Below are 57671 nucleotides of genomic sequence, written 5' to 3' on the forward strand. Positions count from 1 at the left end.
CCTGTTCCTCCTTTTTCTTTTTTTTGTCCTGTTTTTCTTGTTTTTCCTGTTTGTCCTGTTTGTCTTGTTTTTCTTGTTTTTCTTGTTTTTCTTGTTTTTCTTGTTTTTCTTGTTTTTCTTGTTTGTCCTGTTTGTCCTGTTTGTCCTGTTTGTCCTGTTTGTCCTGTTTGTCGTGCTTGTCCTGCTTATTTTCTATTTCCTGCTGTTCTAGTTCAAATTTGTCAGATTCTAATTCAGAGCGCTCGTCTTTTTTATAGCTTGTTATTCTATAAATCTTTATTTTGCTTTGTTTTCTATGTTTTGGCATAGGAATCCCCTTTCGAATTGTGTTATTTTATTTTATTCTATGTAATTTAGTAGAGTTTGCTTGGACAATAGATAGAAGAGTGTGTTCAAGAGAGGTTTATTTTTTTACTGGATTTTCAAGCTGAAAAATTTTTTTAGTATTTTTTTATTTTAAATACAACTAGACAACTAAACACTAATCTATTTTCATACAGTTATGTGTTAAAAGTGTGTTGTTTTATAACACACTGTGTGTTTTTTGGGGGGACACACTAATTGAAAGCGTTAACACACAAAGAAAATGCTCGAAAAAGCGCTGATTTTAGTGGTTTTAAAAAGTTGGCACGCTAATTGCATTAATAAATAGCGTAAAGAAAAATAAATAACATAAACTTTTTATACTACACAAGGGGGATTTTCAAATGAATATTTTATTATGTTGCTCAGCAGGGATGTCTACAAGTTTACTAGTTACAAAAATGGAAGCGGCTGCAAAAGCTCGCGGTTTAGAAGGAAAGATTTGGGCTGTATCTGGGGATGCAGTAAAAAACAATATCGATCAAGCAGATGTACTATTATTAGGACCACAAGTTCGTTACATGCTCTCTTCAATGAAAACGCTTGCTGATGAGAAAAACGTTGGAATTGATGTTATTAATCCAATGCACTACGGCATGATGAATGGAGAAGCAGTTTTAGATCACGCACTAACACTTAAAAAATAATTAGGGGGGAAGCGAAATGCAAAAATTTATTGCATTTATGGAGAAATATTTAGTTCCAGTCGCAGGAAGAATCGGATCGCAGCGTCATTTAGTTGCAATCCGTGATGGTTTTATCGCAGTTATGCCTCTTATTTTAGTTGGATCGTTTGCAGTACTTATAAATAATCTACCAGTTGATGCATTCCAAAAACTTATGAAGGGTGCATTTGGGGATGTTTGGAAAGATATCGGCGGTGGTATGTGGACAGGGTCCTTTGCAATATTAGCTCTCATAGCCGCAGTTGGGATAAGTTATAATTTAGCGAAATCTTACGGTGTAGATGCGTTGTCAGCAGCAATTATTACATTCGGTGCATTAATTATTATATCTCCGACAACGCCAAAAGAAGGCGGTATTGATTTAGCTTGGACAGGATCACAAGGTTTATTCGTTTCTATCATTGTAGCTCTTCTTGTAACCGAGGTATTCAGATTCTTTGTTCAAAGGGATATTACAATTAAGATGCCAGATGGTGTTCCACCAGCAGTAATGAAATCATTCGCAGCATTAGTTCCAGCATTCGTTATTTTAATCGCAACAGCAAGTATTCAATTAGCTGTGAAATTAGCGGGAACAAGTATTCATAAAATCGTATTTGAAACAATTCAATTACCATTACAAGGTTTAGCAGGTACGTTACCAAGTGCAATTATTATCGCATTACTTATTCACGTATTATGGTTCTTCGGATTACATGGTCCTAATATTATCGGTGGTATTATCGACCCAATCTATTTACCAGCACTAGAAAAGAACATTAAATTATTTAACGATGGTATGTCTGCATATGATGTACCGCACATTTTCACAAAGCCATTCTTTGATGTATACGTATACATCGGTGGATCAGGTGCAACATTAGCATTCTTAGTAGCGGTAATGCTTGTTGCAAAAAGTGCGCAACTTCGTGGTGTAGGCCGTGTATCTATCGGTCCTGGTTTCTTCAATATTAACGAACCAGTTATTTTCGGTACACCAATTGTATTAAACCCAGCGTTAATCATTCCATTCGTACTTACACCAGTTGTATTAGTAATTACTTCTTATACAGCAATTTCTTTAGGATGGGTACCAAAAACAGTTGCTTTAGTTCCATGGACAATGCCACCAATCTTTAGTGGTTATCTTGTAGCGGGCGGAAGTATTGCTGGTGCTGTACTACAGCTTGTAAACTTTGCAATCGCGGTAGTTATTTACTATCCATTCGTATTAATGTGTGACCGTACGTATGTACAAGCTGCGAAAGCTGAAACAAAAGGAAACGACAATTCAGTATCACTTTAAAAAGTGTTGTTCTGACGAGTTTGTATAGCTCGTCAGAACAATTACCTTTATATCATGTTCAAAAAGATGAAAAACATCTATAAGAACACCAAACTATCATTCATAAAATAATAATTTAATAGACATGTTCAAACTGAAGGGGTATTTAAATCGGTTGAACCATAATAGAGAGGGCGGTAATTATGATGACTACAGCAGAACAAATTCCATTCCAATTGATTTTAAATAGTGGTAATGCACGAAGCTTTGCAATGGAGGCACTTCAATTTGCCAAACAGGGGAAAATGGCAGAAGCAGATGAAGCGATGGTAAAGGCGAAAGAAGCGATTAATGAAGCGCATCATTTCCAAACAGAGCTCATACAATCAGAAGCAAGAGGAGAAAAAACAGAGATTAGTGTTCTTTTAATCCATGCACAAGATCATTTAATGAATTCTATTACAGTAAAAGAATTAGCAGCAGAGTTTATCGATCTTTATAAAAAGCTTGAAGCGAAAGGGGAATAAAGCATGACTGGAATTAAAATTGCTACAATCGGCGGTGGATCTAGTTATACACCAGAGTTAATTGAAGGATTTATTAAACGTTATGATGAGCTTCCTGTTCGTGAAATTTGGTTAGTAGATATTGAGGCAGGAAAAGAAAAGTTAGAAATCGTTGGTAACTTAGCGAAACGTATGGTGAAAAAATCAGGTTTACCAATCGAAGTGCATTTAACACTTGATCGCCGTGAGGCATTAAAAGATGCTGACTTCGTAACAACACAGCTTCGCGTTGGTTTATTAGAAGCACGTGCAAAAGATGAAGCAATTCCGTTAAAATATGATGTAATCGGTCAGGAAACGAATGGTCCTGGTGGTTTATTTAAAGCGCTGAGAACGATTCCTGTTATTTTAGATATTTGTAAAGATATGGAGGAACTTTGTCCAAATGCATGGTTAATTAACTTTGCTAACCCAGCTGGTATGGTAACAGAAGCTGTCCTTCGCTATACAAATATTCAAAGAGTAGTTGGTCTATGTAACGTTCCAATCGGAATTCGCATGGGTCTTGCGAGATTACTTGAAGTAGATGCAAGTCGTGTACATGTTGATTTCGCAGGTTTAAACCATATGGTATACGGATTAGACGTATATTTAGATGGCGTAAGTGTAATGGATCGAGTGTTAGAGCTTGTAACAGATCCAGAAAAGCAAATTACGATGGAAAATATCTCTGCTCTTAATTGGGAGCCAGACTTTATTCGCGGTCTTCGCGCAATTCCATGTCCATATCATCGTTATTACTACAAAACACGTGAAATGTTAGAAGAAGAGAAAGAGGCTTCTGTTGAAAAAGGTACACGTGCAGAAGTAGTAAAACAATTAGAAAATGATTTATTTGAGTTATATAAAGACCCGAACTTAGATATTAAACCACCACAATTAGAAAAACGTGGCGGAGCTTATTATAGTGATGCAGCATGTAGCTTAATTACGTCTATTTACAATAATAAAGGTGATATCCAGCCTGTTAATACACGAAACAACGGAACAATTGCAAGCTTACCACATGATTCAGCTGTTGAAGTGAACTGTATTATTACGAAAGAAGGCCCAAAACCAATTGCAGTTGGAGATCTTCCAGTACCAGTTCGCGGTTTAGTACAGCAAATTAAATCATTTGAGCGCACAACAATTGAAGCTGCTGTTACAGGGGATTATCATAAGGCGCTGCTTGCTATGACAATTAATCCACTTGTACCGTCAGATAAAGTTGCAAAACAAATTTTAGATGAAATGTTGGAAGCACATAAAGAATATCTTCCACAGTTCTTTAAAAAGGTAGAGAAGTAAAAAGCGGCGCTATTTAGCCCGCTTTTTTTATTCTAATAGGAGGTATTATGATGATTAAGTTGATTGTAAATGCAGATGATTTCGGTCTTACAGAAGGTACAAATTACGGTATTATTGATGGACATATAAATGGACTTGTAAACTCAACGACAATGATGATGAATATGCCAGGAACAGAGCATGCCGTACGCTTAGCGAAAGATTATAAAACGTTAGGAGTAGGTGTGCATCTCGTATTAACGGCAGGAGAACCACTTTTAAAGGATGTACCATCCCTTGTAGGGAAAGATGGGGCGTTCCATAAACAACGTGTTGTAAGGGAAGGGAATATAAATCCTGAAGAAGTTGAGAGAGAATGGACTGCTCAAATTGAGAAATTTTTATCTTACGGATTAACACCAACTCATTTAGATAGTCATCATCATGTGCATGGATTAAAGGTTTTACACGATGTTCTTGAGATGTTAGCAAGTAAATATAACGTTCCGATTCGTCGTTGTGAGGAAGATAGAGCAGTGCGCCCATTTTCTGATGTGTTTTATAGCGATTTTTACGCGGATGGTGTGACGGAAGATTACTTTTCCAAGTTAAAAGGAAGAGTGAAGGATGAACAAACGATAGAAATTATGGTACATCCAGCGTATATTGATCCAGAGCTTGTGAAACGTTCTTCTTACGTAATGGATCGTGTGAAAGAATTGCGTATTTTAACGGAGAGTGAGTTACCTGAAGGAATAGAGCTTGTGAAGTTTTAATAGGAAAACGACGGCTAAGTGGCCGTCGTTTTTTATATTTATAAAATAGATATAACATATCCACCAAAAGCCCCGAGTATAACGATAATCCAAGGCGGTGTTTTCCAAAAAGTTAGTAAGCCAAAAAGAAGAGACGCAAAGACAAAATCTGAAGCATTCATAATTGTACTCGTCCAAATTGGATCGTAAAAAGCGGCAATTAAAATACCGACAACTGCGGCGTTAACACCGAGTAATGCGCCTTGTATAGCGGGTACCTTTCTTACACTGTCCCAAAATGGTAAAACACCAATAACGAGCAAAAAGGCAGGAAGGAAGATAGCGATTGTTGCGATTACTGCTCCAGTGGTTCCGTTTAGCACTGCCCCTATATAAGAAGCAAATGTAAAGAGAGGCCCTGGCACCGCTTGTGTTAATCCGTATCCAGCTAAAAATTGTTCTTTTGTCATCAGCCCGTTCTGTACAAACTCACTTTCAAGAAGAGGGAGTACGACGTGCCCTCCGCCAAATACGAGAGAACCAGAACGGTAAAAGCTATCAAATAATGCGATATGAGAAGAGAGCGGTCGCAGTATTGGTAGCAATAGTAATAGTCCGAAAAATAAAATGAGACAAGAACTAGCCATCGTTTTTGAAATAGAAATTTGTATTTTATAGACTTGGGCGTTTTGAGGAGTTTTATATAAAAGCCAGCCGATCAGCCCTGAAAGTAAAATGAGAATGATTTGTGTCCAGCTACTTGGCCATAACAAGGCAATCGCGGCAGTTACAATGGCGATTGTTGCACGGTTTCGGTCCGGAGTTAGCTTTTGAGCCATTCCCCATATTGCATGAGCGACAATTGCGACTGCTACAAGTTTGAGTCCATGAATCCATCCTGTACTTCCAATTTCGAATTGATTAAGGAATGAAGCAAAAAAGACTAAAACGAGAACAGAGGGGAGGGTGAAACCAATCCAAGAGATAATTGCTCCTAATAGCCCGCCCCTTAATAATCCAACGCCCATACCGACTTGACTACTAGCGGGACCAGGAAGGAATTGACACAGTGCTACTAAGTCTCCGTAACTTTTTTCATCCATCCATTTTCTTTTTTGCACGTATTCATGATGAAAATAACCAAGATGAGCGACAGGACCGCCGAATGAAGTAAGTCCTAATTTAAATGAGACGAGAAAAATCTCGACTAATAATCGAAAAGAGTAGTTGTTATTTTTCAAAGTAACCTCCTAGAAAGTTTTTTCTATGTGCATTATACAAGAGGTGGTAAAGCAAAAGAAATGATTCTTATGTAAAGATTTTGTGAATCTTTTCTTCGTAATTAAAAGTTGAAAAAGTCATAAATGATTATGTGTAAACCATAAAGTAGTAAAAGAAGTGCTGGGAAATTGATATAAGGAGAATGCCCTATGACAACACACTTTTTTGCTAGGTTAACAGGGAAGAGGGAATTGCCTCCTGTAAATACAGAAGCTTTTGGGGTAGCAGAGTTTATTTTTAGTGATGATTTAACGAAGTTGCATTACAGGGTAATATTAAAAAATATAGAAAAGGTCACATCGTGTCAAATTCATTTAGGGAAGTCCAGTCAAATTGGTCCCGTTGTTTTCTATTTATACGGTCCGCTAGAGCAAGGGATTAGTTTGAATGAGGGAAGCATTACTGGTGCCGTAAATGTGGAGGAATTCGAAGGGCCTTTACAAGGAAAATCCCTTGTTCATTTTCTCCAAGAAATTATTCAAGCTAATGTATATGTAAATGTTCATACGAAATCACATAAAAAAGGAGAAATAAGAGGGCGGATTAGAAAGGTAAAGAAGTAAATGAAAAGGCTGCTCCAAAAAATTGGAACAGCCTTTTCGAATTAGATAGGATGATGTGTATTGACGATACATTCATATATTTTGAAAATCGTCGATATAAATTTATCCTGCATTAACTGCCCGTAAAAGCATTCACTTTATTCGAAGGAGTTTCGCTAAAGGTTACTTGTTTAACTTTTAACAGGCTGATTTTTAATAAAGAAGTCCATGATATAAAATACTTCATCATCTGGTATTTGTATTTCAAATGTATTTTCAATTGGTTGTAATGCTTTTTTCACTTTCATATACATCCAGTACTCATCTTGTCTTCTTTTTTCTTTATCAGGATGAGGAAGAAGTTTTTCTCCTTTTTGAAGACGATCAACCATACAGCTCATATGCAAAATAACACCCATTAAGCTATCAGGAGTTAGCTGCAAGGAAATTAATTCTTGAATTGTATTTAGTGCGTAACGAATTGTTTTAATTAGTAATGCCCCGTCGTTACGCTGCATTTGTTGTTCAAGAATATCGGCCATTTTCGCATATGTTTCTTCATACGTAATTAATTCTTGAATTGGCTGAATCGCTGTGTAGTTCACAATATCTTGGAAATGATATGTTAAACAAGGGACTTGCACATCGAAATTTGTGACGATACAAATGATATTACGCTCTTTTTTTATGTTCTCAATCATTTTCGTTAAATCTTTTTCATGGACGATACTAATTGGGATAATTTCAATTAAGTCTTTATCAAATCTTAAATAGTTCTCTAACATTTTTTGAATAGCTAAGGCACTTCCTTCGCCAGTTAAACAAGCTGTTAAAATAACAGACTTCATTGGTGATAGTGGCTTTTTCTTTTCTTCTTGTACGTTTAAATAGAACGGCGTTAAGTTCTTTACTGTTTCATATAGTGCATCTAATGAATAGCCGAGCTGAGCTTTTCGAGCTGCTTCTAGTGCGTGTGGAGTACTTGTCATGGAAAGGACACGTACAGGAATTTTGAATTCAGTTTCTAATATATCACCGATATAAGCAAGAGACCCCATATCAACAAGTAAGAGAAGCCCGTTTACATTCTGAAGTGTTTTCATATACACTTTAACCCGCTCTAAAAAATCTTTCGGTGATTCATGTAGTGGCATATCAATACCGGTCACTTCATCAATACCGAGGAGTTCATTTGCAACGTTTGCCATTTCTGTTGCGATGCCATTACCGTGCGCTAATATTAATACTTTTACTTCTGTTTGGGAAGCAGGAATTGGATCAACAACGAAGAACATTGTTAAGAAGCCAGCTTCATCCATGGGCATTGTTATTTGTAATTCTTCTTCCAGTAGTTGAATGCATTGCATAGCTACGGAAAAAGCTTCTTTATATTTCGTACGAATTTGATTCAATTGTGGGTGATGAATTTGCTTCCCGCTTTGTAAACGTTGTAGAGTTGTCTGTACATGTAAACTTAATGCGAGAAAGACTTTTTCATCAAACGTCTTAGATAAATGTTTTTCAGCGAGCTCCGCAATTTTTTCACATACGGAAACGATGTTACGATCAACAATTTTAAAAACATTTTCATGACTTGTCTTTTTGGACATTTGGTTAAAATATTGTACGAAAAAGCTTTGAATATCATTTTCTATTAGTAATTCTAATTCTTCCTCTTCAATACCGCGTGCTTGAAGTTCTTCATATTTATAATCAATATAGTCGTAAATAGAAGACCGTTTTTCATCTTCTGCTTTATGTTTACTCCAACCTTCATCTCCCGTAAATACAAATGTTTCATTTGGTATTTGGTAAAGGTGACGGCTCTTTCTTTCAATAAATAGCCCTTCTTTCATATACCAAGGTAAATCTGTACTTGAAACATAGACAGAATCACGTTTCTTTGTTACAAAATCAGAATAAGCTTTCGCACAGGCGATTTGTACATCTGTTTTTAATTGACCGATGTTATTGGGACAATTGTAAAAGACGAAAGCACGCATTGCGTTCGGGCTAACATGAATTTCTTTCCTTAGCCGAATTGCTTCATTTGTGAAAAATAGTTGTAGTAAAGCAAAGCGTTCTTTATGTGTACGCTCACGAAGTGGTGGAAGCGTGACAGTCATCGGTATACGTCTTGTAAATGTTTTTAATAAAAATGAATTTGGTTCTTCTGTTGTTGCAGTAATGATTAATACTTGTGCTTTACGCTCGTTTTCTGTTTCTCCTAGGCGGCGATATACTCCGCGGTCAATAAAAGTGAAGAGCATTTCCTGTCCTTCTGGAGGAAGGCGGTGTACTTCATCTAAGAAAAGAATTCCTTCATGTGCTTTTTCAATTAACCCTTTTTGATCATTCGCACCTGTGTAAGCTCCTTTTTTGATCCCAAATAACTGTCCAAGTAGTAGCTGTGGATTGTTTGCATAATCAGCACAGTTAAAGACGATAAATGGTGCCTTTTTTGGAAGCTGTTCAACTTCAATTGCATATTCGTGCATTAAAGAAGCAAACATAGATTTTCCGACTCCTGTTTCTCCTAGCAGTAAAGTATGCATACCGTTTGGAGGATAGAGAATAGAAGCTTTCGCCTTTTCAATTGCGATTTTAAGGCTCGTATTTTCAATTGCAAATGTATCTAGTGAAGTCGCGTCTTTTGAATGCGTTTCCAACGAAGTGTTCGTTTCTATATAAAAACGAACAGGGCGCGTATTTGTTTTTAATAAACGTTTATCTTTTACAAGTTTGTTTAAGTCGCTACTTACATTGGCACGATCTAGTTGCAACAGGGTAGCGAGTTCTAATGCGGTTATACCTTCTGTGTAATTTCCTTCTTGTATTGCGTTAAAAATGAGATCTATTCGTTTCATTTCTATTCACCTCGAAACTTCATCACTATTTAAAATTTTACACAAAAATGAGAAGGGTGGGAAGAGAAAAATAAAACAGCTTTAGCATATAGGCACTAAAGCTGTTACAATCTTGTGTCTTTCCAAAAATTAACTTCGAGATGGGAAGAGGGATTATAAGGAAGAAGTTTGTATCCTTGTGACTGTAAATAATCGATTACTTTTGGCAGTATTTGTACAGTGACACTTGAATCGTGCATTAAAATAACTTCGACTTGTTCATCACTTTGATTACGTACTCTTTCTAGTATGGCAGAAGGATTGTCATAGCTTTTCCAATCATATGTATCAATTGTCCAATCCCACATTTTATATCGAGCTGATACAAGAGCATCACGATAATTCTTTTTTAAGTAAGGCATGCTACCGTATGGAACGCGGACGAGGTGTGTATTTAGTTTTGTAACTTGCTGGACAATGTTTTGAGTTTGTTCCATTTCTGTAATTAAAGTGGAAGGATCGCCAGTATAAAGGCGTTTTACATCGTGTGACATACTATGAAGTCCAATATAATGTCCGTCTTTAATTAATCGCTGCATCGTCTTTTGGTAATGCGGTACTTTTCCACCAATAACAAAGAAGGTTGCTTTTCCATTTTTTTCTTTTAAAATGTTTAAAATTTGCATCGTATATTTGTTTGGTCCATCATCAAATGTTAAGTACGCAATCTTTTGTGTAGGAGAGGTCGTTTCAGCATTTGGATGATGTTCAGCAGGAATAATTGTAGTTGCTTCAGGATTAGATGACGTGTATATAGTAATTGTGAAAAATAAAATGATACATTGAAATACTCGCTTGATCATAACATTCACCCTCAGTTTGACAATCAAGATGTAAAAAATAAAATTTGATACTGTTTTTATTATGTATATCTTTCTCCAATAAAGGGACTCTCAAACAATCTATATTTTGGAAATGTCAAATAAGGAGTAAAAAAATAAAAAATAGCATCCTCTTCAAAGAAAGAGGATGCTATTTGAATATTTCATAATTGTAAAGGCTATACTACAATTAGTCTTCGCGTTTTTTCATTTTTTTATAGAAGGAAATAATTGGTTTGTAACGTTCGTGTACAAGGCCGATTATTTCAGCAATGATTTCTGTGAAGAAGATTAAAATGAAAAGAAGAATAATGGATAACCATAATGTTGCACTAGTGAAAATAATGGCATTTACACTAAAGAAGATACCGAATGCGTATATAATTAGTACCGTTTTACGATGAGAGAATCCCATTGCAAGCAAACGGTGATGTAAATGCGATTTATCTGGCGCTGAAATAGGTTTTTTATTTACGATACGGCGGATAATTGCGAATGCCGTATCAAATACAGGTACACCTAAAATGATAACTGGAACGATGAAGCTGAATAACGTTACACTTTTGTATAATCCAAGTAACGATATGACAGAAATACAGTATCCTAAAAATAGTGCTCCTGTATCTCCCATGAAAATTTTTGCTGGATGGAAGTTATAGAATAAAAATCCAAGTGTACTTGCAAGTGCAATTAGTGCTAGAGGTAAAATGATAGCTGTTCCAGTACCCCATGGACTAGTGAAGGCCATATATGCCAGTGTTGCAAGTACGATAGATGAAATTCCAGCGGACAATCCATCTAATCCGTCAATTAAGTTGATTGCATTTGTAATACCTACAATCCAAAACACTGTAATTGGATAAGCAAGCCATCCAAGTTCAGTATCCCCGAGGATTGGAATATATAATACTTGCACTAATAATCCACTTTTTACAATCATAGCTGCAACTAATAGTTGTCCACCGAATTTTACCTTCGCAGATAGTTCGTACATATCATCTAAAATCCCGATGATTACAATGATAATCGCACCTAATGTTATCGATAACATTCTTTGTTCATATAACCCGCCAACAACAAATCCTACAGCTACACCGATAAATATTGCTAATCCGCCAAGACGAGGCATAATCTTTTGGTGTACTTTACGCGCATTTGGCTTATCTGTTGCTCCTATTTTAAAAGCTAATTTAATAACTAAAGGAGTAACGACGAGTACAGTGATGAAAGATGCCAAAATGGCATAAATCACTTGTGAGTCCATTAATACCCCACCTTTTTATAGTCTAACATAATTTTTTAGTTTATTTATCTGAAAATTATGATGTTTATTTGCAGGCTCATAACATATGGTATCACAAAAAGATTAGAATTCAATCTTTTTTTCTTTTTGTAGTAAGTGGAAGTGAATAGAAGATATGACAATTGTATATAGAATGTTAGCTCATTTAAGAAGGTTGCGTTTGTTGGTATTTATAATAGACCATTTTCGCGCCTCTCCTATAGTGAGTATTTTTATTTCAGTATTATAAGTGTTACACGTAGAAATGAGTAAGTCTCGTGTTAAAATATGGTAATTTGTATTCTCTTATGTAATTTTACAAAAACTTAAAAAAGTATGGAAAAGGTAATTCATATAATAGAGAAGTAAAATGTTTTCTCATTTTTAATATGAGAGGAGGAAGCACAGGGGAATTCTATGTATTCGTATATTTTCTATTGTATATTCCTGTGCGAAGGGGAAATGAAAATTACGATAATTGGTACTGGATATGTTGGATTAATTACAGGAGTAGGTTTGGCAAAACTGGGACATTCGGTCACATGTTTTGATATAGATTATGAAAAAATTGAACGGATAAAACAAGGGGATTTACCTATTTATGAATGTGGCTTACATGAATTAATACATGATGCGTATAAGTGTGCAAAGTTAACTTTTACAACAAGTAAATTAAAAGCTTTTAAAAATGCTGAATTTATATTTATTGCGGTTGGAACACCATCATTAGCAAATGGGAGAGCTGATTTAACGTATATTAAGCGTGCGTGTGAGGATATTGGGACGTACGTGAATAACGATATTATTGTTGTTACGAAAAGTACAGTTCCTGTAGGTACAAATGAAGCGATGCAGGGATGGATTGAGGCGAAGTTACAAGGGAGGCACAAATTACATGTCGTATCGAATCCAGAGTTTTTACGAGAAGGTTCCGGTATTTATGATTTCTTCCATGGTGATCGTATTGTAATTGGAGCGGATGATGAGAAAGTTGCACGGAAAGTAGAGGATTTGTACAGTGCATTATGCTTGCAAACGTATATTACAGATATTAAGAGTGCAGAGATGATTAAATACGCGTCTAATGCATTCTTGGCTACAAAAATTAGCTTTATTAATGAAATTTCAAATATATGTGAGAAGGTAGGAGCAAATGTATTAGATGTAGCAAAAGGAATGGGGATGGATAATAGAATTGGTACCCATTTTTTACAGGCGGGCATTGGATATGGGGGATCGTGTTTTCCGAAAGATACGAAAGCACTTGTACAAATGGCAGGAAATGTTTCTCATGATTTTCGTTTATTAAAAGCGGTCATTGAAGTGAATAATAAGCAGCAGTTGTTATTAGTTGAAAAAGCGAAAAAAGTAATAAATATGAATAAGAAACGGGTTGCAGTTCTTGGAGCAGCATTTAAACCGAATACAGATGATATTAGAGAAGCACCATCTCTTATTATCATACAAGAATTGATTAATATAGGTGCGGATGTAGTTGTATACGATCCGAAAGCAATTCAGCATGTACAACAAACATTTGGAAAGACGATACAATATGCTGAATGTATAGATGAATCGATTAGAGGCGCGAGTGCAGTTTTTATCGTAACGGAATGGGAATCTATTCGAACATATCCATTAGAAAAGTATGTACAACTTATGGGGGAGGCTATTCTATTTGATGGGAGAAATTGTTATACTAATGAGGATGCTAGAAAGCAAGGGATAGATTACTACTCAGTGGGACGAAAGAATGTTTGTAATAATCATGTTGCTACTATTCGATAAAAAGAGCAAGTTCCTTGTTTATTCTTATACGTCATAATAGAAACTGTAACTAGTGAGAGAAAAGAGGCAATAAAATGACTGAACGTTTAAAAGTAATGACAATTTTCGGGACACGTCCAGAAGCAATTAAAATGGCACCTCTTGTATTAGAGTTGCAAAAGCATCCAGAAAAAATCGAATCAATTGTGACTGTAACAGCACAACATCGTCAAATGTTAGATCAAGTATTAAGCATCTTTGGAATTACGCCAGATTTCGATTTGAATATTATGAAAGATCGTCAAACTTTAATTGATATTACAACGCGCGGTTTAGAAGGTTTAGACAAAGTAATGAAAGAAGCAAAGCCTGATATCGTCCTTGTACATGGTGATACAACAACAACATTTATTGCTAGCTTAGCTGCTTTTTATAATCAAATTCCAGTAGGTCATGTTGAAGCTGGACTTCGTACATGGGATAAGTATTCTCCATATCCAGAAGAGATGAATCGTCAATTAACAGGTGTAATGGCAGACCTTCATTTCTCACCGACAGCGAAATCAGCAACGAACTTACAGAGAGAAAATAAAGATGAGTCACGCATTTTCATAACAGGAAATACAGCGATTGACGCACTGAAAACGACTGTAAAAGAAACATACAGTCATCCGGTACTAGAGAAACTTGGAAATGATCGCCTTGTACTGATGACAGCGCATCGCCGTGAAAACTTAGGTGAACCAATGCGTAATATGTTCCGTGCAATTAAGCGCCTTGTTGATAAACATGAAGATGTGCAAGTCGTGTACCCTGTTCACATGAACCCTGTTGTTCGTGAAACAGCAAATGATATTTTAGGAGAACATAGCCGTATTCATTTAATTGAGCCGCTAGATGTAATTGATTTCCATAATGTTGCAGCTCGTTCATACTTAATGTTAACTGATTCTGGCGGTGTTCAAGAAGAAGCACCATCACTTGGCGTGCCAGTTCTTGTTCTACGTGATACAACAGAGCGCCCAGAAGGTATTGAAGCAGGTACGTTAAAATTAGCAGGAACAGATGAAGAGACAATCTTTAATCTTGCTGATGAGTTACTATCTGATAAAGAAGCTCATGATAAGATGGCGCAAGCATCTAACCCTTACGGTGATGGTCGTGCATCAGAGCGTATTGTTGAATCAATTTTACAACACTTTAATAAGTAAATAAAAAAGAGCCAAATCTTATAAGATTTGGCTCTTTTTGTTATTCCTGATTTCTCATAATCCACTCTGCATGAGCATTTGTGGAAGGGGGCGGCTCAGTTGGTGTTTTGTTCGGGTTTGTTTCTTTCTCTGCTTTTTCGTTAGAGTTAGAATTTGAGTCAGGATTTGATGAATCGGTTTTTGTATTTGGATTTGTTGGAGTTTTTGCTTTTTCCCCTAGTTCTTTTTCTATTTCATTACGTACCGTCTCTACACCGATTGGATCCGGAAGGAAGTAATAAATACCGCCTATTTTTTTGTCTTCTCCTTCAAGTTTTAACGTTTGTATTGTAGAAGGATCAAAACCAGAAAGTTTATTGTAAAGAGCAAGTCCGTCTGAAATAGGAATGTCGGTTTTTATATATTTTCCAACGACAGTCGTTAAATCTTTAATTTTAAATACAGTAGAGGCAGAATTCAGTTTTTGAGCAACAGCGGCTAGCAATTGTCTTTGTCTAGCGGCTCGGCCATAATCGCCGTTTGGATCCTGCTTTCGCATACGGACGTAAGCGAGTGCCTCTTCACCATTTAAGTTTTGTTGCCCTTGCTTAAATTGGATTTTTTTGTAGTAATCCACGTCAGAGCGCTCCCAAAAATCGAAAGGGACATCAACGGTAACACCGCCAACAGCATCAACGATACCTTTAAAGCCTTGGAAATCAATTTTAATATAATGGTCTACAGGAACTTTTAGAAAACCTTCGACAGTTTTGATTGCCATTTGTTCTCCACCATAAGCATGCGCAGCGTTAACCTTATCTTCTTTGTCCTTTCCAACAATTGGAACGCGGCTATCCCGAGGAATACTCATAAGTGAAATCCTTTGAGTTTTCGGATTGACTGTCGCAAACATTAATGAGTCTGTACGCCCATTTTGACCATCTGTTGCATAATCTTCTATACCCATAATGAGGATTGTAAAAGGTTGCTTTGTAATTTCTACATCTTTAGTTCTTAAATCCGATTTTTCACGACTAAATCCACTATACATCCCCATAAGAGAAGTGTAGGAATTTAATATATAGACTCCTACACTGCCAAATAAAAATGCGAAAATAAAGAAGTAGAAAAGTTTTCTTCTTCGCTTCTTTTTTATTCTGCGATTTTGGAGATGATGATAACGTTCTTCCATATATAATCTCCTTAGTTCATTGTAGAGAAGTTCTTCACTACATTAATCTTTAAAGGTGATAATTTCATTATTCTTAGATAAGATCTTGCTCTAAGTACAACATATCTCCTTCTGTAATTGTACATTTCCCATTTGTTAATTCAATCATCCAATCTGTGAATGCTTGTTTTCCATCTTCTTCTACAAACGTATCGAATGTGACATTTTCTAAATAATGTATATCTTTAATGACATATTTTGAATTGCGTAATTCATTTTCTAGCTTGCCAAGTAAAGTGTAATCAATCTCGGTTTGTATAACCCGCACTAGTTTTCGTTCGACAATGCCGACGTGATTAATACCTTCGCTTGTACATTTTCCGTATGCGCGAATTAATCCACCTGCACCGAGTTTAATGCCACCAAAATAGCGTGTAACGACAACAACAGTATCTTTTAAACCGCGTTTTTTTAATACCTCTAACATAGGTACACCAGCTGTGCCGCTCGGTTCACCGTCATCGTTCGCTTTTTGAATTTGATCTTGTTCGCCAATTAAATACGCTGAACAGTTATGTGTTGCATTCCAATGCTGTTTTTTTATTTTTTGTATAAACGCTTGCGCTTCTTCTTCAGTTGTAGCTCTATTTACATAACAAATAAATCTTGATTTTTGAATGACAATTTCGTGTTCGCCATAGTCTTTTATTGTTAAATATTGTAATAACAATGATATACGCCCCTATCTGTCAAAATGACTAGTACTTTACATTTTAAAAGCGGGCGTTTTTATATTCAAACATTTTTTATAAATAAGCTGAAATTTTTGATGAGTATTTTATCTTTTTGTTGTAATTTGTCGAGATGCTGAGTATAATTCTCAACCGGTATTTTTATGTATGGATGCACCTTTTTTAGTTTTCGTGTAAAATTAGGGGATAAAAATTTTTTATAAGGCAGGTACGAGAATGAAAACAGCTATTGTTACTGATAGTACAGCATATATACCGAAGCATATTCGTGACGAACTAAATATATATATGATTCCATTAAACGTTGTGTTTGGAACAGAATCTTATCAAGAAGAAGCTGAAATTTCAGTAGATGATTTTTATGTAAAAGTACGTGAGCAGGAAGAACTTCCGAAAACTTCGCAGCCAGCGATTGGAAAGTTTTTAGAGTTATACGAAGAATTATCTAAAGAATATGATGCAGTTATTAGTATTCATCTTTCAAGTGGCATTAGTGGTACATACCAAACAGCAACGACAGCTGGACAGATGGTAGAGGGTATTGAAGTATATACGTATGACTCTGAAATTAGTTGTGAAGTACAAGGATTTTATGTACGTGAAGGCGCGAAATTAGCAAGTGAAGGAAAAACACCAGAAGAAATTATCGCTCGTTTTGATGAAATGAAGCAAACGATGGACGCATATTTTGTAGTGGATGATTTACATCATTTACAACGTGGTGGAAGATTAAATAGTGCGCAAGCTTTCATCGGTAGCTTGCTACAAGTGAAGCCAGTTTTATATTTTAGAGAGAAAGTCATTATTCCATTTGAAAAGATTCGTACACGTAAAAAAGCGCTAAAACGTATCGTTGAAATTTTTGATGAACAAGCAAGTAAAGGTGTACCTATGGAAGCAGTTATCATTCATGCGCAACGTGAAGAGGAAGCGAATGAATGGAAGCAAGAATTAGAAGCAAAATATCCTCATGTCGCAATTCGCACGGGTTATTTTGGTGCTGTAATTGGTACGCATTTAGGTGAAGGTGCACTTGGTCTTGGATGGTATACGAAGTAATAAGATAGAAAAGGCTCTCTTTTTGAAGAGGGTTTTTTTACGGAAATGTTACGTATAGTTGACAAGTTAATATTTGGAAATGATAAAATGTACGTAAAATAAAATATGAGGAAAGTTTTATAACTTACTTTTTACAAGAAACTATATTATAATAGAAGAGAGGTGAAACATATGGAGCATAATTCTTGTTTATGTCCAAAGTTTGAGTCAGCTTTTACTTTGCTTAGTAAAAAATGGACTGGCTTAATCATTAAATCTTTGCTAGAAGAGCCGAAACGTTTTAGAGAAATCGCAGATATTATACCGAATATGAGCGATCGTATGTTGTCAGAGCGTTTAAAGGAATTGGAAAGCGAAGGCATTGTAGTTCGTAATGTTTATCCAGAAGTACCAGTTCGAATCGAGTATGGCTTAACTGATAAAGGAAAAGCGTTAGAAAGTGTTATGGATGAAGTCCAAAATTGGGCTGAGAAATGGATGAAATAGCGTTTCAATTTCATTTATATTTGTATTCGTATATTTAATAAAACGTAAGGGGCACCTTGCGTTTTTTCTTTGTTTATAACAATGAGGAAAAATTAAAAAATTCTACACATACATACAAAAATATACGTATTTTGCGCTAGATGCACATATAATATTACATTTGTTTTACAAAAGCGTAACATTGGTAAAAAAAAACCCGAATTATGGTATAAATTTTATAGGTTATATACGGAAAAAAAGAAAAAGAAAGCGGTGTAAAAGATAAAATGAAAAAGCTAAAAATGGCGTCTTGCGCATTAGTTGCAGGGTTAATGTTTTCAGGATTAACACCAAATGCATTTGCAGAAGATAATATTTCTGACGTGAAATCACAAATTAATACACAAAATGACACTTTACATAAACAACAACAAGAACGTGATGAATTACAAAAACAAATGAACGAATTAAATAAAACAATTCAAGGTTTAGATAAGTCTGTTCAAGAAAATGCTTCAAAGCTTGATGAAACAACGAAAAAAGTTGCTGATACTGAGCAATTAATCGAAAAGAAAAATAAAGACATTGCGGAACTACAAACGAAAATCGCAAAACGTGAAGATTTATTAAGAAAACGTTTAGTTGCGCTTCAAGAACAGCCGAATACGAACGTTGTAACAGAAGTTCTTGTAAACTCTAAAAACGTTGCAGATTTAGTTGATCGTTTAACTTCTGTTTCTAAAATTCTTGAGTCTGATGAAGATATCATGAAAACACAACAAGAAGATCAAGCGAACGTGAAAAAGGATGTTGCAACTGTAAAAGAAAAACAAAAAGAATTAAAAGAAGCACAAGCTCAAATTGAAACTGCTAAGAAAGAACTTGACGCTGAAAAAGCGAAAAAAGAAACAGCAGTAAACGATTTAAGTGGTAAAATGGATACAGTTGTAACTACGATGACAAGTACGGAAAGTCAATTGAAAGAGCTTGAAAAACAAGCATTACAATTACAACGTATGGCTGAAGAAGAAGCACAAGCAAAAGCTGCACAAGAAGCTGCTGCTCAAAAACAAGCAGAACAAGCTACTAAAGAAGTGCAAGCGCCTGCTCAACAAGTTACACCAGCGAACAGCGGTGGACAAGCTCAAAAAGAAGAGCCTAAAAAAGAAGAACCTAAAAACGAGGCACCTAAAAAAGAAGAGAAAAAGCCAGCACCAACACCAGGTCCAGCTCCGGATACTGGCGTAATTGGTAAAGCGAAAGGCTACTTAGGTTTACCATATGTTTGGGGAAGTGCATCTCCATCAAACGGTGGTTTTGACTGTAGTGGATTCATTTCTTACATCTTTGGTGTAGGTCGTCAAGACGTTGCAGGTTACTGGAATTCAGTTTCTAGAATAAGTAGCCCACAACCTGGAGATTTAGTATTCTTCCAAGGTACTTATAAAGCAGGTCCATCTCACATCGGTATTTACGTGGGTAATGGCCAAATGATTCATGCTAGTGATAAAGGAATTGCGTACGGTGATATTAACAGTTCATACAATCAAAAACATTTCTTAGGATACGGTCGATTCTAGGATTTATAAACGAATAAAACACGTGTATAAAGTCGATAGCCTACTATTTTATAAGTAGGTTATCGGCTTTTTTGAGTTTTTACGAGATTATGAGAAGGGTTTATAGTAGTGCTGGAGGTGGTTGCTGATGTTAGCAGGGAAACAGTTACTATTAGAGGAACTCTCTTCAGACTTACGGGATACATTACAAGATTTGAAAAAGAAGAGGAAGGTCGTATGTGTACAAGGTGTAATAAAGAAGGCTTCTAAATATATATGTCAGCGCTGCGGAAATATAGAGCAGCGGCTATTTGCATCATTTTTATGTAAAAGGTGTAGTAAAGTCTGCACATATTGCCGGAAGTGCATAACGATGGGGAGAGTTAGTGAATGTGCTGTACTTGTTCGCGGAATTGCCGAAAAAGAGGGAGAAATGGATGTAAATCCGTTACAGTGGAAAGGAAATTTATCTACTGGCCAGAAGTTGGCTGCGCAAGGTGTTATGGAGGCTGTTAAACAGAAAGAATCGTTTTTTATTTGGGCTGTGTGCGGCGCTGGAAAAACAGAAATGTTGTTTTATGGTATTGCAGAGGCACTTCAAAAAGGAGAAAGAGTTTGTATCGCAACGCCGAGAACGGATGTTGTACTTGAATTAGCACCGAGATTGAAAGAAGTATTTCCGAATATAAATGTAGCTGCTTTATACGGTGGGAGTTTAGATCGGGAAAAAGATGCAGCGTTAGTCGTTGCGACCACCCATCAGCTATTGCGTTATTATAGAGCGTTTCATGTCATGATTGTAGATGAAATAGATGCCTTTCCATACCATGCAGATCAAATGTTGCAGTATGCGGTAAAACAAGCGATGAAAGAGAAGGCGGCATGTATTTATTTAACTGCAACTCCAGATGAAGAGTGGAAGCGTAACCTTAGAAAGGGGAAACAAAAAGGTATCGTTGTTTCTGGACGGTATCACCGTCATCCGTTGCCAGTCCCCAAATTTTGCTGGTGCGGAAACTGGAAGAAAAGCCTCATCAATAAAAGAATTCCTCAAGTTTTACTACAATGGTTAAAAGTATACTTAAATAAAAAGCACCCCATTTTTTTATTTGTTCCCCATGTGCGATATATAGAAAAAATGAGTCGGTTATTGAAGCTGTTAGACGATAGAGTTGCCGGTGTGCATGCAGAAGATCCAATGAGAAAAGAAAAAGTTGCAGCTTTCAGAAAGGGAGAAATTCCTTTATTAGTTACAACGACGATTTTGGAGAGAGGAGTAACGGTGAAAAATTTGCAAGTTGCGGTTTTAGGGACGGAAGAAGAAATATTTTCAGAAAGTGCACTCGTTCAAATTGCAGGCCGGGTAGGTCGTAGTTTTGAAGAGCCGTATGGAGAGGTCATTTATTTTCATTATGGTAAGACAGAGGCGATGGTGCGCGCGAAAAAACACATTCGAAGTATGAACAAAAATGCGAAAGAACAAGGGTTGATCGATTAATGCATTGCTTACTTTGTGATGAGGATATTTCATACGCGATTAGTTGGTACAATTTTTTTGTTAAGGCTCACAAAAAGTATATATGTGATAGATGTGAGCAAAAGATTTCCTATATTATAGGAGAGATTTGTAGAGAGTGCGGACGGTCTTTAGATCCATTGCCAGCTGAATATAAAGAAGGTGACATTTGCAAGGATTGTGTACGATGGATGAATTTGGAGAGTTATCGACCTTTGAAAAATCGTTCATTATACATGTACGATAATGAGATGAAAGGAATACTAGCGCAGTTTAAGTTTCGTAGTGATGCTGAGTTAGTTCGTATTTTTCATCGCCCTTTTCGAAGTTTATTTCAACAGTATTTTGCTAACGTTTCAACCGTTATCGCTGTTCCGCTTAGTAAGGAAAGGGAATATGAACGTGGTTTTAATCAAGCTGAGCTATTAGCAGCTTGTTTGCCTGTTGGTCTTTCTTATCCGTCATTAAGAAGAAGGGAAACAGAAAAACAAAGTAAGAAGACGCGCAAAGAAAGGATGTTGGGAAGCAATCCTTTTTATTTTCAGGGTGAAGAGATGTTTTATGGGCAACATATTTTACTCGTTGATGATGTGTATACGACAGGTATTACAGTTAGACAAATTGGCAGTCTTTTATACGATAGATGGGCAAGTGAAGTTTCTAGTTTGACGCTCTGTAGAAGTTAATCTGTAACTGTCGAAAGAGATAATAAAAAGACGATAAGTCTTCTTTGACTTCGTAAGTTGTCATTCGTTATAGTCAGAATATGGGGCGAATGCCCTGATTTTTAGAGTGAAGGGAATGGAATGAACATGCAAGGAAAAGTGAAATGGTTTAATGCAGAAAAGGGATTTGGGTTTATTGAGCGTGAAGATGGTGAGGATGTGTTTGTTCATTTTTCTGCTATTCAACAAGATGGGTATAAGTCATTAGAAGAAGGGCAACAAGTGGAGTTTGATATTGTAGATGGAGCACGTGGACCACAAGCAGCTAATGTTGTGAAACTGTAGGGATATTGTTTTTGGGAAGAGAAAGCTGCGTTTGTGGCAACGTTATATATAGTAGAACCTCTTGTTTTTCGCAAGAGGTTTTTGTTATGGGGTGAATTGTCAAAAAGTTGTTTCTTTTCTGTAACGAATTGTCCACAGTTATATTCGTTACTCACGATGTTAATAGGATAAAATAAAGGTAGAAACGATGCATCTTTTCATTTCAACAAAAAACGATAAAAAAATCGCAATTCCACTAATTTTTTTAAAAAAGTTAGAAGGAGTTTTTAAGCCGATGTCGAAATTATAGTACATAGGCTTGAAAGGAGGAATTCATCTATGAAATTCAACATTCGTGGTGAAAATATTGAAGTAACTCCAGCATTAAAGGAATATGTAGAGAAAAAACTAAGTAAGTTAGAGCGTTATTTTGATACATTCCCAGAGATTAAAGTTAATTTAAAAGTATACTCTGACAAGCAACGTGTCGAGGTAACAATTCCGTTTACTGATTTATTACTTCGTGCAGAAGAAACTAATAGCGATATGTACGCTGCTATCGATTTAGTAGTTGATAAGATTGAGCGACAAATTCGTAAACATAAAACAAAAGTAAATCGTAAGTTACGTGAGAAAGGTTCTGTGAAAACTAACTTTATCCTTCCAGAAGCAGTAGCTGTTCTGGATGAGGTAGAAGAGGATGAATTAGAACTTGTACGTACAAAACGATTCGATTTAAAACCGATGGACGTTGAAGAAGCGATCTTGCAAATGGATATGCTAGGGCATAATTTCTTCGTCTTCACAAATGCTGATACAAATGAAACTAATGTTGTATATGGCCGTAAAGACGGAAAATATGGTTTAATCGAAACTAAATAATAATTCGAAAGCGCAGCCGAAAGAGGCTGCGCTTTTTTTGCTGAAAATAGATTTTTAAAAAACTTTTCCTAATTTAGAACGAGACATTCGGCCGATTGTTGTCATAGTTATAAGACAAGTGTTACAATTATCATTAGGTATATACATTTTAGTTTTTTTAATTAGGAGAAAAATTGGCATAACATACATTTGATTTTTATAACGACTGATTGTAATAGAAAAAGAAAAAACAATCGGAAGTTTTATTTTAATAAAAAAGAGGAGCGTATTTCCTATGATCGGTATTTTAAAAAAGGTATTTGATGTAAATCAACGCCAAATTAAACGTATGCAGAAGACAGTTGAGCAAATTGATGCATTAGAATCATCTATTAAGCCACTAACAGATGAACAATTAAAAGGAAAGACGCTTGAGTTTAAAGAACGTCTAACAAAAGGTGAGACAGTAGATGATCTACTTCCTGAAGCTTTTGCGGTTGTACGCGAAGCTGCGACTCGTGTTCTTGGAATGCGTCCGTATGGCGTGCAGTTAATGGGTGGTATTGCTTTACATGAAGGGAATATCTCTGAGATGAAAACGGGTGAAGGTAAAACGTTAACATCTACATTACCTGTATATTTAAATGCTTTAACAGGAAAAGGTGTTCACGTTGTTACAGTCAATGAATACTTAGCACAACGTGATGCGAGCGAAATGGGACAACTTCATGAGTTCCTTGGCTTAACAGTAGGAATTAACTTAAATAGTATGTCACGCGAAGAGAAGCAAGAGGCTTATGCTGCTGATATTACGTATAGCACAAATAATGAGCTTGGATTCGATTACTTACGTGACAATATGGTTTTATATAGAGAGCAGTGCGTTCAGCGTCCACTTCATTTTGCTATTATTGATGAAGTCGATTCTATTTTAGTCGATGAAGCACGTACGCCGCTTATTATTTCGGGACAAGCTCAAAAATCAACAGAGCTATACATGTTTGCAAATGCATTCGTTCGTACATTAGAAAATGAAAAAGAATATTCATTTGATGTGAAAACGAAAAATGTAATGTTAACTGAAGATGGTATTACGAAAGCAGAGAAAGCTTTCCATATTGAAAACTTATTTGACTTGAAACATGTTGCACTTCTTCACCATATTAATCAGGCGCTTCGTGCACACGTTGTTATGCACCTTGATACAGATTATGTTGTACAAGAAGGCGAAATCGTAATTGTAGACCAATTCACTGGTCGTCTTATGAAAGGTCGTCGCTATAGCGAAGGTTTGCACCAAGCGATTGAAGCAAAAGAAGGCGTAGAAATTCAAAATGAAAGTATGACACTCGCAACAATTACGTTCCAGAACTATTTCCGTATGTATGAAAAGTTATCTGGTATGACTGGTACAGCGAAAACGGAAGAAGAAGAATTCCGTAGTATTTACAATATGAATGTTATCGTAATTCCAACGAACAAAGATATTATTCGTGATGACCGTGCTGATTTAATCTTCAAATCAATGGAAGGCAAATTCAATGCAGTTGTTGAGGATATTGTAAATCGTCATAAACAAGGGCAACCGATTCTTGTTGGTACAGTTGCAATTGAAACGTCAGAGCTTATTTCAAAAATGTTAACACGTAAAGGTGTACGCCATAACATTTTAAACGCGAAAAACCATGCGCGTGAAGCAGATATCATTGCAGAAGCTGGTATGAAAGGTGCTGTAACGATTGCGACGAATATGGCTGGTCGTGGTACGGATATTAAGCTTGGAGACGATATTAAAAACGTTGGTCTAGCAGTTATCGGTACAGAGCGTCACGAAAGCCGTCGTATTGATAATCAGTTACGTGGTCGTGCTGGTCGTCAAGGGGACCCTGGTGTAACGCAGTTCTACTTGTCTATGGAAGATGAACTAATGCGCCGCTTCGGTTCTGACAATATGAAAGCGATGATGGATCGTCTTGGTATGGATGATTCACAACCGATTGAAAGTAAAATGGTTTCTCGTGCAGTAGAATCTGCGCAAAAACGTGTAGAAGGAAATAACTATGATGCACGTAAGCAGTTATTACAATACGATGATGTGCTTCGTCAGCAACGTGAAGTTATTTACAAACAGCGTCAAGAAGTAATGGATTCTGAGAACTTACGTAGTATTATTGAAGGTATGATGAAATCTACAGTAGAACGTGCTGTTGCGCTTCATACACAAGAGGAAATTGAAGAAGATTGGAACATTAAAGGTCTTGTTGACTACTTAAATACAAACCTTCTGCAAGAAGGCGATATAAAAGAAGAAGAATTACGTCGTCTTGCTCCAGAAGAAATGAGCGAGCCGATTATCGCGAAATTAATAGAGCGTTACAACGACAAAGAAAAGCTTATGCCAGAAGAGCAAATGCGTGAGTTCGAAAAAGTTGTTGTATTCCGTGTAGTAGATACGAAATGGACAGAGCATATTGATGCGATGGACCACCTTCGTGAAGGTATTCATTTACGTGCTTACGGTCAAATCGATCCACTTCGTGAGTATCAAATGGAAGGATTCGCAATGTTCGAGTCAATGATTGCTTCTATTGAAGAGGAAATCTCTCGTTACATTATGAAAGCTGAAATTGAACAAAACTTAGAGCGTCAAGAAGTTGTTCAAGGTGAAGCTGTTCATCCATCTAGCGATGGCGAAGAAGCGAAGAAAAAGCCTGTTGTAAAAGGTGATCAAGTGGGCCGTAACGATTTATGCAAATGTGGTAGTGGCAAGAAATATAAAAACTGCTGTGGCATTGTAAGCTAATAAAAACTGCGGCTGTTGAATTCAGCTTGTTTTGCAAATTGTAATAAAAAGGATTAAACTCTCTCCCTAATAAGTGGAGAGAGTTTCCCTTGTTTTCATACGAAAGTAATAGCAATTACATAGAGGTGAAGGAAATGGAATTAGTAGAAATTAGACAGGAATTAGAGAAAATGGCTAAGAGATTAGCGGCTTTTAGGGGGTCTCTTTGACCTCCCTACTAAGGAGAAACAAATTGCAGAATTAGAAGAAAAAATGATGGGCCCAGGATTTTGGGATGACCAACAAGGCGCTCAAACTGTAATTAACGAAGCAAATGCGTTAAAAGATATGGTTGGAAAGTTCCGTCAGTTAGACGAGACGTTCGAAAACTTAGAAGTAACGCATGAACTCTTAAAAGAAGAATATGATGAAGATTTACATGAGGAATTAGAATCGGAAGTAAAAGGCTTAATTCAAGAAATGAATGAGTATGAGCTTCAATTACTATTAAGTGATCCTTATGATAAAAATAATGCGATTTTAGAATTACACCCAGGTGCAGGTGGAACAGAGTCACAAGACTGGGGTTCTATGTTATTACGTATGTATACACGCTGGGCTGAAAAACGTGGATTTAAAGTAGAAACAGTTGACTACTTACCAGGTGATGAAGCTGGTATTAAGAGTGTTACTTTATTAATTAAAGGTCATAACGCTTACGGTTATTTAAAAGCAGAGAAAGGTGTACATCGTCTTGTACGTATTTCACCGTTCGATTCTTCAGGCCGTCGTCATACATCATTCGTATCTTGTGAAGTGGTACCTGAGTTCAATGATGAAGTTGAAATTGAAGTGCGTACAGAAGACTTAAAAATTGATACGTACCGTGCAAGTGGAGCTGGTGGACAGCACATTAATACGACAGATTCAGCAGTTCGTATTACGCATACACCGACAAATACGGTTGTAACGTGTCAGTCAGAGCGTTCTCAAATTAAAAACCGTGAGCATGCGATGAAAATGTTAAAAGCAAAATTATATCAAAAGAAATTAGAAGAGCAACAAGCACAATTAGATGAAATCCGCGGGGAACAAAAAGAAATTGGATGGGGCAGCCAAATTCGTTCTTACGTATTCCACCCGTATTCTCTTGTAAAAGACCATCGTACAAATACAGAAGTTGGTAACGTACAAGCAGTTATGGATGGAGAAATTGATCCATTTATTGATGCTTACTTACGTTCTCGCATCTAATAACCAGTGGGGGAATCCCCACTGATTATTAGCTTTAACAAATCTGGCTTTTACGGGCAGCCCGACCCTCACCTAACTTCTTTACTTTTGTTGAATTTTGAGGTAGGGGTCTTACTACCCAGTAAATTGTGGGATAAGAGAAAAAGCCAACAAAATTGTTGGCCCATGCTGAGAAAATAGAGGATATACAACGTTTTATTTATATGGATGAAGTACAGGGGAAGAGAAGTTGGAAACGACAACTTCTCTTTTTGATGGGGTTATATGCAGAATACAATGTTGTATATTGTTTTGTAAAAAGTAGAGAATAGTAAAACAGAGCGGCAATAGAGTAAGATTTTATAAAGAACTTTTTTGATTTGCCTTTTAAAAAGATTCTTTATAGAAGTTTTTACGTTGTTCACAGAATTGAAACAAATTATGGAAGCTTTATTTTATCAGGGTTCTCACTGTATTTTTCAAGAATATGAAATATACCTTAGTTTTTCTATATAAAGATAATGCTTATAATAAAAATGAGTGTGTTAGGAATGAAAAGAATATCAACAATGGGGAGCGATAGAATTGAAAAAGAAATTGTTGGCTATTGCACTAGGTACATCAGTCGTTTTTGCTTTAGGAGCATGTGGAAATAAAGAAGAGAGTAAGCCTTCGAAACAATCTGCAAGCACAGATAGCCCAGAGCAAATTTATCAAAAAAGTTGTATAGGCTGCCATGCGAAAGATTTATCAGGAGCAACTGGACCGGATTTACGAAAAGTAGGGCAGAAATATGATGCAGCAGAGATTGAAAAGATTATTGAAAAAGGTCGCGGTTCAATGTCACCGGGAATTATTCAAGGTGAAGATGCGAAAAAAGTAGCTGAGTGGTTAGCTGAACATAAATAAAAAGAGAAAAATGGGCGAGTTGTTTATATAATCTTATCTAAAAATGAATTTGGATAAGAGTTATAACAACTCGTCTCCTTTTTCTGGGATGTAACATAACTGTAACAAAAATGTATCCGAACTGGAAACCGTTTGATGTTACAATGAGGTTTGTAGAATTTTGCTGAAATATATTACATAGAGTAGCAGTGCGAATAAAAAGCATGTAAGTAAGCTGCCTTCAACAAGAATGGTTAAATGAAAATAAAGGATTCCTTTTTATTTTCACATGTACAGAAAAGTATTTCGAAAAAAAATCATTAAGCATTGGGTGATAAATAATGATAAAAATGACGAATGTTTATAAGGAGTACCCGAATGGTATGAAAGCCGTTGCTGGTCTCACAGTTAACATTAAACAAGGTGAATTCGTATACGTAGTTGGACCGAGTGGAGCCGGAAAATCTACATTTATTAAAATGATGTATCGTGAAGAAAAGCCAACTACAGGATCTATTAATGTAAATGGACTTACTATCGAATCATTGGCAGAAAGAGATGTTCCATATTTCCGTCGTCAATTAGGCGTGATTTTCCAAGATTTTAAATTATTACCTAAATTAACGGTATATGAGAATGTTGCGTTTGCTTTAGAAGTAATTGAAGAAGAACCAGATGCGATTCGTGAGCGTGTTACTGAAGTGTTAGGACTAGTAGGTCTAGATGATCGTGCAGACGCACTTCCAAGTGAACTTTCAGGTGGAGAGCAGCAACGTGTGGCTATTGCAAGAGCGATTGTTAATAGACCAAAGGTTGTAATTGCCGATGAGCCAACTGGTAATTTAGATATTGAAACAGCTCTTGATATTATGAAGATCTTTACGCGCATTAATGAGCGTGGTACAACGATTGTTATGGCGACGCATAATGCAGATATCGTAAATACAATCCGTCATCGTGTAATCGCGATTGAAGGCGGAAAAATTGTTCGAGACGAGATTGAGGGAGGATACGGATATGAAGGCTAAAACCCTTAGTCGACATTTGCGAGAAGGTGTAAAAAATCTATCCCGTAACGGATGGATGACATTTGCTTCTGTAAGTGCAGTAACAGTTACATTATTACTTGTAGGTGTCTTTTTAACAGCGATTATGAATATGAACCATTTTGCTACAAAAGTAGAGCAAGATGTAGAAATTCGTGTACACATTGATCCAGCAGCAAAAGAAGCTGATCAAAAGAAATTAGAAGAAGATATGAGTAAGGTCGCGAAAGTAGATTCTATTAAATACTCTTCTAAAGAAGAAGAATTGAAACGTTTAATTAAAAGTTTAGGCGATAGTGGAAAAACGTTCGAGTTATTTGAGCAAGATAACCCACTGAAAAACGTATTTATTGTAAAAGCGAAAGAGCCAACTGATACAGCACAAATTGCGAAAAAGATTGAAAAAATGCAGTTTGTAAGTAACGTTCAATACGGTAAAGGTCAAGTTGAAAAATTATTTGATACTGTAAAAACAGGACGTAATATCGGGATTGCATTAATTGCAGGTCTTTTATTCACAGCGATGTTCTTAATCTCTAATACAATTAAAATTACAATCTATGCTCGTAGTACTGAGATTGAAATTATGAAACTTGTAGGTGCAACAAACTGGTTTATTCGTTGGCCGTTCTTGCTAGAAGGATTATTCCTAGGAGTATTAGGATCAATTATTCCAATTGGTCTAATTCTAGTTACGTATAATTCACTGCAAAGTGTGTTTAATGAAAAACTTGGCGGAACAATTTTCGAGCTTTTACCATACAGCCCATTCGTATTCCAATTAGCTGGTTTATTAGTGTTAATCGGTGCGTTAATCGGTATGTGGGGAAGTGTAATGTCAATTCGTCGCTTCTTAAAAGTATAAAAAGTTGCAAACATAATTCGTACAAGCTTATCATATAGTAGAAATAGGTAAAGGCATCACACGCTGTGTGATGCCTTTTGCTACACCACCTGTGTGTTTTGGAAAGGGGAATTCCGCATTGAAACGTAGAGTTGCAATTATTGGAATGGTTGTTGCATTTTTAATTGGTGCTGGCGGAATGTTTGCAGGAATGTCTGTATTTGGGGTTAACCCAGCAGAAGTAACGCAAACAATTTCGAGTGGGAACGCTAGCACGACGCAAGGGAATTTGGCAAAAATTAATGAGGCATATGGACTAATTGATTCACGTTATGTGGAAGACGTGAAAGATGACAAGTTAGTTGAAGGTGCAATACAAGGCATGTTGTCTACGCTGAAGGACCCTTATTCCACGTATATGGATAAAGAAACAGCCAAACAGTTTAGCGAATCACTTGATCCCGAGTTAGAGGGGATTGGGGCTGAGGTGAACAAAACAGACGGTAAGCTTATTATCGTATCGCCAATTAAAGGTTCACCAGCAGAAAAGATTGGAATTAAGCCGAATGACCAAATTTTATCTGTAGATGGAAACAGTGTAAAAGACTTATCGCGTGAAGAAGCTGTATTAAAAATTCGTGGTAAAAAGGGAACGACTGTCGCGATTGAAATTAAACGTGCAGGAGTAACTGATCCGATTGTATTCAAAATTAAGCGTGAAAAAATCCCAATCTTCACGGTAGTTAGTTCTGTGAAACAAGAGAATGGAAAAGATATCGGTTATATGCAAATTACTTCTTTTGCTGAAAATACAGCGAAAGAATTTAAGGATCAGTTAAAAGAGTTAGAGAAGAAAAACATAAAAGGTTTAGTTATTGACGTTCGTGGTAATCCTGGTGGCTATTTAAATAGTGTAGAAGATATACTAGGAGAAATTATGACGAACAAAAAGCCGATGCTACAAGTAGAGCAGCGAAATGGTGAGAAAAAGCAAATCTCTACAGAGCTGAAAGAGAGGAAGCCATATCCAATTTCAGTATTGATTGATAAAGGAAGTGCTTCTGCTTCGGAAATTTTAGCTGGCGCATTGAAAGAAGGAGAAGGTTACGATTTAATTGGTGAAACAACATTTGGTAAAGGAACTGTTCAGCAAGCCGTTCCGTTTAAAGATGGCAGTAACATTAAATTAACGATGTTCAAATGGTTAACTCCAGATGGAAACTGGATTCATAAAAAGGGAATCAAGCCAACTGTAGAAGTGAAACAACCAGATTACTACCATGCGACGCCAATTCAAATTGAAAAAACACTTTCATACAATTCAAATGATGTGCAAGTGAAGCATGCGCAAGAGATGCTGAAAAGCTTAGGTTATGTACCGGGGCGTGAAGATGGCTACTTTAGTAAAGAGACAGAATCAGCACTGAAAGCATTCCAAAATGCGAATGAGATGGAAGCGACAGGACAGCTGGATAAAAAGACAGCTGAGGCAATTCAAACTAAAATCATTGAAAAAATCCGTTCTGGAGAAAATGATCTACAATTACAGGCAGCATTAAAATTAATAGCGAAATAAGAAGAAATACAGGCATTTTATTGCCTGTATTTTTTTGTGTTAAACAAACGTTTGTCCAGTTATGATAATATAAAAAGAAAGAATGATATAAATGGTGGTGAATGAGTTCGTGGAGGCATGGCTTTTTGAAATAATGCGGGCAGTTGGACGTTTTTTCTTGCACCCTGCTGTCTATGTATTTTTAATAAGTAGTATCTTCGTTGGATATTTACGTATATTACGAGAACGAAAAGATTTTTCTTTTAAAGTTTATGATATTTGGTTTGAATTGCGAACATCTCTATTTGCAGGGCTTGGATATGGATTAATCGTATCTATTATTACGATTGGACTTGGACTTGTTGTTTCCAAGGCGAGCTTATGGGCCATTTTACTTTGGACATTATTATTTGGATTAACTGCTATGTATCGATATTTATCGGCAGCTTATACGTTCAGTATCGCAATTGTATGTGTTTTATTATCTTCTAAGCTGCCAGTTTCCTTCTTACAGCTTGGAGAAGGTGAAGAGGGTACGATTGTATCTCTTGCTATTTTACTAGGCATCATGCTTGTTGTGGAGGGCTTATTGATTTCTAAAAACGCGGTGAGATATTCTACACCGAGGATTAGGAAGGGGAAACGTGGGCTCAAGATTGGTTTACACGAATCGAAGCGTTTATGGATCGTGCCGATTTTTATTCTTGTACCAGGTGATGCGGTAACCCAGTTTATTTCATGGTGGCCTGTCGTTTCAATAGGAACAAATACATATTCTCTATTCCTCGTTCCATTTTTAATTGGATTTATGCGAAAGATTAGAAGTTATGAGCCGACGGAAGCTTTACTCTTTACAGGAAGACGTGTTTATGGATTAGCTGGTCTTGTACTTGTTTTAGGGGTCGCGAGTTATTGGTGGCACGTACTTGCTATTATTGCAATGGGTGTCGCAATGCTTGGACGTTTTACGATTTCGATGCAAGAAAAAATTGTAGATGAGACAAGACCGGCATATTTCGCTGCACGCAATGATGGACTTGTCGTGTTAGATACAATTCCAAATACAATTGGGGCCGAGCTGAATTTACTGCCTGGAGAAATAATTACGAAAGTAAATGGAGTCGTTCCAAGGAGTGCCGAAGAATTTTATGATGCGCTTCAAACGAAAACAACAGGAGCTTTTTGTAAATTAGAAGTGGTAGATACAAATGGTGAGCTTCGTCTTGCTCAAACAGCATTATATGCTGGAGGACATCATGAGTTAGGCGTTGTATTTGTTCAGCAAGAGCACGAGTGGGATTCGGAAGCGATGTAATAAAAATGAGGGTGTTACCACTAGGTGACACCTTTTTTGTTTGATTGGGAGCAGCAGTACATGAAATTTATATCGGCGATTATCAGAATATATCAGCGCAATTGAAAATATATCGGCGATTATTAAAATATATCGACTTTCTGGCAAAAAACGACAACTATCGCAAACCTTATTTGTAGTTTCATAGTCGAATAACTTGAATAATTATTTGATAATGGTTATCATTTAGGGAGTCTTTTAATTTGGAAAAGGGAGGGAATATATGCTACGTAAATTTTTTTCTTACTATAAACCGTATAAAGGTTTATTTATACTCGATTTTTCTTGCGCGGTTATCGCAGGATTACTGGAACTTGGTTTCCCGCTTATCGTAAATCAATTTATTGATAAGTTATTACCAGGACAAAACTGGACGCTTATTTTATGGGCTTGTTTTGGTTTACTTGCAGTTTATATGTTAAATGCAGGTTTACAATATGTTGTTACCTACTGGGGGCATATGCTAGGAGTTAATATTGAAACAGATATGAGGCAGAAATTATTTGATCACATTCAAAAGCTATCATTCAGATTTTTTGATAATAATAAAACAGGTCATCTAATTTCACGTCTTACGAACGATTTAATGGAAATTGGGGAAATTGCTCACCACGGGCCAGAAGATTTATTCATCGCCGTAATGACTTTAGTTGGGGCATTTTCATTTATGATGATGATTAACTGGAAGTTAGCACTTCTAACATTCTTTGTAATTCCATTCCTATTATGGTTGGCGCTTTACTTCAATAAAAAAATGACGGGTACGTTTAGACGTTTATTCTCAGATGTCGCTGATTTTAATGCATGTATCGAAAATAACGTCGGTGGTATTCGCGTTGTACAAGCATTCGGAAATGAAAAGTTTGAGAAAGACCAATTCGCTGTGAACAACGCTCGTTTCCGTACAACGAAATTAATGGCGTATAAAATTATGGCGCTAAACTCATCCATTAGTTATATGCTCATGCGTCTCGTAACGCTCTTCGTATTAATATGTGGCACATGGTTTGTTCTGCAAGGTGAGTTAACGTATGGTGGATTTATCGGATTCGTCTTATTAACGAATATTTTCTTCCGACCAATTGAGAAAATTAATGCAGTTATTGAAAGTTATCCGAAAGGAATCGCAGGTTTTAAAAGGTATGTAGAACTTCTTGAAACAGAGCCTGATATTGTGGACTCTAAAGATGCGATAGAAGTAAAGCATGTACACGGTGATATTCACTATAACAACATTACGTTCGGATATGAAAATAAAGAACCGATTTTAAATGATATTAGCTTGAAAATACACGCAGGTGAAACAGTTGCGTTCGTTGGGCCATCAGGGGCAGGGAAAACAACGTTATGTAGTTTATTACCACGCTTTTATGAGCAGGAATCTGGGTCAATCCAAATTGATGGCATTGATACGAAAGAGATGACTTTATCGTCACTTCGTAAACAAATTGGAATTGTACAGCAAGATGTATTCTTATTCTCAGGAACGATTCGCGAAAATATCGCTTATGGAAATTTACAGGCTTCAGAGGCTGCAATTTGGCAGGCGGTAAAACGTGCCCAGTTGGAGGATTTAATTTACTCGCAACCAGACGGTTTAGATACAGTTATCGGTGAGCGTGGTGTGAAACTTTCAGGGGGACAGAAGCAGCGTCTAGCAATTGCTCGTATGTTCTTGAAAAACCCGCCAATTTTAATATTAGATGAAGCGACTTCTGCATTAGATACAGAGACGGAACTTGCTATTCAAAAATCACTTGCAGAACTAGCTGTCGGTCGTACAACATTAGTTATTGCTCACAGGCTTGCAACTATTAAAAATGCGGATCGTATCGTCGTTGTAAATAAAGATGGTATTGCAGAACAAGGTTCGCATGAGGAATTAATTGAGCGAGGCGGAGGGTATAGCCGATTATACGAAGCGCAGTTTAGTTCGTAAATATAATTTCTGCTGAATTCGTGCACCATAAGTAAGTGGAAATCTTATATGGGAGGCTATAAAGCATGATTGTAACAACAACATCTACAATTCAAGGGAAAGAAATTATTGAGTATATTGATATCGTGAATGGAGAAGCGATTATGGGTGCGAATATTGTTCGTGACCTTTTCGCATCTGTCCGTGACGTTGTCGGCGGCCGTGCAGGAGCTTATGAAAGTAAATTAAAAGAAGCGCGCGACATCGCAATGGAAGAGATGAAAACATTCGCAAGGCAAAAAAATGCGAATGCCATCGTTGGTATCGACGTGGATTACGAAGTAGTTCGCGAAGGAATGCTAATGGTCGCGGTGAGTGGGACTGCTGTCCGTATATAAAGTGAAACTTTAATCAGTGGGGGGCATCCCGGCTAGTTATGAGCCTTCACCAACTGGGCATTTAATGCCCACAAGTAGCAAGATAAAGTGAAAAGCCGTGCTGATGCACGGCTTTTTGTTATTGTGATGTCTAATATTATCTTTATGTCGAAGCCACGATATTTCTTGGGAAATGTGGAAGGCCCCGTCGATATATAGGGAAGACATTAGAGCGCTTCTTTACACCGCTGAATTTGAACTAATAATTTTTCATATTCTTGTTCAAGAAATGTGATGTCATCGTGATGATTGGGTATAGAAATCCGGCTGATGACTTCTGTTAATTTCGTTTGTAATCGCAATAATTCTTGTTCAGTAACGTTTACGGAAGCTTGAGTGGTTCTTTTGATGTATTGCTCGTAATTGCCATAGAATATTCTTGGTTCGCTCTCATCTACTTGTAGAATATGGTCTGCAACAGAACGAATAAAGGCACGGTCATGGCTAATGAAGAGTATAGTGCCAGGATACTCTTGTAACATGTTTTCTAATTCTTCCTGTGTTGTTAAATCTAAATAGTTCGTCGGTTCATCGAGCAGGAGCATATTATAGTTTCCTAAAAATACTTTTGCGAGTGCAACCTTCATTCGTTCACCCCCGCTTAGAACGTGCACAGGTTTATGAACATCTTCGCGGCGGAAAAGGAGCCGGGCAAGTATTGTTCGAACGAACGATACAGTATAGCTCGATTCTTCTAGAACATTTTCTATAATTGTTTTATCTGTGTTTAAAATAGATAGTGTTTGCTCAAAGTATCCGATTTTACAACTCTTCGAAAGCTGGATACCACGCTCGTTTGCGAGAAGCATGTTGAACAAAGTTGTTTTTCCACTTCCATTTGCCCCTAAAATAGCAAGCTTTGCACCGGGGGCAATTGTCCCATTCATATTTTTAAATAGTGTGCGGTCGCCTATTTTCTTTGTTGCTTTATTGAACTGTACTGCCACTTTACTATGAATGGGTGTATGGTATTGCACGTCAAACTGAGCCTGAGAAAGATCTTTTGGCTTTTCTTTCTTTTCTAGTTTTTCGAGACGTGTTTCTAATACTTTGGCTGCTTTGCTGACCTGTTCTTGCCCATGAGCTCCACTTAATTTATAAAGTTTAGATTCAGATGAACTGAACCGAGTTGGGATTTTTGTCATGCTAGAAGCGCGTTGTTTTCTTTGTAAAATGGACTGTTCCAAACGATTTTTTTCTTGTACATATTGCTCGTATTCTGCTTCCTTTTGTATTCTCTCACGTTCTTTTTGCTTTCGATAGTTGGAATAGTTTCCTTTATATTCTTTAATCATCCCGTCTTCAACTTCGATGATTTTTGTACATATTGTATCTAGGAAATCGCGATCATGAGATATTAAGACAAGCGCACCTTTATAAGATGAAAGTGCCTTTTCTAATTGCTCTGTACCGAACATATCTAAGTGGCTTGTTGGTTCATCAGCAAATAGAATGCCTGCCTCTTGTTCAAGGGCATGGGCAATCTTTAGGCGCATTCGTTCGCCGCCGCTCATTGAATTTGCGACGTTTGAAATACTCCATTTTCCTTTTGCAAGAGAAGAAGCGGTTTCCAGTATTGTATCGCTAAGCTGTGGAATGATAGCGATAGAACTATGATGAGTTACTGTCCCTTTGTCAGCTTCTATTTCTTTACTTAATATTTGCAATAACGTAGATTTTCCAGCTCCGTTGACTCCAACGATTCCTATGCGATCGTGTGCGTGAATTTCTAGTGATGGTAACGTAAATATGGTACGGTCACCAAAGCTCTTTTCAATATTACGTGCGAATAAAATAGTCATAAAAAAACCTCCCTAGTTTCACTAGAGAGGATAAACGTCGCCCTTCAATGTAAAAATCGTACATAAATAAACGATTTTTCACATGATCGTCTCGAAAGAAAGTATCGACAAATGGACAGACTAATCCCCTGCTAGTTTTCATCATTTTTGTTCACTATTTGTGATGGATGAAATAAATAAGAGAATTAGAACTTCATTGGTCAAATTACCTTCCTTTCATAATATTATTTTTATTGTATGCGCATACAAACGGGTTTGTCAAACTTATTTCTGTTAGCTATTTTTAAATTTGCTATTATACAGTTGTGCCTTTGTAATTGCTTCAGCATCATTTTTGATTTCATCCAATCCATTCGCATCCCCGATAATATACCCTTCAAATGATGAACCAACAAAATCAAAGATATACTGGAATTGAGCAATAAGTGGCAATGCTTTCCGTTTCGGATTGTCTCCGCCAACGATGACGACGTACATTTTTTTACCTTTCATTTTCTCTTTGAAATGAAGAGAGGTATCACGTAAGCTTTGTGACCAACGATCAACGAAGTTTTTCATATGGCCGCTCATTCCGTACCAGTATAGTGGTGTAGCAAAGATAATCGTGTCGTGCTCTAGCATGCGTTTGGTTAATTGTTCGTAGTCATCATTTACAGGTTGAAATCCTTCAGCATCATGGCGTTGGTCTGTAATAGGATAAATGGTATGGTCACGTAAATAAATTTGTTCTGCTTTCATTCCATCAATCATCATATATGTTAAGGCTTCCGTATTCCCATTTTGTCTTGAACTGCCGTGTATAACAAACATGCAATCATCCCTTTTCTTTTTCTTGTTTTAGGAGTGAAACGTGTTTTTGTAAATTCGTTTGAATGTTGGAAAGTAATGAGATTTGCCTTGTTACTTCATTGAGCTTATCTTCGTAAAGTGCAAGGATACTGCTGCATGGATTTTCGTATAGATGTGGTTCGATTTCGAGGCAGCTCAGCATTCTTGCAGTTTCTTCTAAATTTAAGCCGAGCTGTAAGTACATTTGGATAAGCTCTACTTTTTCAATGGCACTTTTATCGAAATCACGATAGCCGTTTGTGAGGCGATTTGAAGGGAGCAATCCCTTTTCTTCATAATGTCTTAGTGATCTTTCGCTAACGCCAGTTTCTTTTGATAACTCTCCAATTCGCACTGCATTTCACTCCTTTTACATGTATTGTAAACCTTCACACTAATGTGAAGGTCAACTCTGTTTTTTCGCAAAAGAATCTACATGATTTAAAAACACTTGAATGGCTTTAGATGGAATGAAATATTTGCCACGCACGATGGAGAATGGACGAATTAGTTTTTCAGTTGGAACTTCGACGTGGAATAGTTCTTGGGCTAGTAGTTCTTTCCGCACGGTCCAATCAGAAAGTATAGCGATGCCAAGCCCGGCAGCGACGGCTTCCTTTACACTTTGAATGCTACTAAATGTAAAGAATCGTTTCATTTTTAAATGATGTTGATGAATAAAACGATCGCTATAGGCACGTGTCCCAGAGCCACTTTCTCTTAATACCCATACTTGGTCTTGGAGAGTAGCTTCGTTTATATCCTTGATGTGAAGTAATGGGTGATTTGGAGGGACGACGAGCTTCATTTCATCTTGCATAAACGCTTCAACGTCTACGTCAGCATATACGACTTGTCCCTCTACTAAGCCGATATCAATTTGATTAGAGCGAAGGCTTTGCAAAACTTCTTCTGTATTAGAGATAAGGGTATGAACTTCGACGTGCGGATTTTCATTGGCATAGTTAGCGAGTATTTTGGGAAGTAAGTATTCGCCAATTGTAAAACTAGCACCGATGCGAAGTGTTCCTGTTACAACGTTATGTAATTCGTTAATTTCCTGTTTTGCATCATCATAAAGAGAGAGCATTTGCTTTGCATGTATGTATAATATGTTTCCAGCTTCCGTAACTTGTACATGCTTTGGGGAGCGCTGAATGAGTGTAGTTCCAAATTCATTTTCCAGGTTGCGAATGTGCATGCTTACACCGGGTTGTGAAAGGTTTAAAAGTTCTGCTGCACGAGAGAAATGTTTCTGTTCAACGACAGTCACAAAGATTTTCAAAATGTCGACGTTCATTTGTTAGGCCCCTTTATTTTTGTTTTTATTCTATCATAAGTATTTCTGATGATAGAGATTTAATATTGATATTAAACTTATTATAAAAACTCTCTTATAATGTAAGTAGAAAGAACATGCATGTTCCAATACGATTATTGGGGTGGTACAAGGTGGAACAAACACTTGTTATACAAAAGAAAAAGGGCTTTGGATTTTCGCAAGGTATTGGGATTACATTATTAATCGCCATTGCTGCGAAATATTTAGCGGAGCTTCCATTTTTAAATATTATGGGACAATTAGTAATTGCTATTCTAATTGGGATGATTTGGCGCGCAGCGATTGGAGTCCCTCCAGAAGCGATAGCGGGAACGAACTTTGCGAGTAAGAAGTTGCTTCGCTTTGGGATTATCTTACTTGGAATGCGATTAAATCTGGTTGATATTGCGAAGGCGGGGCCGAAAGTATTGGTCATCGCAGCGGTAGTTATTACATTCACCATTTTCGTTGTATATGGATTGACAAAAGTATTTAAAGTAGAAAAGAAACTTGGGATTTTAACGGCGTGTGGAACGGCGATTTGTGGTGCGGCAGCGGTCGTGGCAATTGCACCACAAGTGAAAGCAAAGGACGATGAAACGGCGGTTGGTGCCGCAATTATTGCTATTTTAGGTACGATATTTACGCTTATTTATACATTATTATATCCAGTGCTTGGCTTATCTCCGTACGGTTACGGTGTATTCTCGGGGGCGACGCTGCATGAAATTGCTCACGTAATTGCGGCTGCGGCACCAGGCGGTAGCACGGCTGTCGACATCGCGGTTATCGTGAAATTAACGCGCGTTGCGATGCTTGTACCAGTAGCGATTTTAATTGGGTTATGGTTTGGTAAGAGCGAGGGAAGCGAAGAAAAGAAATCGTGGAAGGAGCTTCCGATTCCTTGGTTTATATTCGGATTTTTAGCGATGAGTGCGGTGCATTCACTCGGGATTATCCCCGAAGTTGTTGCCGGTTATATTGTAATAATTGCGTACATGCTTATCGCAATGGCGATGGCAGGTCTCGGTTTAAATGTAGAGTTTAAAACGTTCCGTAAATTAGGAAGCAAAGCATTTGTAGCAGGGCTGATCGGCTCGGTTTGTCTTTCTATTCTTGGATATGTTCTTGTATGGGTATTAGGATTTATGTAGTAGAGGAGAAAGCTGTTCCAAAAGATATTTTGGGACAGCTTTTTCTTATGATTATAGCGCTATGGATTTCAGTATTTGTTAGTAAGTCGATATATTCGGAAAATCGCCGATATAAATGGAGTTGCGCTGATATATTTAGAAAATCGCCAATATAAATGGAGTTGCGCTGATATATTTAGAAAATCGCCGATATAAATGGAGTTGCGCTGATATATTTAGAAAATCGCCGATATAAATGGAGTTACGTCGATATATTGGGAGAATCGCTGATATAAACTTAACTACTATCGTACTTTGTTAGAGAAGGTGTTCAGTGGAATGTTTTTCTGAAATTTGTAAATTAATCTTTACTTGTAATTGGAAAATATTTATAATTCAAGTAAAGATATCTTTACTTTTGAAGGTGGATCCTATGGGTGTGAAAAATAAAATTAAAGAATTAAGAAAGCAAAATCATATAACACAAGTTGAAATGGCAAAGGTGATGCAGGTGACGCGTCAGACGATTATAGCGATTGAAAATCACCATTACAATCCGAGTCTAGAGTTATCCCTAAAAATCGCCAAATATTTTGGGATGAAGGTGGAGGAAATCTTTACGCTGGAGTAAGGGGAGAGGAAATAAATGATAAGTTTGAGAGATTTCAATTAGATTAAACGTTTAAATATATAAGGACTGGTTTTGGGGTATTAATTAGTATGTTATCAATGAGCGTATTAACAAAGACTAGCAAATAGATATATAAAGGGGAAGCGGAGTGGGATTACCGGTGTTATGTGTCGCTACAGCTATATTTGCACTTCTTTGGGGAATGCAAAATTTCTCTCGTAATCCAGTGCCAAGTATTTGTATTATGATTGGCACTGTTGGTTTATCGTATTATTTATTACTATTGGCCCATTATCATAAAACGGCAACGAGCGTTGTTGTTGGAGCACTTATTTTATTTTGTGGGCGCGCTGTACAAAAAGGATTATTTCCGTAAAAGCTGTTTATACAATGAGTATAAACAGCTTTTTGTATTTTTTTACAAAAGTCTTGAAAGTTACGTAACGTCATCTTTTATAATGAAGGGGAAGAGGTGATGGTAGTGATTTCAATACAAGAATTGACGAGAGAGACAGGGGTAACAGTACGTACATTACGTTATTATGATCAAATAGATTTATTAAAGCCGAGCGGGAAAACAGAAGGCGGGCATCGTTTATATAGTGAAGCTGACGTAATACGTCTCCAACAAATTTTATTTTTAAAGGAAATGGGATTTTCACTAAAAGAGTCTGCGAATATGTTAGTAAAAGGTGAGCTTAACTTAAAGGATTCGCTTGAAAAACAACTTCGGTTTGTACAGGAAGAACAAAAGAAATTCAATCGAATGGAGCGCGTTTTACAAGCAGTTGTTTATTCGGTGGATGTGGAGGGAGAGCTCGATTGGAAAGTTATGTTTGAACTGATCCAGCTTTCGAAACAGTCTTCTCGTATACGTGAAATATTTCAAAATGAAGTATTTTCAAAGGAAGAACAAAAGTTGCTTCATAATTTGCCAAATATGAGTGAAGAAGATCCGAATGTTTTAGAATGGGTGGATTTATTAAAGCAATTACGCACTTTTATGAAAGACGGTAAAGAAACTGCAAGTGATGAGGTGCAAGGGGCAATGAAGAGATTAATGCAGAAGTGTTTAGAACTGGCCAATGGTGATGAAGCGTTTTTAGATAAGTTATGGGAAGTTAGAAAATCGAAGGAAGATTCACAGAAAATGAGCATGTATCCAATCGAAGAAGAATTTTTATTATATATGGATGAAGCTTTTCGTATATATGATGAAAAGGAGAAGGATAAATGAGTATACTCGCAGAATATCGTTGGTACTTTTTAATTGGGGCAGAGATTGTATTTTGGTTATCGGCTATCGGTTTCTTTTTACTTCGTTACGGATTCCGTTTGAAGAAGGCAAGCTTTATTATGGGGATTGTACTACTCGTAAATGAAGTGTTCATTTTAACCTTAGGGGTAGTGGACTATTATCAAACAGGAAAGTTTTCTAACTTTCAGATTATTACCGTAATCATTTTATTGTATGCGGTCTTCTACGGGAAAAAGGATTTGAAGAAGCTTGATATATTTGTGCAAAAGTTAGCTGCGAAATGGCGGAATGAACCAGCGCCTGTTATTGAAGAACATATAGAATTAACAGGTATGGCCTATGCAAAGCAGGAAATGAAAAATTGGGTATTACATCTTGTTTTATTCGTTGGTGTGCATATATTCTTTTTCTTCGCGTATGGATTTATTCCATTTGAACAATGGGGAAATTGGTTAGAATCGGGAATCGTTTTAAATAAAGCTGCAAGTCGCGTGAGCCAAGTGTGGGCAATTATATTTTTAGTTGATACAGCAATTTCATTTTCATATGTTATTTTTCCGAAGAAGGAGAAAGGGAAAGAAAAGCTACTTTCGTAGAGGAAAGTAGCTTTTGCAGTATACAAATAATTCTTATAGGAGAGGATGACAATAGGGAAAAGAAGTGGTTTTATATGCCTACTTCTCTTTAGTTTAGTAGCATGCTCACAACCTAACATTACAATTGATAAGAAGAATGATGTCATTGTAAAGGAAGCAGTAACTTCTAATCTAGATAAATTTGAAAAGTTCGTTTTGAATGTGGAACAAGGGGAAGTTGATAAAGTAAGAATTGTACATTATACACATGAAGGTGATCCGGTTTTTCAAACGTTAGAGTATAGTGGAACAGATATAATTCATATGTTAGATAATAGGCAAGATCGATTTGCTGGTAATCATACAGATATAGATGAAGATAGTTGTAAAAGGATTGTTAAAGAGCAGCGTGAATTACAAACGGCTTATAGGTTAATAGACTGTCTGAATGAAAATGGGCGCAATGGATATGATTTATTATATGTACTTAAAAAATAGAGTTAGTAGAGGAAGGAAGTTTTGACTCCTTCCTTTTTCTATGTATATATTGTCGAAAATTTTACCGAATATCTGTTCGTTTTTTTAGGTTTTTTATGGGCATTCGTGGTAAAATAATAATACAGATTTTTATGAGGAGGTCGGATTTTACTTGGAACATCAATTTGAAATTATCTCAGCGTATTCCCCGCAAGGTGATCAGCCGGTAGCTATAGAGAAGCTTGTAGAGGGACTTAATAGTGGAAAGAAAAAGCAAGTGTTGCTGGGAGCGACAGGGACGGGTAAGACATTTACGATTTCAAATGTCATTAAAGAAGTACAGAAGCCAACACTTGTGATGGCTCATAATAAAACGTTAGCAGGACAATTATATAGTGAGCTGAAAGATTTTTTTCCGAATAATGCAGTTGAATATTTTGTTAGTTATTACGATTATTATCAACCAGAAGCGTATGTGCCGCAAACGGATACTTTTATAGAAAAGGATGCGCAAATTAATGATGAAATCGATAAATTGCGTCACTCAGCAACGTCTGCATTATTTGAACGGGACGATGTAATTATCGTTGCGAGTGTTTCGTGTATATATGGTTTAGGTTCTCCGGAAGAATACCGCGAGTTAGTTGTTTCACTTCGAGTTGGTATGGAAAAGGACCGCAATCAATTGCTTCGTGAACTTGTTGATGTACAGTACGGACGTAATGATATTGATTTCAAGCGTGGGACATTCCGTGTGCGCGGAGATGTAGTTGAAATCTTCCCGGCATCACTTGACGAGCATTGTATTCGAATTGAATTTTTCGGTGATGAAATCGATCGTATTCGTGAAGTAAATGCGTTAACAGGTGAAGTATTAGCAGAACGTGATCATGTAGCAATCTTCCCAGCATCTCACTTCGTTACACGTGAAGAAAAAATGAAGGTTGCTATTGAAAATATAGAAAAAGAATTAGAAGAGCGTTTAAAAGAATTAAATGATAATGGTAAGTTGTTGGAAGCGCAGCGTATAGAGCAACGTACACGTTATGATCTAGAAATGATGCGCGAGATGGGCTTTTGTTCAGGGATTGAAAACTATTCCCGTCATTTAACACTTCGTCCAGCGGGTGCAACGCCGTATACGTTATTAGACTATTTCCCGAAGGATTTCTTAATTGTTATGGATGAGTCGCACGTATCAGTGCCACAAGTAAGAGCAATGTATAACGGGGACCAAGCACGTAAGCAAGTACTTGTGGATCATGGATTCCGTCTGCCATCAGCTTTAGATAATAGACCGCTCACGTTCGATGAGTTTGAAGAGAAAACGAATCAAGTCATTTACGTTTCGGCAACGCCAGGACCATACGAATTAGAGCAGTCACCGGGGGTAATAGAACAAATTATTCGTCCAACAGGGCTTTTAGATCCACCAATTGATATACGACCAATTGAAGGTCAAATTGACGATTTATTAGGAGAAATTCAAGATCGTATTGCAAAAAATGAACGTGTATTAATTACGACTTTAACGAAAAAAATGTCAGAGGATTTAACGGATTACTTAAAAGATGTAGGAATTAAAGTGAACTATCTTCACTCTGAAATTAAAACGTTAGAACGTATTGAAATTATCCGTGACCTTCGCCTTGGTAAGTTTGATGTACTTGTCGGTATTAACTTATTAAGAGAAGGATTAGATATTCCAGAAGTATCACTTGTAGCTATTTTAGATGCAGATAAGGAAGGATTCTTGCGTTCAGAACGTTCGTTAATTCAAACGATTGGTCGTGCGGCGCGTAATGAAAACGGCCGCGTTATTATGTACGCAGATCGCATAACGAGATCGATGGGAATTGCAATTGAAGAAACGCAGCGTCGTCGTACTATACAAGAAGCTTACAATGAAGAGCATGGTATCACGCCGAAAACGATTCAAAAAGGCGTTCGTGATGTAATCCGTGCAACGACAGCGGCCGAAGAACCGGAAACATATGAAGCAACTCCTGCTAAGAAGATGACGAAGAAAGAACGTGAGAAAACAATCGCTAAGATCGAAGCAGAGATGAAAGAAGCAGCAAAAGCGTTAGACTTCGAGCGTGCAGCTGAATTAAGAGATTTACTATTAGAATTAAAAGCGGAAGGGTGAAAAGAGTGAGCATGAGCAAGGATTTTATCGTTGTAAAAGGTGCTAGAGCACATAACTTAAAAAATATTGATGTAACCATTCCGAGAAATCAGCTTGTTGTTGTAACGGGATTGTCTGGTTCAGGGAAATCGTCATTAGCGTTTGATACAATTTATGCAGAAGGGCAGCGCAGATACGTAGAATCGTTATCTGCGTATGCACGCCAATTTTTAGGACAAATGGATAAACCGGATGTCGATACGATTGAAGGGTTGTCACCAGCGATTTCGATTGATCAAAAAACAACGAGTCGTAATCCACGTTCAACTGTCGGGACAGTGACGGAGATTTATGATTATTTACGTTTATTATTCGCACGAATTGGTACGCCGATTTGCCCAAATCACGGAATTGAAATTACATCACAAACAGTGGAACAGATGGTAGATCGTGTTCTTGAATATCCTGAACGTACGAAATTACAGGTGTTAGCTCCTATCGTGTCAGGACGTAAAGGTGCACATGTGAAAGTACTTGAAGATATTAAGAAGCAAGGTTATGTTCGTGTACGTGTTGATGGTGAAATGCTAGATGTGTCAGAAGAGATTACGTTAGATAAAAATAAGAAGCATTCCATAGAAGTTGTAATTGACCGTATTGTTGTAAAAGAAGGAATTGCAAGCCGTCTTGCTGATTCACTTGAAAGTGCATTAAAGCTTGGCGGGGGACGAGTGTTAATCGATGTTATGGGAGAAGAGGAACTTCTATTTAGTGAACATCATGCATGTCCGCATTGTGGTTTTTCAATTGGTGAATTAGAGCCACGTATGTTCTCATTCAACAGTCCGTTCGGTGCATGTCCTTCTTGTGATGGACTTGGCTCAAAGTTAGAGGTAGATTTAGAGCTTGTCATTCCGAACTGGGATTTAACATTAAATGAACATGCGATTGCTCCTTGGGAACCGACAAGTTCACAATATTACCCACAACTTTTACAATCTGTGTGTAATCATTACGGCGTTGACATGGATATGCCTGTGAAAGATATACCGAAAGATTTATTTGATAAAGTGTTGTACGGGAGCGGTGAAGAGAAAGTTTATTTCCGCTATGTAAATGAATTTGGTCAAGTAAAGGAAAATGAGATTTTATTTGAAGGTGTTATTCCGAATATAGAGCGTCGTTATCGTGAGACGAGTTCTGATTATGTTCGTGAACAAATGGAGAAATATATGGCGGAGCAAGCTTGTCCGAAGTGTAAAGGCGGACGCTTAAAGCCTGAGAGTTTAGCTGTTTTCGTTGGTGATAAAACGATTGCTGACGTAACGAAATATTCTGTTCAAGAAGTACAGGAATTCTTCTCAAATGTTGAGTTAACGGAGAAACAACAAAAAATTGCTCATTTAATTTTAAGAGAAATTCAAGAACGTGTAGGTTTCTTAGTAAACGTTGGCTTAGATTATTTAACGTTAAGTCGTGCGGCTGGTACTTTATCAGGTGGTGAGGCACAGCGTATTCGCCTAGCAACGCAAATTGGTTCTCGTCTTACTGGCGTACTTTACATTCTTGATGAGCCTTCTATCGGTTTGCATCAGCGTGATAACGATCGTCTTATTCGTACATTGCAGGAAATGCGTGATTTAGGAAATACGTTAATTGTTGTTGAGCATGATGAAGATACGATGATGGCAGCTGATTATTTACTTGATATCGGGCCTGGCGCAGGTATTCACGGTGGACAAGTCGTATCAGCAGGTACACCAGCTGAAGTTATGCAAGATGAGAATTCGTTAACAGGAAAATATTTAAGCGGTAAAGAGTTTATTCCAGTTCCACTTGAAAGACGTAAAGGTGACGGACGTAAAGTGGAGATTGTCGGTGCAAAAGAGAATAACTTAAAGAATGCGAAGATGTCATTCCCACTTGGTACGTTTGTAGCGGTAACGGGTGTATCTGGATCAGGTAAAAGTACGATGATTAATGAAGTACTATATAAATCGTTAGCGCAAAAGTTATATAAAGCGAAAGCGAAGCCAGGTACTCATAAAGAGATTAAAGGTCTTGAGCATTTAGATAAAGTAATTGATATTGATCAATCGCCAATCGGTCGTACACCACGTTCTAACCCAGCGACGTATACAGGTGTATTCGATGATATTCGTGATGTGTTTGCTCAAACGAATGAAGCGAAAGTGCGCGGATATCAAAAAGGACGTTTTAGCTTTAATGTGAAAGGCGGACGTTGTGAAGCGTGTCGTGGTGATGGAATTATTAAAATCGAAATGCACTTCTTACCAGACGTATACGTGCCGTGTGAAGTTTGTCATGGTAAACGTTACAACCGTGAAACGTTAGAAGTGAAATATAAAGATAAGAACATTTCTGAAGTATTAGGAATGACAATTGAAGATGGGGTAGAGTTCTTCGCTAATATCCCAAAAATTAAGCGTAAACTTCAAACGCTTGTAGACGTTGGGCTAGGTTATATGAAATTAGGACAGCCGGCAACGACGTTATCAGGTGGTGAAGCACAGCGCGTGAAATTAGCCTCTGAATTACACCGTCGTTCTACAGGGCGTACGTTATACATTTTAGACGAACCAACGACGGGTTTACATGCACATGATATTGCACGTCTTCTAGAAGTGTTGCAACGTCTTGTAGAGAGTGGTGAGACGGTACTTGTAATTGAACATAATTTAGATGTGATTAAAACAGCTGATTATATCGTTGACCTTGGACCAGAGGGCGGGGACAAAGGTGGACAAATCGTCGCTTCTGGAACGCCAGAGCAAGTAGTAAAAGAAGAACGCTCGTATACAGGTAAGTATTTAAAAGAGATTTTAAATCGTGATAAAGCAAGAATGAAAGAGAAAATAAAAGAAGTAGAGCTATCGCAATAAGTTTATTACGAAAAACCGAGTGGAAATGACACTCGGTTTTTCGTTCATAGAGGGAGAAAATGGAGTTTATAGATGTTTTAAGAAAGAAAAATATGAAGGTAAGAGAGTTTCAAAATTGGGGTGTATATTTTCGCAAGCGCTGGGAGGAGCATTTTGTAAACCATTTAAGTGATGAAGAAAAAGAAGACATTTTCATTTATGGAGATAAGTATGGCTGTGGGTATCTTTGGCACATATTTAGTTATGAGAAGAAGAAGTGTTTAGAGGGGAAAGAAGCGGAGAACGCGTTTCATAATGAAGTGAAAAAGGAGTGCTGTATCTTCTATCAACACTGTAATGATGTACTACTAATAAAAGATGCGAGTTTATTAAGTATGGATGATATATTACGTGAAACAGATGATATGTATAAAGGTGATATATATATTGTAGATAAAGATTTCACTTGGACTTTTGTAAAAACTCATGAACATAGATGGTGTGGTCCTTATTTTACTAGGAGATGTTAGTAGGTATACAAGCATGAAGGGTAGAATAAGTTGATATAAGTGTTTGTATGATACTTGCGTTTATTGTCTATTAGCGTATGATGAAATATATATGTCAAAAGGATGTGTAAGAAAATGAGATGGATTGTATCACTTCTTGTAAATAGCGTTGTGTTAATCGCTGTATCGGGACTTTTAAAAGGGATTGCACCAGACGCGTTTTACGTAGCAAATATACAAACTGCAATTATTGCGAGTATTATATTGGCGGTTTTAAATGTGTTTGTAAAACCATTTTTAATTTTAATTACGCTACCAATTACTGTTGTAACGTTCGGGTTCTTCTTAATTGTTATTAATGCGATTACGTTAAAAATAACAGATTCATTATTAGGAGATGCTTTTAATATAACAGGGTTTGGCGTAGCAATTATTGCCGCAATTTGTATTTCTATTTTTAATATGATAATTGAAAAGGCAATTGTTGAACCGTTATATGAAAAAAAGAGAAAATGACAAAAAGAAAAACATTTCATCATTCGTATGAAATGTTTTTTTCTATTTATGAGAAACCGTATTTCTTGTTTCCAGAAAAAAATGGTACAATATCCGGTAGAATGGAATTTTACATCAAACGAGACTGAACCCGCAGCGGAGTGGAGGTTTATACATATGCCAAAAGTAAGGACAAAAGATTTAATTGAACAATTTCAATTGGAGTTAATAAGTGGTGAAGAAGGAATTCATCGTCCGATTGATACAAGTGATTTATCACGACCTGGAATTGAAATGGCAGGATTCTTTACATATTATCCAGCTGATCGCGTGCAGCTTCTTGGAAAAACGGAGCTTACGTTCTTTGATACGTTAACGACAGAGCAAAAACAAGAGAGAATGAAAGCGCTTTGTACCGAGGAGACGCCATGTATTATTATAACTCGTAATCAAGATGTGCCAGATGAGTTATTACAAGCATCACGTGAATCAGGCATGCCTTTATTACGTTCTTCTCAAACGACAACGAGATTATCAAGTCGTTTAACAAATTATTTAGAAGGTAAGTTAGCACCAACAACTGCTGTTCATGGTGTATTAGTGGATATTTACGGTGTTGGTGTTTTAATTACAGGTCAAAGTGGTGTTGGTAAAAGTGAGACAGCTCTTGAACTTGTGAAGCGTGGCCATCGCCTTGTTGCGGATGATAGTGTAGAAATTCGCCAAGAAGATGAAGACACATTAGTAGGAAGCTCACCAGATTTAATTGAGCATTTATTAGAAATTCGTGGTCTAGGTATCATTAACGTTATGACGTTATTTGGTGCAGGGGCAGTGCGAAATTATAAGCGTATTACACTTGTTATTAATCTTGAAATTTGGGATCAAAAGAAAAATTATGATCGCTTAGGTCTTGATGAAGAGAAGATGAAGATTATTGATACAGAACTTACGAAGATTACACTTCCAGTTCGTCCTGGCCGAAACTTGGCTGTTATTATTGAAGTAGCAGCGATGAACTTCCGTTTGAAACGTATGGGAGTCAATGCGGCACAACAGTTCTCTGAACGATTAATGAGTGCGATTGAGTTAGGGAATCAGGAGTAAACTTTGGAGAGGGAGGTCATACATATGCTGTTAGGTTCTGTACCACAGCTTGACCGCGTAGCCATCCAACTTGGGCCGTTTCCTGTTTATTGGTATGGGATTATTATCGGTACAGGTGTGCTATTAGGTCTTTGGCTAGCAACTCGTGAGGGAGAAAGGCTAGGTATTCCAAAAGATACATTTGTTGACCTTGTATTAATTGCAGTACCGATCGCTATTCTATTTGCGAGAATGTACTATGTTATTTTTGAATGGGAATATTACGCGCAAAATCCGAGTCAAATTATTAATATTCGTCAAGGTGGCTTGGCGATTCATGGTGGTTTAATCGGGGCTGTTATTACAGGTATTCTTTTTGCAAAACGACGCGGGCTTTCATTCTGGAAGTTGGCGGATATTGCTGCGCCGAGTATTTTATTAGGACAAGCAATTGGCCGATGGGGAAACTTTATGAACCAAGAGGCGCATGGTGATGAAGTAACGAGACAGTTTTTAGAAGGTCTTCATTTACCAGATTTCATTATTAATCAAATGTATATCGAGGGTGTGTATTATCACCCGACGTTTTTATATGAATCATTATGGAATTTTGCAGGTGTCATTTTATTACTCGCACTACGAAAAGTGAATTTACGACGCGGGGAATTATTCTTTACATATTTAATTTGGTATTCAGTAGGGCGCTTCTTCGTAGAAGGCTTACGTACAGATAGTTTAATGCTAGGACCACTTCGTATTGCACAAGTAATGTCAATTGGACTTGTTGTTATTTCTATTATTTTCATTATTGTGAGACGAAAAATGGGGCAAGCTGATAAAAGATATTCAGAAAATTAGAGACAAGTAGCATCTTATTATAAGATGCTGCTTCTTTCATATTCAGGAAAGCGAAAGGACTAGGGCGATGCAAATAAATACAGTGTTATTTGATTTAGATGGAACTTTAATTAATACAAACGAACTTATTATTTCTTCTTTTTTACACACTTTAAATACATATTATTCAGATCAATATAAGCGTGAAGATGTGCTGCCATTTATCGGTCCATCTTTGCATGATACTTTCAGCAAGATTGATGAAAATAAAGTTGAAGAGATGATTACATGTTATCGTCAATTTAACCATGAGCATCATGATGAATTAGTAGAAGAATATGAAACTGTATACGAAACAGTTCAAGAGTTGAAAAAACAAGGTTATAAAGTTGGTATTGTTACAACGAAAGCGAGACAAACCGTTGAGATGGGATTAAAGTTGTCAAAGCTTGATGAGTTTTTTGATGTTGTCGTGACAATTGATGATGTGGAACATGTGAAGCCACATCCAGAACCACTTCAAAAAGCGCTCGAGTTACTACATGCGAAACCAGGAGAAACAGTGATGGTTGGGGATAATCACCATGATATTGTCGGCGGACAAAATGCGGGTACGAAAACAGCTGCGGTTTCATGGACTTTGAAAGGTAGAGCGTATTTAGAATCTTACAAACCAGACTTTATGCTAGATAAAATGAGTGATTTACTGCCGATTTTGTCCGGTATTAACCGATCATAAGTAGAGGAGAGGGTTAAGTGCGACGGACAACGCGCTATCCTGTTTCAGGAGAGAATTCATTATGGAATGTGTATAAAACCGTGTCTTTTTGGAAGGTAATGAAAAACTTTATTATTATTCAAATTGCACGTTACACACCATTTTTATCTGTGAAGAATTGGTTATATCGTACGTTTTTAGGAATGAAAGTAGGGGGAAAAACATCATTTGCACTTATGGTTATGCCGGATATTATGTTTCCCGAAAAAATTACTGTGGGTGACAATTCAATTATCGGATACAATACAACGCTTTTAGCACATGAATATTTGATTCGTGAATATCGACTTGGAGAGATCGTCATAGGGAATGAAGTGATGATTGGAGCGAACACGACAATCTTACCAGGGGTAAGGATTGGAGATAGCGCCATTGTTTCGGCTGGAACACTTGTCCATAAAGATGTACCGAGCGGCGCTTTCGTAGGTGGAAATCCAATGCGTATTATTTATACGAAAGAGGAAATGGCGGCCCGAGAAGGTTGATGCTAAAAATGTAACATTTCTTTTCTTTTTTTATGAATAAAAAGGAAATAATTGAGTATAATATACTGTTTTGTTTTTTACGGAATCGTTTATACTTATAGATAGAAAAATGTGTGAGCGAAGAAAACAAAAAACTGGAGGATATATGGGGAAAAATCAAAGGATATATAAGGAGAACGGACAAGTTATCTCTTTTAACCAATTAGCGGACTTCTTTTATAAAAAAGGGATGAGGGCTTACAAAGGGCAAAAATTGCAAGATGCAATTAAATATTTTCGAAGAGCGGCACAAAGCGAGAAGGAGCCGTTTATTTTATGCCAATTAGCAATAGCGTTATCTGAGGCTGGTGAATACCAAGAGTCGAATCAGATATTTCTAAAGCTTGCTAGATCCAACCCTGAACTTGAACAATGCTATTATTTTATTGCAAATAATTATGCATATATGGGTTTATTTCAACAAGCGAAGAAGTATGCGGATCGATATTTAGAAGTTGCGAAAGAGAAGGAATTTGTAGAAGATACATTAGAATTGCTTGAGATTATGGAAGAAGAAGCAATGGGTGCGGAAGAGATTGAGGATGAAGATGATTTAATTGTTATGCAAGAAGAGGCAAATCGTTATATTCGTAATGGACAATTAGAAGAAGCCATTGCTACATTAGAAATTGTTACGAAAGATTATCCGGAATTTTGGTCGGGTCATAATAATTTAGCCATCGCACATTTTCAATCTGGTAATGTAGACAAAGCGCTGAAATTAACGGAAATGATTTTAGAGAAAAATCCTGGTAATATACATGCGCTTTGTAATACGCTTATTTTTCTATATTCAATTGGGGAACATAAACAAGTAGAAGCATTAGCGGGACAGCTAGTTTCAGTATATCCGATTTCATTTGAACATCGTTTGAAACTTGGAACGACCCTTGCAACAATTGGTTATTTCGAGCATGCATATAAGTGGTTTAAAGTATTAAAGCGTCAAGGATATGAGGGAGACGTAAGTTTTTATTATTGGTTTGCTTATTCTGCGTATATGGTGAAAAATCAGCAAGTAGCTGAAAAAATGTGGCAACATGTAGTAGAATTGCACCCTGATAAAAAAGGAAAAGAGCCGTGGAACGCACTAAGTTTAGCGGATGAAGGGCAAAACGTGTTGTTTGAAGAATTACAAAAGTCATTTCAGCAAAGTGCAACGCTAGAGGAGCAAATGCTAGCTTTATATTTAATGAATGAATTGTCAACACCAGAGAAGGTCGGATTCTTTTTTGATGTAACGCAAGTGAAAAATGGTGTTCCAATTGTATCGCAACTTGCAAAGTATTTCTTTTTACTTAATAGTCATAAAGGTATTCCTGCTGATTTACAGCAATTTGAACAATGCGCGCGAATCGCGGACGCATTATATAATTATACGAAAAAGGACGATGAACTAATCGAAGAGTGTTTACACTTTTGGTTTTGTACGTTCATACGTTTATATACATCCGGGTCTGTTTTTACAAACGTGTACGGTTGGTCGGCGGCAATTGAATATATTGTGCGCGGCGAACAAGGAAATAAGATGACACAGTCGGAGCTTGGAGATGTATATAATGTATCTGTAGCGACTGTTCGAAAGTATGTGCAAGCTGTTAAGCGTACGCACACATAGTATAAGCAAATCATTGGGAAAAAAATGATGCTAACAGTATAATGAGGGTAACTTAATTGTGTAGGAATGGATAGGAGTGAATGGTGTGTCAGAAGAAAAAATTTATGATGTCATTATTATTGGTGCAGGACCAGCTGGTATGACAGCTGCAGTATATACATCTCGTGCGAATTTAAGCACATTAATGCTTGAGCGTGGTATTCCAGGTGGCCAAATGGCAAACACAGAAGATGTAGAAAATTATCCAGGTTATGAGTCTATTTTAGGACCAGACTTATCAAATAAAATGTTCGAGCATGCGAAGAAATTTGGTGCTGAATATGCATATGGTGATGTGAAAGCAGTCATCGATGGTAAAGAATATAAAACAATTATTGCTGGTAAAAAAGAATATAAAGCACGTGCAATTATCGTTGCAAGCGGTGCAGAATATAAAAAAATTGGTGTGCCAGGTGAAACAGAGCTTGGCGGCCGTGGTGTATCATATTGTGCAGTATGTGATGGGGCATTCTTTAAAGGAAAAGAACTTGTTGTTATTGGAGGCGGAGATTCAGCTGTTGAAGAGGGTGTGTTCTTAACGCGCTTCGCATCAAAAGTAACAATCGTTCACCGTCGTGACACTCTTCGTGCACAGAAAATTTTACAAGATCGTGCATTCCAAAACGAGAAAGTGGATTTCATTTGGAATCACACTATAAAAGAAATTAATGATGCAAATGGTAAAGTAGGAAGTGTAACACTTGTAGACGTAAATAGTGGAGAAGAGAAAGAAGTAAAAACTGATGGCGTTTTCGTATACATCGGTATGTTACCTTTATCAAAACCATTTGTTGAACTAGGTATTACAAATGAAAATGGTTACCTTGAAACGAACGAGCGTATGGAAACGAAAGTTCCTGGTATTTTCGCAGCAGGTGATGTTCGTGAAAAAATGCTTCGTCAAATTGTAACGGCAACAGGTGACGGTAGTATTGCTGCACAAAGTGCACAACATTACGTAGAAGAATTATTAGAGGAATTAAAAACTGTAACAGAAAAATAAGGGGTAATACTCCTTTTGAGAAGAAAGCTACCGATAGGAGCTTTCTTTTTTTATGTAAAAATGTCAAAGTTTTGTCAAAAACAATTAGGATTATAAGCTTTCTTATTGATATACTGGACTTTACGGAAAAAATCACTATAAGAAATGAGGAATTTATTCAGTATGGAATGGCGTAATATATATCGTGGATTTTGTATGGGAGTTAGTGATTTAATTCCTGGTGTGAGTGGCGGTACAATCGCTGTAGTGTTAGGGATTTATGAACAATTGCTTGCGGCAATTAGCGGGTTCTTTAGTCGTGAATGGAAAAAACATTTAGGATTTTTAATTCCCCTTGCAGCTGGTGTGGCGGCAGCGTTTTTAACGTTAAGTCACGTTATTAAATATTTACTTGCAAATCATTATGAACCGACTCAATTTTTCTTCCTCGGTTTAATTATTAGTATATTACCGATGTTAATGAGAGAAGCTGATGCAAAGGCGACGTTTAAAGGTAAGCACATCGCTTTATTAATAATTGCAGCTATTCTTGTTGCGATAACAGCGTTCTTTAAGCCAGATAAGGCAGCAGATCCAATTACGACGTTAACAATTTTAAATGCAATCGGTTTATTTTTCGCAGGATGGATGGCTAGTATGGCTATGCTCCTTCCTGGAATTAGCGGATCGTTTATTTTATTAATTATTGGTGTTTATCCAACGGCAATTAACGCTTTAACTACACTTAATTTACCATTAATTATGGTTATTGGTGCTGGTGTTATGGTCGGATTTGTTGTAAGTAGTAAAGGAATTAGCTTTTTATTAGATCGTTATAAAAATATGACATTTGCAGTAATTATTGGACTTGTTATCGGTTCGATTGTAATTGTTTTCCCTGGTATTCCAACTGGCGGATTTTCAATTGTAAGTTCGATCATTACCTTCATTTTAGGATTTACGATTGTTACTTATTTCGGTAAGAAATAAAGAATGTAATCCCCTTAGCGATAAAAATCGTTAAGGGGATTTTTATGTGTGATTCATTGTAATTGCAAGCATTTAGATTGCTTGTTATAGAAAGCTTTTTTACAATTGTTGAGGACTATGTGTTTAGCGAAAGAGGACTGGCTCCTTCGTTGTAGCAAACTGTTTTTGATAGTATAATGAAATGAGTATGCAGTGATAAATTTTGCTGCAAGTAGCTGAGGTGAAGAAACATGCAAAGAGTGACAAACTGTGTGTTAATTAGAGATAATGAAGTACTCTTACTCCAAAAACCTCGCCGAAATTGGTGGGTTGCACCAGGCGGGAAGATGGAGCGTGGTGAGACAGTAAGAGATTCCGTTGTTCGCGAGTATCGTGAAGAAACAGGTATTTATTTAAAGAACCCAGCGTTAAAAGGGGTCTTCACCTTTGTCATCCAAGAAGGTGATAAAGTTGTTTCTGAATGGATGATGTTCTCCTTTTTAGCGACAGATTTTGCAGGAGAAAACAAACTAGAGAGCGAAGAAGGCATCATTGGTTGGCATACATTTGATAAGATTGATGATTTAGCAATGGCGCCAGGAGATTATCACATTATTGATTATTTAATTAAAGGGAATGGTATAATCTACGGTACATTTGTATATACCCCAGATTTTGAGCTGCTTTCATATCGATTAGATCCGAGTTAAATTGCCAAGGAGAGGATACGATGACAGAGAATAATGATATAAAAATGGTGATTATTACAGGAATGTCTGGAGCCGGAAAAACAGTAGCTTTACAAAGTTTTGAAGATTTAGGATATTTTTGTGTAGATAATTTACCGCCGATGTTATTGCCGAAGTTTATTGAGCTTATGTCGGATTCAAAAGGGAAAATGAATAAAGTAGCGCTTGGCGTTGATTTACGTGGCCGAGAGTTTTTCGAACATTTATGGGGAGCGCTTGATGATTTATCAGAACGTACATGGATTATTCCTCATATTTTATTTTTAGATGCGAAAGATAGTACGCTTGTAACTCGTTATAAAGAAACGAGACGTTCGCATCCGCTTGCGCCGACTGGTTTGCCGTTAAAGGGAATCGAAGCGGAGCGTAGTTTATTAACAGATATGAAGGCACGAGCGAATATTGTGCTTGATACATCGGATTTAAAACCGAAAGAATTACGTGAAAAAATTGTTCATTTGTTTTCTACTGAAACTGAGCAAGCATTTCGTGTAAATGTTATGTCCTTTGGATTTAAGTACGGTATTCCAATTGATGCAGATTTAGTATTTGATGTTCGTTTTTTACCAAATCCATATTACATTCCACATATGAAGCCATTAACAGGACTAGATGAAGAAGTTTCGTCGTATGTACTGAAATTTAATGAGACACATAAGTTTTTAGAGAAACTGATAGATCTCATTACTTTCATGCTGCCTCATTATAAAAGAGAAGGCAAAAGTCAACTTGTAATTGCAATTGGATGTACAGGTGGACAGCATCGTTCTGTTACGCTTACAGAGTACCTTGGGAAACATTTGAAACCAGAGTATAGCGTTCATGTATCTCATCGTGATGTGGAGAAGAGAAAGGGCCATTAGGGGATGAAAAAAGAGAGAAAACCTAAAATTGTCATCATGGGAGGAGGAACTGGACTCTCTGTTTTA

Annotated in this window: 53 protein-coding genes and 2 pseudogenes (1 of these 55 running past the window's edge); 44 read left to right on the forward strand and 11 right to left on the reverse strand. The window is 36.9% G+C overall.

Annotated features, from left to right (window positions below; all coding sequences use genetic code 11):
* A pseudogene (locus tag JDS98_RS24800) lies at window positions 1–307 on the reverse strand (polyamine aminopropyltransferase); the annotation flags it as partial.
* 400 nt (window positions 308–707) lie between these two features.
* Here JDS98_RS24800 and JDS98_RS24805 point away from each other — a divergent pair.
* The 5 genes from JDS98_RS24805 to chbG all read left to right on the forward strand — a co-directional run bounded on the left by JDS98_RS24805 (window position 708) and on the right by chbG (window position 4924).
* Window positions 708–1010, forward strand: coding sequence for a PTS sugar transporter subunit IIB (locus JDS98_RS24805; RefSeq protein ID WP_001023563.1), 303 nt, complete (start codon window positions 708–710; stop codon window positions 1008–1010).
* A gap of 16 nt (window positions 1011–1026) precedes the next feature.
* Window positions 1027–2334, forward strand: coding sequence for a PTS cellobiose transporter subunit IIC (celB, locus tag JDS98_RS24810; protein WP_001168852.1), 1308 nt, complete (start codon window positions 1027–1029; stop codon window positions 2332–2334).
* A gap of 182 nt (window positions 2335–2516) precedes the next feature.
* Window positions 2517–2840, forward strand: a complete 324-nt coding sequence (locus JDS98_RS24815; RefSeq protein ID WP_000989054.1) for a PTS lactose/cellobiose transporter subunit IIA — start codon at window positions 2517–2519, stop codon at window positions 2838–2840.
* A 3-nt stretch (window positions 2841–2843) separates the two neighbouring features.
* Window positions 2844–4169: a 6-phospho-beta-glucosidase gene (celF, locus tag JDS98_RS24820; RefSeq protein ID WP_199634447.1), complete on the forward strand. Its 1326-nt coding sequence runs from the start codon at window positions 2844–2846 to the stop codon at window positions 4167–4169.
* 50 nt (window positions 4170–4219) lie between these two features.
* Entirely contained in the window at window positions 4220–4924 is a 705-nt protein-coding gene (gene chbG / locus JDS98_RS24825) for a chitin disaccharide deacetylase (protein WP_000593458.1), read from the forward strand.
* A gap of 38 nt (window positions 4925–4962) precedes the next feature.
* Here chbG and JDS98_RS24830 read toward each other — a convergent pair whose 3' ends face one another.
* Window positions 4963–6144 carry a chromate transporter gene (locus JDS98_RS24830; protein ID WP_199634448.1) on the reverse strand — a complete coding sequence of 394 codons (1182 nt, stop codon included), beginning with the start codon at window positions 6142–6144 and terminating at the stop codon, window positions 4963–4965.
* A 189-nt stretch (window positions 6145–6333) separates the two neighbouring features.
* On the opposite strand from JDS98_RS24830, the gene exsM reads away from it, so the two are divergent.
* Window positions 6334–6747 carry an exosporium regulatory protein ExsM gene (gene exsM / locus JDS98_RS24835; protein ID WP_000207041.1) on the forward strand — a complete coding sequence of 138 codons (414 nt, stop codon included), beginning with the start codon at window positions 6334–6336 and terminating at the stop codon, window positions 6745–6747.
* A 170-nt stretch (window positions 6748–6917) separates the two neighbouring features.
* On the opposite strand, the gene JDS98_RS24840 is transcribed toward exsM, so the two are convergent.
* The 3 genes from JDS98_RS24840 to JDS98_RS24850 all read right to left on the reverse strand — a co-directional run bounded on the left by JDS98_RS24840 (window position 6918) and on the right by JDS98_RS24850 (window position 11717).
* A complete protein-coding gene (locus JDS98_RS24840; RefSeq protein ID WP_098210289.1) occupies window positions 6918–9593 on the reverse strand; it encodes a sigma-54-dependent transcriptional regulator in 2676 nt (891 codons plus the stop codon).
* A 104-nt stretch (window positions 9594–9697) separates the two neighbouring features.
* On the reverse strand, window positions 9698–10435 hold the full coding sequence (locus tag JDS98_RS24845) for a polysaccharide deacetylase family protein (protein ID WP_000597144.1): 738 nt from the start codon (window positions 10433–10435) through the stop codon (window positions 9698–9700).
* A 208-nt stretch (window positions 10436–10643) separates the two neighbouring features.
* Window positions 10644–11717, reverse strand: a complete 1074-nt coding sequence (locus tag JDS98_RS24850; protein ID WP_000378305.1) for a glycosyltransferase family 4 protein — start codon at window positions 11715–11717, stop codon at window positions 10644–10646.
* A 435-nt stretch (window positions 11718–12152) separates the two neighbouring features.
* Between JDS98_RS24850 and JDS98_RS24855 the strand changes: the two genes are divergently transcribed.
* Complete coding sequence (locus JDS98_RS24855) at window positions 12153–13523, forward strand: UDP-glucose dehydrogenase family protein (protein ID WP_199634449.1); 1371 nt, start codon at window positions 12153–12155, stop codon at window positions 13521–13523.
* Between the two features lie 74 nt (window positions 13524–13597).
* Window positions 13598–14713, forward strand: a complete 1116-nt coding sequence (wecB, locus tag JDS98_RS24860; RefSeq protein WP_000140136.1) for a non-hydrolyzing UDP-N-acetylglucosamine 2-epimerase — start codon at window positions 13598–13600, stop codon at window positions 14711–14713.
* 40 nt (window positions 14714–14753) lie between these two features.
* Here wecB and JDS98_RS24865 read toward each other — a convergent pair whose 3' ends face one another.
* The gene (locus JDS98_RS24865; RefSeq protein WP_199634450.1) at window positions 14754–15884 is read right to left on the reverse strand and encodes an LCP family protein; all 1131 of its coding nucleotides are present in this window, start codon (window positions 15882–15884) and stop codon (window positions 14754–14756) included.
* A gap of 73 nt (window positions 15885–15957) precedes the next feature.
* On the reverse strand, window positions 15958–16593 hold the full coding sequence (locus tag JDS98_RS24870) for a YigZ family protein (RefSeq protein ID WP_000926675.1): 636 nt from the start codon (window positions 16591–16593) through the stop codon (window positions 15958–15960).
* A gap of 238 nt (window positions 16594–16831) precedes the next feature.
* Between JDS98_RS24870 and JDS98_RS24875 the strand changes: the two genes are divergently transcribed.
* The 16 genes and pseudogenes from JDS98_RS24875 to JDS98_RS24950 all read left to right on the forward strand — a co-directional run bounded on the left by JDS98_RS24875 (window position 16832) and on the right by JDS98_RS24950 (window position 35082).
* Entirely contained in the window at window positions 16832–17674 is an 843-nt protein-coding gene (locus JDS98_RS24875; RefSeq protein ID WP_000844773.1) for a DegV family protein, read from the forward strand.
* Window positions 17675–17845: 171 nt separating this feature from the next.
* A complete protein-coding gene (locus JDS98_RS24880) occupies window positions 17846–18160 on the forward strand; it encodes a winged helix-turn-helix transcriptional regulator (RefSeq protein ID WP_000400852.1) in 315 nt (104 codons plus the stop codon).
* A 160-nt stretch (window positions 18161–18320) separates the two neighbouring features.
* Window positions 18321–19719: pseudogene (locus tag JDS98_RS24885) on the forward strand (C40 family peptidase).
* Window positions 19720–19846: 127 nt separating this feature from the next.
* Window positions 19847–21196 carry an ATP-dependent helicase ComFA gene (gene comFA, locus JDS98_RS24890; RefSeq protein WP_199634452.1) on the forward strand — a complete coding sequence of 450 codons (1350 nt, stop codon included), beginning with the start codon at window positions 19847–19849 and terminating at the stop codon, window positions 21194–21196.
* Window positions 21196–21900, forward strand: a complete 705-nt coding sequence (locus JDS98_RS24895; protein WP_098911738.1) for a ComF family protein — start codon at window positions 21196–21198, stop codon at window positions 21898–21900. Before comFA ends, JDS98_RS24895 begins: the two co-directional genes overlap by 1 nt.
* A gap of 126 nt (window positions 21901–22026) precedes the next feature.
* Entirely contained in the window at window positions 22027–22224 is a 198-nt protein-coding gene (cspC, locus tag JDS98_RS24900) for a cold shock protein CspC (protein ID WP_002045823.1), read from the forward strand.
* A gap of 318 nt (window positions 22225–22542) precedes the next feature.
* A complete protein-coding gene (gene hpf / locus JDS98_RS24905) occupies window positions 22543–23085 on the forward strand; it encodes a ribosome hibernation-promoting factor, HPF/YfiA family (protein ID WP_000671188.1) in 543 nt (180 codons plus the stop codon).
* 274 nt (window positions 23086–23359) lie between these two features.
* Window positions 23360–25867: a preprotein translocase subunit SecA gene (gene secA, locus JDS98_RS24910; RefSeq protein ID WP_199634453.1), complete on the forward strand. Its 2508-nt coding sequence runs from the start codon at window positions 23360–23362 to the stop codon at window positions 25865–25867.
* A 134-nt stretch (window positions 25868–26001) separates the two neighbouring features.
* Window positions 26002–27100 (forward strand): peptide chain release factor 2 gene (prfB, locus tag JDS98_RS24915; protein WP_199634454.1). Its coding sequence is split into 2 segments (ribosomal slippage): window positions 26002–26073 and window positions 26075–27100, totalling 1098 coding nucleotides; the frame shifts between segments, so codons are not numbered across the junction.
* 564 nt (window positions 27101–27664) lie between these two features.
* Window positions 27665–27988, forward strand: coding sequence for a cytochrome c551 (cccB, locus tag JDS98_RS24920; protein WP_000727967.1), 324 nt, complete (start codon window positions 27665–27667; stop codon window positions 27986–27988).
* 320 nt (window positions 27989–28308) lie between these two features.
* The gene (gene ftsE, locus JDS98_RS24925; protein ID WP_000594334.1) at window positions 28309–28995 is read left to right on the forward strand and encodes a cell division ATP-binding protein FtsE; all 687 of its coding nucleotides are present in this window, start codon (window positions 28309–28311) and stop codon (window positions 28993–28995) included.
* Window positions 28985–29878, forward strand: a complete 894-nt coding sequence (ftsX, locus tag JDS98_RS24930) for a permease-like cell division protein FtsX (protein WP_000645031.1) — start codon at window positions 28985–28987, stop codon at window positions 29876–29878. The genes ftsE and ftsX overlap by 11 nt, the downstream gene beginning before the upstream one ends.
* Before the next feature lie 118 nt (window positions 29879–29996).
* The gene (locus JDS98_RS24935; RefSeq protein ID WP_000830308.1) at window positions 29997–31433 is read left to right on the forward strand and encodes a S41 family peptidase; all 1437 of its coding nucleotides are present in this window, start codon (window positions 29997–29999) and stop codon (window positions 31431–31433) included.
* 109 nt (window positions 31434–31542) lie between these two features.
* Window positions 31543–32727, forward strand: a complete 1185-nt coding sequence (locus JDS98_RS24940; protein WP_016107240.1) for a PDZ domain-containing protein — start codon at window positions 31543–31545, stop codon at window positions 32725–32727.
* Between the two features lie 262 nt (window positions 32728–32989).
* Window positions 32990–34705, forward strand: a complete 1716-nt coding sequence (locus JDS98_RS24945; RefSeq protein WP_000944601.1) for an ABC transporter ATP-binding protein — start codon at window positions 32990–32992, stop codon at window positions 34703–34705.
* 65 nt (window positions 34706–34770) lie between these two features.
* Complete coding sequence (locus JDS98_RS24950; protein WP_000637523.1) at window positions 34771–35082, forward strand: heavy metal-binding domain-containing protein; 312 nt, start codon at window positions 34771–34773, stop codon at window positions 35080–35082.
* Between the two features lie 206 nt (window positions 35083–35288).
* Here the strand turns inward: JDS98_RS24950 and abc-f are convergent, their stop codons facing one another.
* The 4 genes from abc-f to JDS98_RS24970 form a co-directional block, all read right to left on the reverse strand.
* Window positions 35289–36923: a ribosomal protection-like ABC-F family protein gene (abc-f, locus tag JDS98_RS24955; RefSeq protein ID WP_097958748.1), complete on the reverse strand. Its 1635-nt coding sequence runs from the start codon at window positions 36921–36923 to the stop codon at window positions 35289–35291.
* A gap of 273 nt (window positions 36924–37196) precedes the next feature.
* The gene (locus JDS98_RS24960) at window positions 37197–37733 is read right to left on the reverse strand and encodes a flavodoxin family protein (RefSeq protein WP_000497638.1); all 537 of its coding nucleotides are present in this window, start codon (window positions 37731–37733) and stop codon (window positions 37197–37199) included.
* 4 nt (window positions 37734–37737) lie between these two features.
* A complete protein-coding gene (locus JDS98_RS24965) occupies window positions 37738–38106 on the reverse strand; it encodes a MerR family transcriptional regulator (RefSeq protein ID WP_097958745.1) in 369 nt (122 codons plus the stop codon).
* 51 nt (window positions 38107–38157) lie between these two features.
* A complete protein-coding gene (locus JDS98_RS24970; RefSeq protein WP_001099965.1) occupies window positions 38158–39051 on the reverse strand; it encodes a LysR family transcriptional regulator in 894 nt (297 codons plus the stop codon).
* Window positions 39052–39203: 152 nt separating this feature from the next.
* On the opposite strand from JDS98_RS24970, the gene JDS98_RS24975 reads away from it, so the two are divergent.
* From JDS98_RS24975 to JDS98_RS25070, 20 genes are all read left to right on the forward strand, one after another.
* Window positions 39204–40226: a YeiH family protein gene (locus tag JDS98_RS24975; protein ID WP_000438410.1), complete on the forward strand. Its 1023-nt coding sequence runs from the start codon at window positions 39204–39206 to the stop codon at window positions 40224–40226.
* A 412-nt stretch (window positions 40227–40638) separates the two neighbouring features.
* A complete protein-coding gene (locus JDS98_RS24980; RefSeq protein WP_000538368.1) occupies window positions 40639–40836 on the forward strand; it encodes a helix-turn-helix transcriptional regulator in 198 nt (65 codons plus the stop codon).
* A 148-nt stretch (window positions 40837–40984) separates the two neighbouring features.
* Window positions 40985–41212, forward strand: coding sequence for a hypothetical protein (locus JDS98_RS24985; RefSeq protein WP_000524132.1), 228 nt, complete (start codon window positions 40985–40987; stop codon window positions 41210–41212).
* Window positions 41213–41311: 99 nt separating this feature from the next.
* The gene (locus tag JDS98_RS24990) at window positions 41312–42073 is read left to right on the forward strand and encodes a MerR family transcriptional regulator (protein ID WP_142307055.1); all 762 of its coding nucleotides are present in this window, start codon (window positions 41312–41314) and stop codon (window positions 42071–42073) included.
* Window positions 42070–42690: a hypothetical protein gene (locus tag JDS98_RS24995; RefSeq protein WP_000025216.1), complete on the forward strand. Its 621-nt coding sequence runs from the start codon at window positions 42070–42072 to the stop codon at window positions 42688–42690. Before JDS98_RS24990 ends, JDS98_RS24995 begins: the two co-directional genes overlap by 4 nt.
* Before the next feature lie 45 nt (window positions 42691–42735).
* Window positions 42736–43167 (forward strand): DUF4362 domain-containing protein, encoded by a 432-nt coding sequence (locus JDS98_RS25000; protein WP_199634455.1) that lies wholly within the window; start codon window positions 42736–42738, stop codon window positions 43165–43167.
* A gap of 151 nt (window positions 43168–43318) precedes the next feature.
* Entirely contained in the window at window positions 43319–45295 is a 1977-nt protein-coding gene (gene uvrB, locus JDS98_RS25005) for an excinuclease ABC subunit B (RefSeq protein ID WP_000401006.1), read from the forward strand.
* A gap of 11 nt (window positions 45296–45306) precedes the next feature.
* A complete protein-coding gene (gene uvrA / locus JDS98_RS25010; protein WP_000030983.1) occupies window positions 45307–48177 on the forward strand; it encodes an excinuclease ABC subunit UvrA in 2871 nt (956 codons plus the stop codon).
* A 59-nt stretch (window positions 48178–48236) separates the two neighbouring features.
* Complete coding sequence (locus tag JDS98_RS25015) at window positions 48237–48686, forward strand: DUF4275 family protein (protein WP_199634456.1); 450 nt, start codon at window positions 48237–48239, stop codon at window positions 48684–48686.
* A gap of 114 nt (window positions 48687–48800) precedes the next feature.
* Window positions 48801–49181 carry a phage holin family protein gene (locus tag JDS98_RS25020; protein ID WP_001267312.1) on the forward strand — a complete coding sequence of 127 codons (381 nt, stop codon included), beginning with the start codon at window positions 48801–48803 and terminating at the stop codon, window positions 49179–49181.
* A gap of 156 nt (window positions 49182–49337) precedes the next feature.
* Window positions 49338–50267, forward strand: coding sequence for an HPr(Ser) kinase/phosphatase (hprK, locus tag JDS98_RS25025; RefSeq protein WP_001127251.1), 930 nt, complete (start codon window positions 49338–49340; stop codon window positions 50265–50267).
* Window positions 50268–50291: 24 nt separating this feature from the next.
* Window positions 50292–51104 (forward strand): prolipoprotein diacylglyceryl transferase, encoded by an 813-nt coding sequence (lgt, locus tag JDS98_RS25030; protein WP_000924230.1) that lies wholly within the window; start codon window positions 50292–50294, stop codon window positions 51102–51104.
* Between the two features lie 67 nt (window positions 51105–51171).
* On the forward strand, window positions 51172–51822 hold the full coding sequence (ppaX, locus tag JDS98_RS25035; RefSeq protein WP_199632563.1) for a pyrophosphatase PpaX: 651 nt from the start codon (window positions 51172–51174) through the stop codon (window positions 51820–51822).
* Between the two features lie 17 nt (window positions 51823–51839).
* A complete protein-coding gene (locus JDS98_RS25040; protein WP_001255057.1) occupies window positions 51840–52346 on the forward strand; it encodes an acyltransferase in 507 nt (168 codons plus the stop codon).
* 145 nt (window positions 52347–52491) lie between these two features.
* Window positions 52492–54003, forward strand: a complete 1512-nt coding sequence (locus tag JDS98_RS25045) for a tetratricopeptide repeat protein (RefSeq protein ID WP_199634457.1) — start codon at window positions 52492–52494, stop codon at window positions 54001–54003.
* A gap of 85 nt (window positions 54004–54088) precedes the next feature.
* A complete protein-coding gene (gene trxB, locus JDS98_RS25050; protein ID WP_001288066.1) occupies window positions 54089–55045 on the forward strand; it encodes a thioredoxin-disulfide reductase in 957 nt (318 codons plus the stop codon).
* Between the two features lie 162 nt (window positions 55046–55207).
* On the forward strand, window positions 55208–56014 hold the full coding sequence (locus JDS98_RS25055) for a DUF368 domain-containing protein (protein ID WP_000455191.1): 807 nt from the start codon (window positions 55208–55210) through the stop codon (window positions 56012–56014).
* Window positions 56015–56244: 230 nt separating this feature from the next.
* Entirely contained in the window at window positions 56245–56703 is a 459-nt protein-coding gene (locus tag JDS98_RS25060) for an NUDIX hydrolase (RefSeq protein WP_001190080.1), read from the forward strand.
* Window positions 56704–56723: 20 nt separating this feature from the next.
* Complete coding sequence (rapZ, locus tag JDS98_RS25065; RefSeq protein WP_000138467.1) at window positions 56724–57605, forward strand: RNase adapter RapZ; 882 nt, start codon at window positions 56724–56726, stop codon at window positions 57603–57605.
* 3 nt (window positions 57606–57608) lie between these two features.
* Window positions 57609–57671 carry the start of a gluconeogenesis factor YvcK family protein gene (locus tag JDS98_RS25070; RefSeq protein ID WP_000712174.1) on the forward strand. Its footprint extends 891 nt past the window's final position, so 63 of the gene's 954 nt are visible here — the first part of the coding sequence; its start codon is at window positions 57609–57611; its stop codon lies beyond the right edge, outside the window.

Source organism: Bacillus cereus group sp. N11 (assembly GCF_016483605.1).
Taxonomy (GTDB): domain Bacteria; phylum Bacillota; class Bacilli; order Bacillales; family Bacillaceae_G; genus Bacillus_A; species Bacillus_A toyonensis.

What these genes read in the sequence shown, in the direction of transcription:
- JDS98_RS24855 (WP_199634449.1), top strand. Translation starts at nt 12,153, where the DNA reads ATGTATTCGTATATTTTCTATTGTATATTCCTGTGCGAAGGGGAAATG.
- ftsX (WP_000645031.1), top strand. Translation starts at nt 28,985, where the DNA reads ATGAAGGCTAAAACCCTTAGTCGACATTTGCGAGAAGGTGTAAAAAAT.
- rapZ (WP_000138467.1), top strand. Translation starts at nt 56,724, where the DNA reads ATGACAGAGAATAATGATATAAAAATGGTGATTATTACAGGAATGTCT.
- JDS98_RS24845 (WP_000597144.1), bottom strand. Translation starts at nt 10,435, where the DNA reads ATGATCAAGCGAGTATTTCAATGTATCATTTTATTTTTCACAATTACT.
- abc-f (WP_097958748.1), bottom strand. Translation starts at nt 36,923, where the DNA reads ATGACTATTTTATTCGCACGTAATATTGAAAAGAGCTTTGGTGACCGT.
- hprK (WP_001127251.1), top strand. Translation starts at nt 49,338, where the DNA reads ATGCCAAAAGTAAGGACAAAAGATTTAATTGAACAATTTCAATTGGAG.
- JDS98_RS24980 (WP_000538368.1), top strand. Translation starts at nt 40,639, where the DNA reads ATGGGTGTGAAAAATAAAATTAAAGAATTAAGAAAGCAAAATCATATA.
- JDS98_RS24840 (WP_098210289.1), bottom strand. Translation starts at nt 9,593, where the DNA reads ATGAAACGAATAGATCTCATTTTTAACGCAATACAAGAAGGAAATTAC.
- JDS98_RS24880 (WP_000400852.1), top strand. Translation starts at nt 17,846, where the DNA reads ATGGAGCATAATTCTTGTTTATGTCCAAAGTTTGAGTCAGCTTTTACT.
- JDS98_RS25055 (WP_000455191.1), top strand. Translation starts at nt 55,208, where the DNA reads ATGGAATGGCGTAATATATATCGTGGATTTTGTATGGGAGTTAGTGAT.
- JDS98_RS24970 (WP_001099965.1), bottom strand. Translation starts at nt 39,051, where the DNA reads ATGAACGTCGACATTTTGAAAATCTTTGTGACTGTCGTTGAACAGAAA.
- JDS98_RS25015 (WP_199634456.1), top strand. Translation starts at nt 48,237, where the DNA reads ATGGAGTTTATAGATGTTTTAAGAAAGAAAAATATGAAGGTAAGAGAG.
- JDS98_RS24995 (WP_000025216.1), top strand. Translation starts at nt 42,070, where the DNA reads ATGAGTATACTCGCAGAATATCGTTGGTACTTTTTAATTGGGGCAGAG.
- exsM (WP_000207041.1), top strand. Translation starts at nt 6,334, where the DNA reads ATGACAACACACTTTTTTGCTAGGTTAACAGGGAAGAGGGAATTGCCT.
- hpf (WP_000671188.1), top strand. Translation starts at nt 22,543, where the DNA reads ATGAAATTCAACATTCGTGGTGAAAATATTGAAGTAACTCCAGCATTA.
- JDS98_RS25060 (WP_001190080.1), top strand. Translation starts at nt 56,245, where the DNA reads ATGCAAAGAGTGACAAACTGTGTGTTAATTAGAGATAATGAAGTACTC.
- lgt (WP_000924230.1), top strand. Translation starts at nt 50,292, where the DNA reads ATGCTGTTAGGTTCTGTACCACAGCTTGACCGCGTAGCCATCCAACTT.
- JDS98_RS24945 (WP_000944601.1), top strand. Translation starts at nt 32,990, where the DNA reads ATGCTACGTAAATTTTTTTCTTACTATAAACCGTATAAAGGTTTATTT.
- JDS98_RS25020 (WP_001267312.1), top strand. Translation starts at nt 48,801, where the DNA reads ATGAGATGGATTGTATCACTTCTTGTAAATAGCGTTGTGTTAATCGCT.
- JDS98_RS25000 (WP_199634455.1), top strand. Translation starts at nt 42,736, where the DNA reads ATGACAATAGGGAAAAGAAGTGGTTTTATATGCCTACTTCTCTTTAGT.
- celB (WP_001168852.1), top strand. Translation starts at nt 1,027, where the DNA reads ATGCAAAAATTTATTGCATTTATGGAGAAATATTTAGTTCCAGTCGCA.
- JDS98_RS24850 (WP_000378305.1), bottom strand. Translation starts at nt 11,717, where the DNA reads ATGGACTCACAAGTGATTTATGCCATTTTGGCATCTTTCATCACTGTA.
- JDS98_RS24895 (WP_098911738.1), top strand. Translation starts at nt 21,196, where the DNA reads ATGCATTGCTTACTTTGTGATGAGGATATTTCATACGCGATTAGTTGG.
- JDS98_RS24875 (WP_000844773.1), top strand. Translation starts at nt 16,832, where the DNA reads ATGAAAACAGCTATTGTTACTGATAGTACAGCATATATACCGAAGCAT.
- chbG (WP_000593458.1), top strand. Translation starts at nt 4,220, where the DNA reads ATGATTAAGTTGATTGTAAATGCAGATGATTTCGGTCTTACAGAAGGT.
- JDS98_RS24950 (WP_000637523.1), top strand. Translation starts at nt 34,771, where the DNA reads ATGATTGTAACAACAACATCTACAATTCAAGGGAAAGAAATTATTGAG.
- secA (WP_199634453.1), top strand. Translation starts at nt 23,360, where the DNA reads ATGATCGGTATTTTAAAAAAGGTATTTGATGTAAATCAACGCCAAATT.
- JDS98_RS24815 (WP_000989054.1), top strand. Translation starts at nt 2,517, where the DNA reads ATGATGACTACAGCAGAACAAATTCCATTCCAATTGATTTTAAATAGT.
- comFA (WP_199634452.1), top strand. Translation starts at nt 19,847, where the DNA reads ATGTTAGCAGGGAAACAGTTACTATTAGAGGAACTCTCTTCAGACTTA.
- JDS98_RS24865 (WP_199634450.1), bottom strand. Translation starts at nt 15,884, where the DNA reads ATGGAAGAACGTTATCATCATCTCCAAAATCGCAGAATAAAAAAGAAG.
- JDS98_RS24960 (WP_000497638.1), bottom strand. Translation starts at nt 37,733, where the DNA reads ATGTTTGTTATACACGGCAGTTCAAGACAAAATGGGAATACGGAAGCC.
- JDS98_RS24990 (WP_142307055.1), top strand. Translation starts at nt 41,312, where the DNA reads ATGGTAGTGATTTCAATACAAGAATTGACGAGAGAGACAGGGGTAACA.
- uvrA (WP_000030983.1), top strand. Translation starts at nt 45,307, where the DNA reads ATGAGCAAGGATTTTATCGTTGTAAAAGGTGCTAGAGCACATAACTTA.
- JDS98_RS24805 (WP_001023563.1), top strand. Translation starts at nt 708, where the DNA reads ATGAATATTTTATTATGTTGCTCAGCAGGGATGTCTACAAGTTTACTA.
- wecB (WP_000140136.1), top strand. Translation starts at nt 13,598, where the DNA reads ATGACTGAACGTTTAAAAGTAATGACAATTTTCGGGACACGTCCAGAA.
- ppaX (WP_199632563.1), top strand. Translation starts at nt 51,172, where the DNA reads ATGCAAATAAATACAGTGTTATTTGATTTAGATGGAACTTTAATTAAT.
- JDS98_RS25045 (WP_199634457.1), top strand. Translation starts at nt 52,492, where the DNA reads ATGGGGAAAAATCAAAGGATATATAAGGAGAACGGACAAGTTATCTCT.
- ftsE (WP_000594334.1), top strand. Translation starts at nt 28,309, where the DNA reads ATGATAAAAATGACGAATGTTTATAAGGAGTACCCGAATGGTATGAAA.
- celF (WP_199634447.1), top strand. Translation starts at nt 2,844, where the DNA reads ATGACTGGAATTAAAATTGCTACAATCGGCGGTGGATCTAGTTATACA.
- cspC (WP_002045823.1), top strand. Translation starts at nt 22,027, where the DNA reads ATGCAAGGAAAAGTGAAATGGTTTAATGCAGAAAAGGGATTTGGGTTT.